Origin of the sequence: Cohnella yongneupensis (assembly GCF_042655785.1) — a bacterium.
In the GTDB taxonomy this organism is placed as follows: Bacteria; Bacillota; Bacilli; order Paenibacillales; family Paenibacillaceae; genus Cohnella; species Cohnella yongneupensis.
The window spans coordinates 288,357-330,644 of the sequence record NZ_JBHSNC010000024.1 but is presented as its reverse complement, the minus strand read 5'-3'; the positions used below and the strand labels follow the sequence as shown (position 1 = coordinate 330,644).

Below are 42,288 nucleotides of genomic sequence, written 5' to 3'. Positions count from 1 at the left end.
TCTATTTCATTAACATGGTGGCTCTCACTCATTAACTCAATGGCTCTATGGCGCCGAAATACTCAAAAACAGGCTTCGTAGACAATTTGTCCGCGAAGTGGACTATGTGACGGAGATGGAAGACAGTAAGTCTGAGAGATGGACGTAAAGTCTGTTGCTTACCGTCTGAGAGTCTCACTAATAAGATATATAACTAATACTCAATTACAAGAATCAACTAAAGAATCACTTGAAAAAGAAACAGCAGACGCGCCGTTGGCGGTCTGCGATTTCGGGGGAGATTCTTGATTCTTGGGGGGTAAAGTGGGCGGATTGCTCTTTACAAGAAAGAACATGGAGTCCGCCGCTGCCGCCGAGGGCGGTGCTGCCACTCAATCAATCTCTATGAGTTCCTCAATACGGATGTCTAACTTCTTGCAGACGAGTTCAAGTGTCTCTAAGTAAACCCTGTCTACGTTATCAGAACAAAGATGATTAATGGTACTCGCGCGGAGTCCTGTTATTCGCCCGAGTTCCCGTTGGGAAATCCCCTTCTGTTCTAATATCTGACGTAGCCTTACACGTATCGCCATGTTTACCCTCCGAGAGTAACGCTTAACCGTACTGAAACTTTGACACGATTATATCATCGTTCTAAGTAAAAGTCATTGTGTGTTTCGGTTAAGCGGTATATAATCTAGCTATGATTCGGTTAAGCGTTACGTTAATCTGAATTATCGTAACGGAGGGGGATAAATAGCATGAATGTCATAGGTTACGTCAGGGTTTCAACGAGTGGACAAGCCAAAGATGGTTACAGTCTAACGTATCAGAAGGATGAAATTCGTTCCTATTGTCAGGAACAAGGATGGAACTTACTAAATGTCTACAGCGATGAAGGAATCAGCGGGGCGAAGGTGGACGAGGATGCGCTAGAGGTGGACAGAATTGGCTTTCAGAGCATGTTGTCAGCCTTAGCCACCCGAACCTATGACGCAGTTGTTGTGCTCAATACGAGCCGTTTATGGCGGTCTGACATCGTAAAGGTATTGGTTCATCGGGAGTTCAAGAAGTACGGAGTTGATGTGAAAAGCATTGATCAGCCGACTTATTCCATCTTCAAGCGAGACCCATCCGACTTTCTAATCAATGGACTTATGGAATTGCTAGACGCTTATCAGAGACTTGAAATCTGCATGAAATTAAGCAGAGGACGTAATAAGAAGGCTGAACAGGGCGGCTATGCCGGAGGACGTGCGGCGTTCGGCTACAAAGCCCGTAAAGGTAACAAGGCAATAGAAGTAAACGAGAAGCAAGCACAAGCAGTAATACGGCTCTTTGACATACGGGAACAGTACCCGAGTTGGACTCTTGAGAGAATAGCGTCAGCATTGAATGAGGAAGGCTTTACAACGCAACAAGGCAAGATGTTTACGAAGGTGCAAGTAAAGCGGATATTAGACCGCAAGAGCTTATATCAAGGGCTATACCGCTATGGCGGCATAGAAGCAGAGGGGCTACACCAAGCAATCATTTAATCGGAGTATTGTAGAAAATGAGGATTCGCTAACGTGTCTTTGCGGCTTGTCCGCTCGAACTGAGGATGCGACCTGATTATTAGACAATACCCGTAACCATCCAATTGGGTGGTTACTAATGGGCGGGAATATTGTTTCCTGCTCGTCAGTAACTATTCAATTCTAACAACAAGGAGTGACGAGAATGATTCAGCCTGACAAATTGGTATATGTGGGGGTAGACCTTCACAAGCAGCATCATACAGCCGTAATCATTGACTGTTGGAATAAGAAGCTAGGAGAAATTAAGTTTGACAACAAGCCCACAGCGTTCCCGCATCTAGAGAAGGAAGTCAAGAAGCATACGAAAAAGGGAATGTCCATTGTGTATGGCTTGGAGGACGTGGGCGGCTATGGGAGGGCATTAGCGGTTCACCTGACGGAGAACGGATGTTGGGTAAAAGAAGTTAATGCCAAGCTAGCCAATGCAAGACGAAAGAGCCATGTGACGATTCAGAAGTCTGATGAATGGGATGCTGAATGTGTGGCAAAGGTTCTACGGGATGAACTACCGAACCTGCCGGATGCCAAGCCAATTGACTTGTATTGGGCGATTAGTCAGCTAGTCACGATGCGTAAATGGCAAGCTAAGAGCCTTACAGGAGTAGTTAAACGGCTGCATCAGCAGCTAGGTTATCACTATCCGAGTTACAAGAAGTTCTTCTCTCAAGTGGACGGTAAAACGGCTTTAGCCTTTTGGCATAAGTATCCGTCACCTTCTCGACTGTCAGGCGTGGGGGTGGAGGAACTAGCAACTTATCTCCGAAAGCTTAGCAATAACGGATTATCGACCAAGAAAGCCGAACAGATACTGACGCTAATAGTCGAAGATGGCGATACAAGCCGCGACTTTCAAGACAAGAGAGACTTTATTGTCGTAGGTCTTGTTAAGAGTATCCGCTTTTACGGGCGGGAGATAGCCCGTATCGAGCAGGAAATCGAGAGCCTGATGAAACAGTTAGGTTTCCAACTAGAGACGATGACAGGCATTGAACTTGTAACGGCTGCTGAACTGGTATCAGAGATTGGAGACATTCACCGTTTCGCAAGCCCTGACAAGCTTGCACGATTCGCCGGAATCGCTCCAATTGTGGCGGGTTCGGGTAATAAGGTTCGTTTCTACAAGAGCAAGCAAGGCAATAGAGAACTACATGACATCATCAAAGCCCTTGCGATTCGTAAGGGTTGCCGTTACTCGTACCAAGAAAGAGCCGCGCAATCCTTACTTCCATGCATACTACGAGCAGAAAATGGCGGCGGGTAAGACCAAGCAACAAGCGATTGTCTGCATTATGAGGAAGCTCGTCAACGTCATCTTCTACCTTATGAAAACCAAGTCAGCATATGTAATCCCAGTAGTATCCAGTAGTGTAGCGGCATGATAATATCATAGTATCGGGCGGCGATTGTAGCGAAAACAGTCAGCCGCCCATTTTATTAGGAAAGTACGCTTTATAAACTAGGATACGTATGAGGGGCAGATTGATAATCCGCTAACGTTAAACATCTATACGTATGTTGAGAATAATCCGTTAATCAACATCGACCCGACAGGGCATTGGAGTTTGAAGAAGGCTTTTAAGGCGGTAGCTACTGTAGCCAAAGTGGCTTACAATGTAACTATCGGCGATGACATAAGAACGCTGACTAGCTCCAACGCATCGTTTGGTGCAAAGCTCCTAGCAGGTGTGAGCCTTGCATCTAACTTTATTCCGGGCGGCGGTGCAATTGCCAAGGTTGGAGTTAAGCTAGTCGCAAAAGAAGTTGCGCAAGCTGTTGAAAAGAAACTAGTCAAAGAAGCAGGAGATACTGCAAAAGGGATAATTTATAAACGAACTGATTTAAACACAGGAAAAGAATACATTGGTCAATCGAAAAGTATGGAACGTTATGAAAAAAGACAAGCTGAACATAGTAGGGCTAATAAAGATGCAGAATATCATTTCGAAATAGTTGGAAGAGCAGAGCCTGGAAAAAAACTTGATGTATTGGAACAGAAAAAAATAAATGAACACGGTGGAGTAAAGAATTTAGAAAATAAGAGGAATCAGATTAGCGAAAAGAAGTGGGAACAATACGGAATCCAACCTCCGAAAAAGAAAAAGTAAGGAGTGAGTCCAATTGGTTCGAAAGAAGAAATCAGGCATTACTGTTGCAATTGGTGATGTATTCGCCATACCTCTTGGCGAAAATCAATTTGGTTACGGACAAGTTGTGGGGGGAGGGCATCCCAAAATCTATGTTATCTATCATTTATTAGCGGAATCACATCCCGATATTAATGATATTGTAAGTAACAAAATCATTTATTTTACGCACACTGTTGATGTACCAATTGAAGATGGTGACTGGGTATTAATTGGAAATACAGATGTGCCAAAGGGTATAGTATTTCCTGAGTACATTGTCGACACGTCTAGTGGATATCATGTTACTGATTATCAAGGCAATATTTTGCGCATTGCGACAGAAAGTGAGAAAGAGAATTTGAATACCCATAGTTCATTTTCACCTTCGGTTTTGGAGAAAGCAACTAAGGCGCATTTTGGACTTGGCGAGTGGTATCCGTATTTCGATAAAATTAAATATAAATATTGATAATCCATAAGACCAAATTAATATCGTGCTTTTTGCCACATGCGAGTGTAACAACTCCATGTGGTTTTTCTTTTTCTTGATTGTGATCCCCACCCAGTGCCGAATGAAGCGGATAATTAGCTTATTAAAAAACTGAATTTTAATGTTACAAATCACGTCGAACTTACTATTTATATATTAAGAACGTTGAAAGGAAAAGTAATCGTATAACGAGAAATTACAAGAAAGAAAGTAAAGCAAAATCGAAGCGACCTTCACGAAGTAAATCACATTAGCATTCACGCCGACCAAGCCCAAAGCTTGGTCATTTTTAATTCGTTTAAAAAATCTGCCTCAATTGCGTTTAATATCCCTAAAAAAGAAAGGGACATAACGCATGAAACAAAAACGTAAAAAACAAACTACGCCTGAGATCGAACAAAGATTCCATGAACTATATGACGCCGTTCAAGCCGACATTGATCAAATCAATCTAGCCAAACAAAATCAATCCGAAGCTGAACATCGAGCAACAGTAGAACAAGAAAACGTGCAGAGCTGGGGCCGACAAGAATTTGAAACACTAAACACCTTAATGGCGCAGTATAAACAGACAAATGATTCTAATTTGTTTAATACCATGTGGCACGATCATCTCAAGAAATTAACCGATCGATACCTAAACCGTTTCATCATCAAAGGTTTACCTTTTATGGCTCGACGCTTATTTTTAACGGGCACGACAGTTGATGAATTACAAGACGAGTTGTATCTTGTTCTTCTCCATGCGATTCACGATTGGAAGCCTGACGCGAAGAATCATCGTACTTTGAACTTTGCTACTTATTATGAAAAAGCAGTCGAATTCTATAGTGGCAATCTGCTTCGCAAATTCAATAGCAAGTGCCATAATCAACTCAGCTTGCAAAACTTAAACTTTTATAGCGAAGCAGAAGTTAATCTACTCTTGTTAGATGAACCTAAGTTAGCCGAACATTTTCAACAGCAATCTGATGTAGAGCATGTTCTGACGGAGCAATATATCGAAAGATTTGTTCGAACACGTTTGTCGAAACAGCAAGCGCATTTGTTCTACTTACTTCAAGATAAGCAGCTATCTGTTGCTGAAATTGCGAGCACATTCAAGATCCCACGTATGACCGTATATCGAAGACGCGAGCAACTACAGAAATTATGGTTGGCATATGAACGCGAAAATTGCTCTGACTAAAAATCATTAAAAAATCGGGTCATTCTCTAGACTGCGCATAGGATGGCCCTCGAATCACGAGATATTTTCCAAGGCATATTTCTAGTTAAGTAACACAATTACATTGTGTTACATGAACAAAATACCCACGAGGCCTTAAGCAGCATACCTTCGTGGGTATTTTCATTCATGTGCTGAAAAAGCCGTGTACGATGAATGTAACACTTTATATAATAACTATATAGTTAATTACATTTAGTTAGCGGTGATGAATATGGAATTTGTAGAGCCTATTCGTAATAAGAAACAAATCGATGCGATGAAGAAATATCTACGCGGTCAAAATATTCGCGATTATCTGTTGTTGGTATTAGGAATCAATTCAGGTCTTCGCATTTCCGACTTGTTGAAACTAAATATTGAAGATGTGCATCAACAAGAGCGGATCAGCATCCGAGAACAAAAAACAGGAAAGCGCAAAGATTTTCCGCTCTCTGAAATTTGCAAGAAAGCGATTCATGAATTTGTTAAAGTCACAGGTAGAGTATCCGGCGTGTTATTCGCAAGTCGCAAAGGAAATAAGTCCATATCACGTGTGCAGGCGTATCGCATATTAAACGAAGCGGCAAAACAAGTGGGGATTGAAGAAGCGATTGGCGTGCATTCAACCCGGAAAACCTTTGCCTACCATGCGTATCAGAGCGGAGTGGACATTACCCGCATTCAAAAGCTGCTGAATCATTCTTCGCCAAGTGTGACGTTGGCCTACATAGGGATTACAAAAATGGAATTGGATGAAATCTACATCAGCCTAAATTTGTAAGGATAATTAGAGTTGAAGTGTCAAAACTGTAACTTTTCAACGAGCAATAAATTTACACTTCCCGTTCAAGAACGGGCACAAGTAATTATCTGTCCAACGACTTGTATGAAATATTGAAGTGAAAGCAAGTGGACAGGAAGTGTAAACATGAATCAACAATTACTTATGAATTTCGCCGAGGCCATTCAACATAAACAGATTGTACGATTAACATTCAGGACGAAAGATAACCGGACGTTAATGAGAAGATGTGCGCCCCTCGATTTAGCGCCTAGTCTGAGAGCGAATAATAAGCATTATAAGTTTCATTTTTGGGATTACGATAGCGTACCCAAGCCGCATCTACTCAGTATCAGCCCCGAACAAATCATTGGACTGGAGATCATGCAAGAGCATTTCGACCCGAAGCAAGTTGTAACATGGAATGCACGTTGGACAATCGCAAGAGACTGGTTCTAAGAGTTCAAACTAATCGCTATGGCACGATTTTCATTCGTGTCATAGTTTTTTTTGTTTTTGTTTAATAAAGTTGGGCCAACTTCGTACTATGTTTGGGTGAAATTAGAAGACCAAAAAAAATGAAAACACGCACCTTGAAAACTGAAAAGAAATGACCGTGTACGAGTTCCTCTCGTCTTGATACGATCGCTCCCGTAAAGAACTAATTTGACGGAGGTCGTATCCATGAGCGAAGAACAAACCGAACTGGTAGTGCCCGGAAGATTCGGTGTAACCAACAAGCAGTTGATTCCGGTATTAAAGCAAGCTGTAGGCGATCAAGACGTGAACAAGTTGATTTTGCTTAAAGCGAAATATTTGTACACATTCGACAAATCGATTAGATATTTGAGCAAGAAAGAACGCGATTTTATTTCAGAGCATGTGAAGTAAAGACCGGAAACCAAGCAGCAAGAAATTGGATAAAAGAAGCGTAAGTGTTTGCTAGCGTATCTTTGCGGCCCGTCCGCTCGAACTGAGGATGCAGCCTTACGCTTTTACCTTATCTTGTTGCCGTTGATGGTTTTAGTCTACATGATGAGAGGAAAATATTTATGAATCCACAACACTATGTTTATGTCGGCGTTGACCTGCATAAGCAGCATCATACGGCCGTAATCATCGACTGTTGGAATAAGAAGCTGGGCGAGATCAAGTTCGATAATAAGCCAAACGCGTTCCCGTCGTTTACCAAAGAAATAAAGAAGCATTTGACCAAGGAAATGAAAGTCGTATATGGACTGGAAGACGTAGGTGGATATGGACGAGCCTTAGCCGTGTATCTCACTGAGAACGGCTGTTGGGTCAAGGAAGTGAACGCGAAGCTGGCTAATGCAAGACGTAAGAGCCATGTCACAGTTCAAAAGTCGGACTCTTGGGATGCAGAGAATGTAGCGCGGGTATTGCGCGATGAGTTACCATTCTTGCCTGACGCGAAGCCGATCGATTTGTACTGGGCAATCAGTCAACTGGTCAATCAACGCCGATGGGTTGCGAAACACTTGTCAGGACAGGTGAAGAGGCTTCATCAGCAGCTAGGTTATCACTATCCGAGTTACAAGAAGTTCTTCTCCGAGGTGGACGGCAAGACCGCGTTGGCCTTTTGGTGGAAGTATCCGTCTCCACATCAGTTGAAAGACGTGACGACAGAGCAATTGACGGTGTTCCTCCGGAAGTTAAGCAACAACGGGTTATCTACCAAGAAGGCTATTCAAATCAAGGAATTAATTGATGCGGATGGAGATACATTGCGTGATTTTCAAGATCAACGCGATTTCATCGTTCAAAGCTTGGTAAGAGATATCCGCAGCTCTGAGCGCAATCTGACACGTGTAGAGAACGAGATTCGAGAGTTAATGGGTCAATTAGGCTTCCGGTTAGAGACGATGACAGGGATTGATCTAGTCACCGCAGCGGAACTCGTAGCGGAGATTGGCGATATTCATCGTTTTGCGAATGCAGACAAGTTGGCACGCTTTGCCGGGATTGCTCCGATTATGGTCGGTTCGGGCAATAAATCGCGCAATTACAAAAGTAAGCAGGGCAATCGGGAACTGCATGACATTATCAAAGCTTTAGCGATACGTCAGATAGCCGTTACCCGCACCAAGAGAGAGCCTAGAAATTCATATTTTCATGCCTACTACGAACAAAAACTGGCAGCGGGTAAGACGAAGCAACAAGCCATCGTCTGCATCATGCGAAAGCTGGTGAACATCATTCACTTTCTGATGCGAACAAAAGCTGCTTATGTTATTCCAAATGTACCCAATTCACATGCTGGATGATACAATTGTTGTGGGCGGTGATTGCTAAACAATCCCGCCCGAACATTAATAAGAATGACGCTTTATTAACTAGGATACGTATGAGGGGCAGATCGATAATCCACTCAGTCTGAACATTTATACGTACGTTGAGAATAACCCGCTCATCAACATCGACCCGACTGGACATTGGAGTCTTAAGAAGGCGTTCAAGTCTGTAACGAAAGCTGCGAAGACAGCCTATAATGTTGCGGTCGGAGACGACATTAAGACGTTGTTCAACTCGAATGCATCGCTTGGTTCAAGGGTAATGGCTGGCGTCAGCTTGGCTTCTAACTTTATTCCTGGTGGGGCAGCAGTAACTACCACACTTAAGATAACGGGAAAAGCTGCTAAAGCAGTGAGTACGACAGTTGATACTGTGAAGGTTGCTGCAAAAGTTCATAAAAACTCAGACAATTATGTTGGTCACCAGGGAGTATATGAGATAAAAGTTGATGGTAACTTGCAAAAGTATGGGAAAGCAGATATGACTAAAACCTCATCCACGGGGAACCCTACGAGGTTACAAACGCAATTAAATAAGCTACAAAAACAAAATCCTGGAAGCTCAGTTACAGGCAAGGTAATATATGAGAATAAGAGTATAAGTACAGCGAATATCAAGAAAGTTGAAACAAAGTATGTTCAAAGTTACTATACTAGCAATCAGAAGTTTCCACCCGGTAATCAAAATCATCCTGGAATTAAAAGATAGGAGGAATAGGAATTTGATTACAACATGTAGTTTATTTAGTGAATCAGGGAGTTATTTTTCAATTAGTTATAAAGTCGACCTTTATATTAGAAAAAGTCTGAACGAAATGATTGCATCAAAAATTAAAGAATTTGCCACTCAAGGTCTACTTATTAATCTAATAGTCTCTACGAACAAAAAGACAGTTGCTGTTGAGGTAAGAGGCCCAGATATAAATATTAGGGATGGTTTTATCAATTGGGGTCTATGGCTTCCGTATCATGAAATTACAAGTGCCTCAGAACAAATAGTTCCATATTTAAAATGTTACTTTGAAGCAATCACTCAGGTGTTTGGATACTATAATGTATCCGCGAGTGATGTTAGATTGGTTCAACAAATCGTTGAGAAAGAGATAATTGGAAATAGCGAATATGTTTATGGTGAAGAAAACACACCTGAAATTGATTTATCAGACTTGGATTTAGACTGAATAAATCTTTTTTAGAAAACTATAGCCTTAGCATTGGTTAAAAACTATCAGACCACATAAGAGTGTAATAACTCCATGTGGTTTTTCTTTTGCCATACCAGTTGACATACCTTGTTGCAAGGGACGGTAATAGTAGATTACTAATTGCTCGTGAGACAAAAGCATCAAGCATCAAGTATGTATTAGAAACAAATTTTAATGCATTGAAAGATTTTAATACTCGTTTAAGCAAAAACGGTTTACCTAATAGCGGTACAAACAAACTACCCAAAAAAAGTAGGGGATTTATTTGAAATGGAACATCAACGAAGATGCTCTCAATAAAAGAATTGATAAGTTATCTAGTTGGGATGATTGGAGCATTCTTGAAGAAGAGTTTTTTCAACTAAGCAACTGGCCTGAAAAGCCTCTGGAAATCCTAGAGTCTGAATCTGCTAGAAGTGATGTTGAGATTAATGGGTGCTGGTGGAAACCTGTAATTGACCCTTTAGAAGTACCTCCTGAGATCCAGTACCTTTATGAAAAGTCAAGACTACGGGTCTTTTCTAAGCTTGAACCTGAAGCTGCTGAAAATAATAGTAAACACCCTGAATGGTATGGAAAATGGTGCATATACTGCGAAATTTGGACTGAAGTGTATCCTGAATGGAACTGTCCAAGTTGCGGTAAAGAAGTATTGCCAATTGTAATTAATGATTAACCCAGTAGTATCCAGTAAGTATTAGAGCATCAATCATAGTGTCGGGCGGCGATTGTAGCAAAAACAGTCTGCCGCCCATTTTATTAGAAGTACGCTTTATTGACTAGGATACGTATGAGGGGCAGATTGAGAATCCGCTTACGTTGAATATCTACACATATGTATAGAGCTGAACAAGCGAAATTAATTAGTCAAGGAAAATTTAAAGAAGCACAACAATTGGATTGGAAAGACATTAGTTCGAAATTTGGCAATAAATATGATAAAGGTATTAGCCAAGCTCAAAAATATACCGATCAATTATTGTCATCTAAAAAGAAAAAATAAGAAGAGGTGACAACTATGGAGTTATTGATTCAATCATTCAAAGGTGTTGGACAAATTAGATTCGGTATGACTAGAAATGAAGTGCGAAACGTGATAGAAAGTGATGTTCAAGAGTTTAAAAAGACACCAACGAGTGAATCTTTGACTGATGCATTTGATTTTTGTCATGTATACTATAAACAGGACGATACTTGTGAAGCCATTGAACTATTTGAGCCTTCTATTCCAATCTTTCAAAATGAAAAACTTATTGGAGCACAATTTAAAGAGGTCAAAAAACTATTTCTTCTATTGGATAAAGATGTTGAAATTGATGAGACAGGATTGACATCTTATGAATGTGGAATAGCCCTCTTTGTACCTTCACTAAGTCGTTCAGGAAAAGAGAAAGTAGAAGGCGTGTTTGTTTTTAGACAAGGATATTATGATTGATAAATAAGCAGAGTATTATAACATTGATTGGCTTCATGCCTTCAAGATTTCTTTCTTCTGCCACATGCGAGTGTAACAACTCCATGTGGTTCTTCTTTTGCCTACATATCGAATGGACAAGACCCTATTTTATCTCAACAATCTCACTAAGCATACTTAATCTCAACCGACACCAAACTCGCATGCTGAGGATGCCACTTAGGCATTCCGAATTTTTTCAAGTAACCGAGCACGTTCAGTTCAGGCTCCACGCTTTGTTCCTCGTTCATCTTCTCCAGCAGCTTCCAGCAGGCATATACGTCGTTAAGCGAGCGATGCGCGCCCTCTAGCTCTATGCCGTATCGCGTGCACATTTCCTTGAGATTATGCGGATAGACGTGCCGGGCGCGGCTGATCGTGAGCGTATCGAGGAACGAGTTGTTGAAGGAACGGTTCGCGAGTCGCAGCAGCGTGTGGTGCAGGAAGCTAAGGTCGAACATGGCGTTGTGCGCGACGATGATGCTATCTCCGATGACGCGATTCAAGATCCGGAAGGCGGTCTCCTCGTCCATTCCGTTCACTAAGTCGGCATCGGTAATCCCCGTTATTTCCGTGATTTTCGGCGCCAGCCGGCCATCGAACCGAATGAGCGTATTGAATTGGCTAACGATCTCGCCGCCGTAACAGCGGATAGCCGCCATCTCGATGACGCGGTCGCGCGCGGGATCCAATCCGCTAGTCTCGAAATCGAGCACCGTAATGTTGTCCAGCTTCATCGGGCGGCCTCCTGAGCGGCATAGAGTTTAGAAAGTGCGATAGACGTAAGGGTCTTTCGGTTGTTCGATCTTCTTGAAGGACGTAACGTGTAGCACCGGAATCGTCTGCTTGAACGGCTGATAGAGCTCGGAAGTGAGATTGCCGGTAACTTCGATCCAGTCGTCGTCCTGTAAAGTCGTCCCTTTCGGAAAATCGACGAGCATCCCGAATACGCCGGAATCCGCCGCGCAGTGGATGAAGCCGAAGCGGAACAAGAAGTAGTGCTCGCCGTCCACTTGCTCGCCTTTATACGTAAAACCGGTGAACGAAATTTTCTTGTTCATGAAGTCGCCCGGACTGTTGTAGATGACCTCCATCGCTTTCATGTAGTTGTCGTCGTTCAAGGCGAGCGAATCGAGGTTGATGAATTCGGCCAATTCTTTGTTTTTGACCTTCTTATAGTTGTCTTTCGAATAGAACACGCTGGAATCCGGCTTCAGAAACTGATGGTTGCCGGGGTTCTTTTCGTCGGAGAACGAGTCGTCCATGCCCGGGAAAGAGAAGCCTTTGGCTTTAACAAAGCTCGAATCGAGCGTCTGCACCGGCAAGAAGATACCCGTGAAAATCGGGAACGCGAGAATCATGTAGCCGACGACGCGCTTCCATCTAACCGGCGACGCATGCGAATGCCCGTGGTCATGATCGTGGTCGTGATCATGGTGATGGTGGTGATCGTGATTATGATCATGGCTATGATCGTGCGTAGGATCGTTGCACTCCTCATGCCCATGCGCATGATTTTCTCCATTGGCAGCGGCTTCCGCGGCTAACGCGGCTTTTTTCTCGTTCGCCCTCTCGATCATGTACATCCGAAGCCCTTCTACTAAGCTTAACAGCAGGAGCATCGCGATGGCGATGGTGGAGAGGTACGTGTATTTCGTATTGATGTACATGTTCAGCTTGCCGTCCCAGCGGATTAGCATGAACATGAAGGCGAACCCGAACATGATGTAAAAACGAATCATCCCCATAACCTCCCAACGATAAGCGAACCAATCAAAGTAAATCCGACGATAAGCGAGATGAGCACGACGACGAATTTGACGCGGAAAGTGCCGAGCAGCATTAACGTCTGCTTAATGTCGACCATCGGTCCGAATACGAGGAACGCGGACAACGCCCCCGTAGAGAAAGTCGAACGGAACGAGGAGGCGATGAAAGCATCGGCTTCCGAGCAGAGCGACATAATGAACGCCAACGTGATCATAATAAGAGAAGCCGTAACCGGATTGCTACCGAGATGGAGCAGTGTAGCGGTCGGCACGAACGTCTGCATGCTGGCCGCGATGAACGCGCCGAAAATGACGTATTTGCCGACGGAGAAAAATTCTTCGACGGCGTGCAACAGCACTTGATAAATTTTTTCGTACCAAGGGCGTCTTGGCGCTGCCTTGCGTACCTGCGTCGCGGTGGCCGAAGTTGCGGCCGTCTCCGCGGCGGCTTGGATTTGCTGCTGCGACGCGCGAAGCGGCAATGTCGGGAATAGAAAGGCAACCGACAGCGACACGGCGAGCGCAACGACGAAAGCCATGCCCGCGCGGATCGCCGCCATCGTCCAATCGTTGCCGAAGGCGATGAACGTCGAGAACAGGACGATCGGGTTAACGATCGGTCCCGTTAACATGAAGGCAATGCCCGCGTTGAGCGGAACGCCCTTATTGAGCAACCGGCGGGTGATTGGGACGATTCCGCACTCGCAAGAGGGGAACAAGACGCCGACGCTGCAGCCGAGAAGCGAGGACAGGAAGCGGTTTTTCGGCATGACGCGCGCGATCCATTGCTCCGTGATGAACGATTGGATGAGCCCGGAGATGAGCACGCCGACGAGCACGAACGGGATGGCTTCCATGATCATGCTCAGGAAGATCGTATTTAATTGATAGAAAGTCGTCACTATTGCACCTGCTTAGCGTAAGTTTTGAGCCATCATGGGTATTTCCACGCGCTTTTAACCGTTTCCTGCAACGAGATGTGTCTAATGATTTAACAATGAAATGACAATTGATGGGCAACTGGGTTAATAGTGGTTAGCTAAGCTCTAAGAGACTGCGAACATATAGCGGATCGTCTACCTTAATAACGATTGTGCGGCGTTCGATGTCGCACTTCTAGTCATGCAATTGCTGGCAAGTGAAGAAACGGCTAAAATAGTGGCAATACTGATCCAAGGATTGGCGAATTTATATAGCGCTAAAGCGATCGAATACGGAGTGATGGAAGATGAAAGCTTTAACGTTCGAACAATTCGGCGGTCCGGAAGTGTTGCATGTTCGGGAGATCGCCGACCCGCAAATACAGGTGGATAGCGTCATCGTCCGCATGCAGGCGATCGGACTGAACTTCGCCGACATCTACCGCAGACGCGGCAATTATCATTTGGCGGGCAAAGTGCCTTATATTCTCGGCTACGAAGGAGCCGGCATCATCGAGCAAGTGGGCGAAGGGGTGAAGGCATTCGCCGTCGGAGATCGCGTCGGATTCGCGGACGTCGCGCACGCGAACGCGGAGCGGGTGCTAGTTCCCGCGGATCGGCTTATTCCGCTACCGGGCGGCATCTCCTTCGAGCAGGCGGCGGCCGTGCTGCTTCAAGGCCTTACCGCCCACTACTTGGCGAACGATAGCTACCCCGTGAAACGATCGGACGAAGTGCTAGTCCATGCCGCAGCCGGAGGGGTAGGGCAGTTGCTCGTGCAGCTTTGCAAGAGCAAAGGTGCGCGCGTGCTCGGCTTGACTTCTTCGGCGGAGAAACGCGAGTTCGCGCTCAAAGCGGGCGCGGACCAAGTGTTGCTGTACGATTCCGACTGGGTGTCCGATGCACGCGATTGGTCGACGGGCGGCTCCGGGGTAGACGTCGTATACGATTCCGTCGGGTCGACGCTCATGGACAGCTTCGAAGCGACTCGCACTAAGGGCGCCGTCGTCTTTTACGGCATGGCCGGCGGAGATCCGCCTCCCGTCGATCCGAGAATGCTCATGGATTCGTCGAAGACGTTGACCGGCGGCGATCTATGGAACCATGTGACGACGCATCAAGATCGCGTGCGACGCGCGTCGTCTTTGTTCGCCGACATGCTTGCGATGAAGCTGCGGCTAGAGCCGCCCAAGTTATTTCCGCTTAGCGAAGGCGCGGAGGCGCACCGTTACATGGAAAGCAGACGAAGCATCGGTAAAATACTGCTCATCCCGTAAGCACGCGGGTATACGCACGTCGCTTGCCCGCTCTTTCATCGAGGGGGGAGCGGCGTTTTTGCCGATATGGTTTGAATTACGCCGCGTTCCTGCTAGAATGGAAGGATGATGTTGTTCGATGCGGGCAGGCCGAAGGCCCGCTTGTTCGTTCCCTAAGGAGGATTATTGTTGAATCAGATCATTACCCTTAACAAAAAGCAGGTCAGCGTCAGCTTCACGAATTACTTCGACTCTGTGCTCGGGGAATTTTTGTTCCGCCAAGTCATGTGCGACGTATTCATGCCGGGCAACGAAGTCGTTCCGATCGTGATCGAGAAGGAACAAATCCGGCTTGTACTCGAAGGATTCAAAAATCGCAAGGAGCTCTATAACGAGATCCGCAAAGAAGATATTAAAGGTCAGTCCGTCTACGTCATTACCCCGCAAATGCGTTACGACCTGCGTTGGCTGAAGGGGCCGAAGCCCAAAAAGCCGCTCACGAAGGAAAAGCCGCCGAGCGACGACGATGACGACGACTACGACATTCCGGGCGTAACGACGGCTGTGCAGCCGGAGAAACCCGCCGCCAAGCCTCGCGAGTTCAATGACGCGCGCCGGAAATACTTGCTGTCCATCGGCTTCGTGTTTAACGAAGCGACGAACAACTGGGTTCGCAAGGGTATTCGGTTCCCTGACAATAAGATCAATGCCGCCGCATCGGACGATCAGTTCATCGACGATATGACGCGATTGATCGCCGCCGACGAGCGGAGCCGCCAGAAGCGGCCGACGAAGAGCGAGTAAGCGATACGATAATACGAGCAACGCTCAAGTTCCCAAGGGGAGCTTGGGCGTTTTTGTCGTATATAGGCACCTAGCCGCGTCTCCATTAATAGATTATCGGAGGAGTAGTGGAGGTGGGTCGCTTGAGTGCTGGCGCTTACGATAATCGGATGGCGATGTTCTTGGCGGCCGTGTGCAGTCAGACATACGAGCAATACGGCAACGCGTCGGGGCAGTTCGTCGTTCCGGCGGGGTATAAAGTAGCGGAGAGCTTCGAAGCGAAGTCTTTCGGCGGGCAATGGGAGAAATTCGGATTCATTCTCGAGTCGGACGACCGGATTATTTTGGCGTTCAGAGGCACGAGCTCGACGACGGACTGGATATCCGACGCGATCGCTAGCCAGGAGAAATATAAATGCGTAAAAGAAGGCGGATTAAGCCACCGCGGGATATCGGATATTTATTACTCCGCGCGGCCGGTTATTCTTCCCGCGTTAAGCAAGTTGTCTTCGTCGCGAAAGCGGCTTCACATAACCGGCCACAGCTTAGGCGGAGCGCTAGCCGCCTTAAGCGCGCCGGATGCGGCGGCGAACGCGGGATTCCAATCTCCCGTCGTGTATTCGTTCGGCGCGCCGCGCGTCGGTGATCCGACGTTCGTCCATGCCTATTCGGATCGCGTAGGTTATAGTTACCGCGTGTACAACCAGCTGGACGCCGTGCCCAAGCTGCCACCGCAAACCTACAAGCCGCCGAGGAAGGATACGACTTATCGGTACTTGCACGTGAAAGAGGGAGTACCGCTTCTGTTCAACAACGGTTCGGTGTCCGCCAACCATGTGATCGGCAGTTATTATCGCGAGCTCGCGAAGTCGGATCCGGCTTACGCGGCCGCGCTTGATAGGAACAATCCGGGCTTTGCCCCGTCGCTGGCATAATGCTTTCCAAAGGTGCAGAAATGTTGTAACCGTATCCTACGTTCCTTCCGATGCCGCTTCTATAATGAAGTTGAATTCATTTCCAGAAGCACGAACTATAAGGCATAGGGGAGGAAATGCGATATGTTAAGCACCAATCGGACGAGCAGGTGGTTCTCGTCTTTTCTTGCATTTGCGCTTGTATTCTCGACGATCGCGTCACTTGCGATCCGTCCAATAACGGGGAACGCGGCGGCGGTCAATCTCGTCGTTAATCCGGGATTCGAGAATGAGGCGAGCGTCTGGACGGATTGGAATTATGCAGGGACAGCAAGCTCGTTGAGTATGGCAAGCGGCAATGGAAATATTCATACTGGCGCCAAATCGATAAGTTACTACAACGCTAGCGCATTTCAAGTCGCGTTTAGCCAGACGATCACAGGGTTAACAGATGGGGAATACGTGTTAAAGGCATGGGCGTCGGGTGACGGCGGAGAACCGACCATTAATGTGTTTGCGGATAATTATGGCGGGAGCAAGCTGACAACTGCCGTCACGAATAATGGATGGAACAATTGGCACCAGTATACCGTTAGCGGCATTCAAGTCGTAGGCGGGCAGGCTCGCATCGGTTTCGAGGTCTCTGCTAGCGGAAAGTGGGGAGTTTTCGACGATTTCGAGTTCTATAAAGTCGAGCATGAGCCGACGTGGAGCGCGTCCAAGTCGGTCAGCGCGACGGCTCATTCGCCTACTTCATTATCGCTGGATTGGAGTGGCGTGAACGATGTAGCTAACGTGAACGGTTATAACGTCTATCAGGATGGCCAGTTGATCGGATCGACGGCGGAAACGACGTTCGATGTCGACGACCTCACTCCTGAGACGCAATATACGTTCTCTGTTCAAGCGAGCAACGCGGCTAGCCTGCTCAGCTTGGATGGGCCGAGTACGACGGTTACGACAGCAGTAGCTACAGCGGAAGCTCCCGTCTGGGGCGGAGACGCTGCTTTGCATGCTAACCAATTGACCTCGCGGGGCGTCGTGCTAGATTGGCCGGCTGCTACGGATAACGTTGGCGTTACGAAATATCGTATTTATCAAAATGGTCAAGTAAAGACGACGGTAAGCGGAACGGTCTACTCGTATTACGCCACCGACTTGAAGCCGGGCACGTCTTATACGTTCAAGGTCGAAGCTGGAGATGACAGCGCGTTATGGAGCACCGGCGGTCCGACCGCGGCGGTGACGACACCGCCGACGCCGGCCGACGATTTCGTTAAAGGCGCGGACGTATCTACGCTTCCGGCGATCGAGGATGCCGGGGGCAAGTACTATGACAACGGAGTCGAGAAGGGTCTGCTTGCGATCCTGAAAGATCATGGTGTCAACTACGTACGTCTGCGGATATGGAATGATCCGGTGCAAGCCGGAGGATATAACGACAAGGCGCATACGGTAGCGATGGCTAAGCGAGTGAAGGACGCGGGGCTGAAGCTGCTGCTCGACTTCCATTATTCGGACTTTTGGGCGGATCCGGGCGCGCAAGTGAAGCCTGCGGCTTGGGCTAGCTTGACGTTCCCGCAGCTGAATGATGCCATGTACGCCTACACGGCGGAAGTGCTGAACGAAATGAAGGCCGAAGGCGCTTATCCGGATATGGTGCAGATCGGCAACGAAATCAATCCGGGAATGATGCTGCCCGACGGTTCGACGAGCAATTACGATAAACTCGCTCAGTTGCTGAGCACGGGCATCAAGGCAGTACACGACACGACACCGGCCGGCCATGAGGTCAAGACGATGATCCATCTAGCCGAAGGCGGCAATAACGGTTTGTTCCGCGGCTACTTCGACGCTTTGACCAGCCGCAACGTCGATTTCGACGTCATCGGGCTTTCCTTCTACCCTTATTGGCACGGCACTTACAAGAACTTGAAAGATAACTTGAACGATTTGGCAACTCGTTACGGCAAACAGCTTATCGTAGCGGAGACGGCGCACCCGTACACGTTAGAGGATGGAGACGGATGGGGCAATATCGCCAAAGCGGCGGATGCGGAAGCGGCGGGTTTCCCTGCGACGGTGCAAGGACAATACGACCAATTCACGATGATGCTTAACACCGTTGCGCATACGACGGGCGGCAAAGGCGCGGGCGTATTTTATTGGGAGCCGGCTTGGATACCGGTGCCTAAAGACACAGACGGAAACTACCAGGCAGGCTGGAAAATAAACGAGGGCAACGCGTGGGACAATCAGGCGATGTTCGATTTCCACGGCAACGCGCTGCCATCGCTCGATGCGTACCGTTTCGACGCGAGCCATTTACCGGCCAAAGCGGCCGTAAAAGCGATCGATCCGGACGGCATTACCGTATCGGCTAACGTTCCGGCGAACGATCTCGCCACATTGCTGCCAAGCACGGCCGGCGTGCTGTTCAACGAAGGCAGCATCGATCAGACGCCGGTCGTCTGGGAGACGGCGGATCAAGACCGGTTAAGCCGGATCGGAACGTTTGCTTTGAACGGTACTTTGACCGGGACTTCATTAACCGTGCAGATTAAAATAACCGTAACGTCTTATCGCAATTTGGCGACGAATCCTGGCTTCGAAGCTGCTTCTACGCTGACCGGCTGGACGGTTACTGGTACGACCGGTGCCGCGAAGGTCGACGGCTCCGCTGGCAATGCGTTCAGCGGATCGCGATCGCTTAACTATTGGAACGCAACCGACTACGCCTTTACGATCTCTCAGACGATTACGGGACTCGCGGACGGCACCTATACGCTGAAGGCAAAAGCGGCCGGGGGCGGCGGAGAGACGACGCTGAAATTGTACGCGGAAGGCTACGGCGGCGATAAGCTGACAAGCGCGCCGATCGTCAATACGGGATGGAACGTCTGGGGAACTTATACGATCGAACACATCCACGTGACGAACGGGCAGGCGGTTATCGGAATCGAAGTGGCTGCTCCGGGCGAAAAGTGGGGCAACTTCGACGATATCGAATTTTTCAGAGAAGTATCCGTCCCGACATGGACGCAGCAAGCTAGCTTGACCGCATCCGAGCAGTCGACGAGCGGACTTAAGCTGAATTGGTCCGGCGTATCGGAAGAGGTTGCCGCGACGGGGTATAAAGTGTATCAGAACGGCGTTCTGCTGACGACGGTTACGGGTACTAGCTATACGGTCGCCGGCTTGCAGCCGAACACGTCTTATACGTTCAAGGTCGAAGCAAGCGCAGATTCTTCCATCTGGACTTCGGACGGACCGAGCGTAACGGCGACCACGCTGCCTACGTCAACTACAGGGCAGACGACGCCGCCGATAACCGGCGGTAAGGTTACGATCTATGCTGAGGAACTTCTCGCAAACGGCTCAGGGTCCGACCATCGTACGGATATCAAAGTGCCTACGGGAACCACCGAAATCCGGCTACCTTCCGATACCGCTCAATTGCTCGGCGGCAACACGCTCGCCTTGAACTTCGGCGCCATTACGGTAGACGTTCCGGCGGAATTACTTGCCGATTTGACGAAGCAAGCTGGCGCCGGCGGCGGGTATATCGCGGTTAAAGCTGTTCCGCATAACGATTCGGCTGATCTCATCGCGAGAGCAGCGAATGCTTCCGATTCGTCGATCACGCTAGTCGGCACGGTGTACGACTTTGGATTGGTCTATGTATCGCCGGACGGCCATTCGACCAACCTGACGACTTTCGATAAGCCGGTAACGCTTCGATTTGCAACGGGTACGGGCTTTGATCCGGAACGCTCGGGCGTCTACTACATCTCCGATGACGGGAAGCTGGAATATATCGGAGGCAGATACGAGAACGGCATCCTGATCGCGCAAGCCACTCATTTCAGCACCTATGCGGTACTGCAAGTTAGCCGTACGTTCGCGGACGTGCCTGCTAACCATTGGGCGGCGAAAGCGATCGCGTCACTCGCGTCTAAGCTGATCGTAAACGGTACGGGCAATGAAAGCTTCGAGCCCGAACGCGCCGTAACCCGCGCGGAATTCGCGACGATGCTGGCTCGGGCATTGAAGCTACCTAAGGCTCAAGCCGATGCGCCGTTCAAGGACGTCACGACTTCCGCCTCCTACGCGCAAGCGGTAAGTTCCGCTTACGCGGCCGGTATCGTGCTAGGGTCCGGAGACGGCACGATATTCGCGCCGAACAAAACCATTACGCGTCAAGAGATGGCGGTCATGCTGCTGCGAGCGTATGAATTCCAGAATCCTGAAGCCAAGCAGACGAGCGATACGGCGGCGAAGCTTCCTTTCGCGGACCAAAGCCTCATCGCCGAGTGGGCGTTACCGGCGATCGAACGGGCGGTCGACCTTGCCCTTCTGAAGGGAAGAGATGGCAATAAATTCGCGCCGCTGGCGACGTTAACCCGCGCGGAAGCGGCACAAGCTATCGTAACCCTCCTCGCTCGAGGTTAGAGGTTGCAAAAACATTCAAAAAGTTGCATTCGTCTACTTTTCCAATCGGCCAGTAAGCGATTACAATAGAAGCATTTACGCAAGAGGTTGTCCCGTTATTAGGGCAACCTCTTTCTGGCTGTTACATACCGGGATGGATGGAGACGAGCGCATATGCCGAAAATCAACCTGTTCACGAAGATCGTACTCATTCTTGTCGTCATGCTGCTCCCGATCATGGGGCTCTATTTTTTCTCCAATCGGACGAATACGGACGTACTCCGCGATGAACTGAACGACGCGAACACGAATCGCCTCGTTTTTTTCCAAAACCAAGTGAACACGAACATCTCTTCGATCTCGTTATGGCCGAATCTCCTAATCCACGATCCGGATATTTCAGAGCTGCGGGATACGTTTAATTTTTCCGGCGGTTCGTTGCAGTTGGACATGATTACGCTCATTAACCGCATCCAGCGCAAGCTTAGCATTCAAGAGAACTCCTCGAACTGGACAAGCTCGCTCTATATTTTTTCTCCCGTGCTAGGCAGGGTCGTCTCTTCCAACGACGTGAGAGCCTATGACGATGCCGACCTGAAGGCGCGAATGAAGCAAGGCTGGCAGGTGAAGAAGGAAGCCGACGGACAATTCAAGTTTTCCCTGTTCACCGCCACGCCGTACAATGCTTTTAACCGTCCGGAAAACGCGAATCTCATTATCGAAGTTCAATTCAATAGCCGCAACATAGTAGATATGCTCGACAAGTTCAAGAGCGACGGAAGAAGGGACCCTTTCTTCTACAAGCAGGATGTCGGAGTCATCTATAGCAGCAGCGCCAATCGCAAAGTCGCGGAAGAGCTCATCAGCCTGCTCGAAGCCGAAGGGACTATGGACGTTAGCAATCAGACCGTTACGCTGGAAGGCAAACGTTATTTGGTCAACTCGCAATGGTCCGATGCTACGCAATGGTATTTGATCGACTATATTCCGCTCGCCGACGTGCTCGGTCCGATCCAACAGACGAACCGGATGTTCTATGTAACCGTCGGATCCCTCCTCTTGATGAGCTGCGTGCTGGCGTACGTGCTGTACGCGCAAGTTCAATCGCCTCTGAAGCAGCTCGTAAGCAGCTTCCAAAAGCTGAAGTACGAGGATTATTCCGTTCGTCTGAAGCCAAAAGGCCGGGGCGAGTTCGGATTCGTGTTCATGCGGTTCAACTCGATGGTGACGCAAATCCAAGAGCTGTTCGAGAAAGTGTATTTGGAGCAGATCCACGTGCGGGAGGCGCGGCTGAAGCAGTTGCAATCGCAAATCAACCCTCATTTCTTCTATAACTGTTTCTCCTTCATCTCCAGCATGGCAAAGATGAAAAACAATTCGGCGATCATCGCGATGTCCGAAAATTTGTCCAGCTATTATCGCTATACGACGCGCCAGGAGCGGGATTTCGTCGCTTTGTCGGAGGAGCTCGATTTCGTGGGCAGCTATCTTGAAATCCAGAAGCTTCGCCGCAATCAGCTTAAGGTGAGCATTGAACTGCCGCCGAGATTGCGCCGAATCGAGATTCCGCCGCTTATCGTTCAGCCGCTCGTCGAGAACGCCGTCCTGCACGGCATCGAGGAGAAAGCGGGCGAAGGACTTATCCAATTGACGGTATCAGAGGTGCAAGGCCAATATCGGATTATCGTGGACGACAACGGACGCGGGATGGACGAGGCAGGCCGCAAAGAATTGGAAAGACAGCTTGCGGAGCCGATGGACGAGAAGACGGGCTGCGGGTTATGGAACGTCAACCAGCGTATGCAGCTACGTTTTGGCGAGAAGGCAGGTTTGTCGATCGAGGAGTCGCCGTTCGGAGGCCTACGCATTACGCTTTATTGGCAGCAAGACAACACCGGTTCGGGAACGGAGGAATCCGCATGATCGAGATTTTGCTCGTGGACGACGAGTCGTATATGACGGAAAGCTTGCGGATGACGATTCCGTGGGAGCAGCTTAACGTACGCGAAGTGTACTGCGCGTCGTCGGGCGCTGAAGCGCTAGCGATTTTGGAGCAAAAGCCGATCGATATTATCGTCTCCGACATCCGGATGCCCGAGATGGACGGACTTACGTTGCTGCAGACGGTATCCGAGCGATGGCCGAATATTAGATGCCTGCTATTAACGGGACATAGCGATTTCGAATACGCGAAACGCGCGATCAAGCTGCAAGTGTCCGATTACATTTTGAAGCCGGTTAACGACGAAGAGTTTATGAAAAGCATCGCGAACGCGATCGATTCGCTGCGCGACGAATGGGCGGAGGCCGATCAGCTTCAACAGCTGCGGTACGATATGAAGTCCGACCGGGCGGCGCTTAAGGACAATTTGATGCGCGACTTGGCGCTCGGCCGGCAATGGTCGCCGCGCGCGATCGAGTCGAAGCTGAAGCAGTACGACGTTCCGCTTAAAGACGGCGACATGGCGTTCATGATGCTCATTCGCCTCGGCAAGCATTTTGCCCAATACGACGCGCAATCGTTCTCGCTGATGGAATACGCCGTCGGCAATATAGCCGAGGAAATCTACTCTTCGCAATATCGGATCTGGCTTAGCAAAGCGCCCCACGATTCGCTCGTGCTCGTCGCCGCGCTCAAGGAAGGCGGCGGCAGAAGCGCGGACAAAGGCCAACTGGAGCCGCTCGTCACCGAATTCCATCAGAAGGTGCTCACGTATTTGAAGGGGGACATCTCCACGGTCGTAACCCATTGGTTCGTGTTCCCGGACGAGCTGTCCGCCGCTTACCGCAGCGCGCTTACGACCGTGTACCAGCACGGGAAGAGCCGTCATCCGGAAATTATTTACCAAGAGGATCATACGCAGGAGCAAGTGACGATCAAGGCGCTCGAATCGCTTTACAAGCCGCCGACGCTTATGCATCTGCTTGAATCGAAGCAGTGGAGGGCCGCGAACGAGAAAGTCGCCGAAGTGTTCGACGCGCTCGAGCGGATGTCCGTAACAAGGGAGCATCTGTACGAAGCGTTCCTATCCATGACGAACGCCTTCATGTATATCGCCCACAAGCAAGGCTTGCTTATTCACCAGATCAACGAAGCGGGACTCGACCCGCTGCTTGACGGGGCGACGCTGCATTCGTCCGACAAGCTGAAGGAATGGGCGAACACGATGCTGGCGAAGCTTGAACGCGAGCTGTCGGAGAGCGACCAGTATACGAAGAGCCATATCGTCAAGCAGGTGCATGAGCTGGTCATGAACGATACCGGCCACGAAATCTCGGTGAAGACGATCGCGGACAAAGTATACCTGCATCCCGTCTACCTCTCGAAAATCTATAAGCTAGAAACCGGTGAGAGCCTCGGAGATTATATTATCCGGGTCCGCATGGAGAAGGCGCTCTACTTGCTGAAGTCGACGAATAAGAAAATATACGAGATTACGTCGGAGCTCGGCTACCAGAACCCGCAATATTTCAGCAAAATGTTCCGCAAATATTACGGCATGACGCCCAACGAATACCGAGATCAGAAATAGGTTGGAAAAGGTGCTGAAATGTTGGATGTGCGACATAGGCTGACCGAACGGGCGCCCCTATAATGAAAACGTGAGAGAAATAACGACAACATTCCGAGGGGGAAAAACATGATAGCCCGCAGACAAACCGGTTGGAAAGCAATGCTTACGCTCGCGCTATTCACGTCGCTATTGACGGCTTGCTCCGGCAACAACAACAACAACGACGCAGGCGCGTCCTCGTCCGCTCCGGCGGCATCGTCGCCCGCAGCAAGCGCATCCGGTTCCGCAGAGCCGGCAAGCGCCTACAAGAACAAGTATGATCCGCCGGTTACGATCTCGACCGTATGGGGCGTCGACCCCGCGCTGAAGTTCAAAAACGGCGAGTCGATCGAGAACAACGTCCAAACGAAATGGGCGCTCGATACGCTCGGCATTAAAATCGATTCCCTTTGGTCGGTTACCGACACGAATAACGCTTTCGTAACGAAAATGCGCCTGGCGATGTCCTCCGGACAAGATATGCCGGACGTCGTAACGATCGGCGACGCGCAATTGGCGCAAGATTTGATCGACACGGGCATGTTCGCCGACGTAGGAGAAATGTTCGACAAGTACGCTAACGATACGTGGAAGAAAGCGATGGCGATCGATCCGGGCGTATGGAATCCGTACATCCGCGACGGCAAGAAGATGGGCATTCCGGTGCTCGACTACGCTTACAACCACGATTACTTGCTCTGGATTCGCCAAGATTGGCTAGATAAGCTGCAGCTTCAAGGACCGAAGACGCTCGCGGATTTGGAAACGATCATGGACGCGTTCAAAAACAAAAATCCGGACGGATTGGCGCCGGACAAAGTCGTGCCGCTGTCCATCGGCTTCAAGACGACGATGAACACGTGGATGGGCGACCCTTCTTGGATCTTCGGCGCATTCGGCTCGATTCCGGGGCAATGGAACGTAGGAGCTGACGGCAACCTCGAGTGGGGCTCCACGAACCCGGCGATCAAGCAAGGTCTCGATACGATTAAGCAATGGCGCGACAAAGGCTACATCCCGGCCGAAGCGGCATTGTGGGACGAGAACAAAACGGCTGAGCCTGCGGTAGCGGGTACGGCGGGCATTATTCCAGGACCTTACTGGATGAGCGGATGGCCGCTTTTGGATACGGCTAAAAACGTTCCGACCGCGGTGTGGAAGCCTTATGCGATTCCTGCAGGTCCAGACGGCAAAGCAGGTCGCCATGGCACGCTGTTCACTTCCGGCGTAACGCTGATCAACAAAAACATGGAACATCCGGAAGCGCTGTTCACGTACCAAAACTACTTGTACGATCACTTGGCCGATCCGGCCGTCGGAAGCGAATGGGATCTAGGCGTATTCAAAGGCTACGACTACGACCTGGACGCCAGCGGCAACCCGGTATACCTGGACAAAATTCCTGGCGGCGAAGTCAACATCAACCGCTACTGGCTCGTGAAAGACGGCGCTCGTATTCCTGACGCGCAAATGAAGTCCCTTCTTAACTTGGCGGACGGCAAAGAGCCGGTTACCCGTCTGGAGAAAGAAGTGAAAAACAACTACGGTCCGGAAACGCCTGCAGCGGCGAAAGTACTGTTGTCGCAGCCGGACATCTCCTTCACGAACATGTTCACGGGACCGGCGACGAAGACGATGCAGTCTAAACAAGACTACTTGACGAAGATCGAGCTTCAAGCGTTCAACGAAATCATCTACGGCAAAAAAGGCTTGGACGAATTCGACAAGTTCGTAGCCGACTGGAAATCCGGCGGCGGAGACGACATCACGAAAGAAGTCAACGAGTGGTACGCTTCGACTAAATAAACCGCCTAGCGGATGGATGGGGCAGCCGGGAAGTCGGCTGCCTCGTCTTCTATCAAGCACTTGGAGGTAGGATAATGTGAGATCGCTCAGACGCAGTTGGCCCTTCCACCTCATGGTCTTGCCAGCACTATTGTTTCTCATCGTGTTTAACTACGTGCCGATGGCCGGCATCGCTATGGCTTTCATGGACTATAAGCCATGGCTAGGATTCAGCAAATCGGCTTGGATCGGACTCGACCATTTTCATGCGTTATTCGATCGGGAAGACAGCATTCAAGTGATCTGGAATACGTTCATTATCGCCGTGCTCAAAATCGTGTTTAACCTTGCGGTACCTTTTACGTTCGCCATTCTCCTCAATGAAGTACGCAAGCGTTTCTTGAACCGTACGATTCAGACGCTCGTCTATTTGCCTCACTTTCTGTCTTGGGTCATTCTCGGCGGCATTCTCGTTAACTTCCTGTCCACGGACGGAGGATTCGTAAACCGTATGCTCGCTCAAGTCGGCCTAGGGCCGGTGTTCTTCTTAGGCGATGGCAATTGGTTCCGCTTCACGGTCGTCGTCTCCGAAGTGTGGAAGGAGTTCGGTTACAGCACTATCGTCTTCCTAGCAGCGCTCGCTGGCATTAACCCGGCGTTGTACGAGGCAGCGGAAGTGGATGGCGCCAGCCGCTGGAAGCAGACGAAGTATATTACGATTCCGTCGCTGATGCCGATCGCGATCGTCGTCGGCACTTTGTCGCTCGGCAACATTTTGAACGCGGGCTTCGACCAGATTTTCAACCTTTACAATTCACTCGTCTTGGACAAAGGCGATATTATCGATACGTTCGTCTACCGAACGGCCATACAAGAAGGGGACTTCGGGTTTGCAACCGCGGTCGGACTGTTCAAATCCGTAATCAGCATGATTCTGATCGTCATCTCGTACCGGCTCGCTTACCGCTGGGCTAACTACCGGGTGTTCTAAGGAGGGGAACGAGCCATGTACCATAAAACAACGCCGTATCGCATTTTCAGCGTAATCAACACGACTCTGCTGCTCATTCTCGCGCTTATGTGCATCGTGCCGCTCGTCCACGTGTTAGCCGTCTCGTTCAGCGCCAAAGCGGCCGCGGACGCGAACATCGTCGGCCTGTGGCCGGTTCATTTCACGGTTGAAGCGTACAAGAAGACGATCGATAATCCGATCTTCCTCGGTTCGCTATGGGTCGCGGTCAAGCGGACGCTGATCGGCACGTTCATTATTTTGTTCGTTGCCAGTCTTGCCGCTTACGCCTTATCGAAAGAAAACAATCAGTTCAAAGGCCGCTCCGTATACGCGTGGCTATTCGTCTTCACGATGATTTTCAACGGGGGCCTTATTCCGTTCTATATCGTCATTCAGAAGCTGCACCTGATGGACTCGTTCTGGGTGCTCGTGCTTCCGGGCGCGGTCAACGTGTGGCTGACGATACTGCTCATGAACTTCTTCCGCGGTATTCCGAAGGAGCTGGAAGAGGCAGCTAACATTGACGGCGCGAGTCAGTTCGGCATCCTGTTCAGAATTTACTTGCCGTTGTCGCTTCCGGCGCTTGCGACGCTCGGACTGTTCGCGATGGTGTGGCACTGGAACTCTTGGTTCGACGGCTTGCTGTATATTAGCCATAAGGAAGATTATCCGCTGGCGACGTATTTGCAGACGGTTATCATCTCGCGCGACTTCAGCTCGCTTAGCTTCAGTAAAGCAGAGTTCGACTTGCTGTCTCAGAAGACGCTTAACTCGGCGCAAATTTTCATCGGAGCGATGCCGATCCTGATCATCTATCCGTTCTTGCAGAAGTTCTTCGTTAAAGGACTGGTCATCGGATCGGTGAAGGAGTGAGGACAACAAGATGACACGCGAATGGCTAAAAGGAATGGACATCTCGTTCGTCGACGAAATCGAATCGGCGGGCGGAGCGTTTTACGAGAACGGCGAGCGACGCGACGTGCTCGATATTATGCGCGATAACGGCGTCAACTCGATCCGTCTGCGGATATGGAACGAGCCGGTGGGCGGCTTCTGCAACTTGGAGCGCACTGTCTTGATGGCTAAGCGGATCAAAGAGAAGGGGCTTCACTTCCTGCTCGACTTCCATTACTCGGATAAGTGGGCCGACCCGGCAAACCAATGGAAGCCGAAAGCTTGGGAAGGCTTGTACTTAGAAGGGCTATGCGACGCGGTACATGGGTATACGTCTGTCGTGCTGGACGCGCTCGGAGTGGCGGGGGCGCTGCCCGACATGGTGCAAGTCGGCAACGAAATTACGCCCGGCATGCTGTGGGGCGACGGCCGCGTGGACGGGGAGCACGATACGGATGCCCAGTGGGAAGCTTTCACTTCTCTGGTGAAGGCGGGCGTATCGGCGGTGCGGGCTCGCGCACCTGCCGCCGAGGTCATGATTCATATCGACCGGGGCGGAGATTGGGCTACGACGCGCAAGTTTTTCGACCGGTTCGAGCTGCACGGGGTCGATTTCGACGTCATCGGACAATCCTACTATCCTTGGTGGCATGGAACGCTCGCGGATTTGAAGTTGAACTTGGACAATACGGCGCGGGCGTACGGCAAACCGATCTACGTCGTAGAGACGGCGTATCCTTGGACGATTGAACCGGTGGAAGGGCGTGCGTTCATCTTCGAGCGAGAAGACCAGCTGCATGCCGGTTATCCGGCGACGGTTGAGGGACAAGCGGCGTATTTGCGCGACTTCCTCGAGATTATCCGCGGCGTGCCGGACGGACTCGGCGCAGGCTTCCACTGGTGGGAACCCGCTTGGATTCCTTCGAAGCCGGACTGGTCGGTCGGGCATCCGAACAATTGGTCGAATCTGACGTTGTTCGATTTCGAGGGGAATAAGCTCGCCTCGATGGAAGTTTTGAAAGAGTAGTAGATTCGTCCGCTCGTTTCGTGGAATATGATCAGAACCTTTGTCGAATGTACCGCTTCGCGTTTGCTAGTATGATATTCTGAATCTACTAGATTTGCGAGGATCGGAGCGATGCGTGTGCACGAGGATCAAACGATGTTGGAAACGGTAGCATTGGCGGAACCGGAGGTCGCGGTTCCCGCGGAACGAACGGACGCGATCGACGCGCTCAGCGAAGATGCCGGGAGGCGGCTGATCGAGCAAGCTTTTCATTATTGGGAGCAGACGGTGCACGATTTGCAACGAGATCTGAAGGAGCTTAGGGGACGCATCGACCAACTGGAGCGCATGCATGAAGACCCGCAGCCGGTTAAGCTGACGCTGTCTGAAGACGCGCAACCGCAGTTGCAGCAGGAAGGCCGTCTATCCCGCGCGGATCGTCATCGGAAGTCGCGCTGGTTCTAGGCGAATGTTGGCATAAGGAATGAGCAGCTCGCCCTTGCGGGGCGGGCTTTTTTTATTGCTTTTGAACGGTATACCCTTCGCTCAGGATCGCAGACAAAATAACGACGAATCGATAGTTATTTGGAGCGAAACCCGGCTTCTTAAACGAATAACAACAATACGACTGTTATTTCAGGGAGAAAGTCCCGCTAGGCGGGTTTCCGTCCGAAATAACTGCGCATTGTTGTTATTTTTTAGCTTTGCTAGATTGTTGATTGAAATAACTGCGAATGGTTGTTATTCAGCCCGTTGTGTGGCCCGATGCCATTCTATCCCGCTATTCCGCGCCGGCAGCCGCTTCTTGGAGCAGCTTCTTGGCGGCGGCATTGTAGACGGCGCGATTGTCCCACAGAAAGGCTACGACGCCCGCTTGCTCCTCGAAGAAAGTCTCTTCCTCGTCGTGATAATTCGCGCCGAGCCCATGGATGCTGTACCGGCCGCCGTCGCCGTACTTCATAAGCGTCCATTGACCGCCGCGAGCGCGGTCCTCGAATACCACATAAAATTTGCTTCCGGCCGCGTCCCAGCTTGCGATCGATTCGAAGTTGTCCAAGATGGACGTAATGTCGCTTTTTTTCTTGATTTGCATAGGTTGGTTACACTCCTCTTCTACTCTATTGGTTTACTCTCCCAGTTCCATATTAGCGAATAGAGGACGCAGAAGGTGTCGACCGCTGTCGCGAGCTTAACAACGTCATAAAAAATCCCGCATTGCGCGGGATCTTGGATGGGTTTGGTTAGTCGAAGCTGGTTAGCGACATCGTATTTTTCTTCGCGTCGTAAAGATAGGAACGAAGAAGGCTGCCTTGTTCGGTGCGGTAAACATCGATGCGGTATTGGGCGTTAAAGAATTGCGCGATCACCGCGCGTTCATTGTCCGCTACATCCAGTATTTTCGTCTTTTGTTTTCCGTCCGTTTTGATTTTATAGAGATCGCTGTCCGAATAATAGAGCCAGCCGTCTTGGACGAACCCCATCGCGAATCGCAACGAAGTATCCTTCGTGACGTTCGAGGCAATGGAGGCTAGTTTCGTTCCGTCTTTCGCGGCTTTGTACATATTGTTGGGCGTCCCCCAGAAATAGAACGAATCGTTGTCCATCGTCAGGGTGCCGTAGGCTATTTTTTCGTTCGTCTTAGATAAGCTTTTTTTGCCAGAACCGTCGAGTTTGGCCTTATAGAAGACGTTATCCGCAACGTAATAAATGCTGTCGTTCTCGAAATACGGCGGGCCGAAGTCGATCGTGCTTAAGTAGCGGAGGTTGTTCCAGTTTTTCATAACCGCGGATGGCACGCGAACGGCGCTTTTGCCGAAATCGTAAAATCGGGCGATTACGGTTTCCGTTTTGCCGCTCTTCACGTTCTTTCGCAGCAAGGGGATCGTGCTGCCCTGGCGCGAGGCATCATGATAATAGATCCAGTCGCCCGACAGATAGTCCAATTTAAGGCGTTCAAAGACGGTTTTTGCTTGGATCAGTATAGCTTCCTTGGTTCCGTCCGCTTTCATTCGTTTAACTTGCATCGGTTCATTCCATTTCCGCTCGTAAAAGTAAATCCAATCGCCGACCGTACGATCCATGGTTTTGCCCTGCGATAGCACGCGGTTGGCGACCACGCTGTTCGTGCCGTATACGTTGAGACCGTTAACGAACCCGTCTACCGATTGTGCGATTAGACTTTTCGGCTTCATCTCGTAGTAGGTCAGATCGTCATAGAAATAAAGGGCGTCGTTCTGGACGTTAATGCTCGCATAGTTGAAAAGCTCGTTCAGCGACCGGAGCCGAATTTCAGATTTCGGTAAAGGGACGCGCGTGGGAGCATCCATCGTCCCGGGATAAATTTTGCTGTCCGTGAACGGGCTCTTGCCCCATATGTACATCGTTTGGTTCGCCGTTATGGCGTAAGAATGCGTATAACCCGCATCGAACGATACGACGTTCGAGAGTCCGGGAACGCGCTTAGGCGAGATCGGATCGATAACGTCGGAATCTTCAAAGCCGAGAAGGCTTTGTCTAGGCTGCTCCCATGACCATAACGTTCCTTGTTTATCCAAAGCAAGTCCGCGTCCGTCGCCGGCGGAAATCGCCGTAATGTCATTAAGCCCTGGAATCGGGATCAATCTACCGCCTTTGATGTTCCATACGGTGCCGTCTTTTTTCAAAACCAACGAAAAGTTGGCTTCCGAAGATACGGCAACGGCATCGGTAACTCCTTCGACTCGATACATGTCGATTTCGTCGTCGTAACTATCGTAAGAGCCGTACCAAAGCGTGCCATCCTTCATCGTAGCCTTAAACCCGTTGCTATCTACACTAATCGTAGTCGGATGGTAACCCTTGAGGGGGTGAGGCGAATAGAGCTTCGGCGCGCCCCAAAACCATAGGGTGTCGTCCTCGTCCACTGCAACCGATGAATAGAGTCCGGCCGCTATATCCCGAATGCGGGATAACCCCGGTACGAGCACCGGATTACCGTTCTCTACCCGATTGCCTTGGCCTAGCTCGCCTTGGGTGTTGCAGCCCCATGCGTATACTTCCCCGGAGTCGGACAGGGCAAGAATATGGGAGTAACCGGAGTCCACTTTTGCGATAGGCTGCAGTCCTTGTACTTTGACGTAGTCATCCCTATGCAACACACCCCAACAGCTCGGGGTTTCGGCCGTCCATATGGAACCGTCCGCGGTCTTCACGACGGTTAGCGTATCGAGCCCGCCGGAAGCCTGCGCCGCCCCAACATTATTCGAACCTGCCCCGGATACAGGTGGAATAGTAGAAACCAGCTGGATGAAGGTAATGAGCAGTAACGCGAGCAGCAATGCTTTTCTCATGTTAAATGGACCATCCTCTTCTAGTTACATAGGAGCTAGTTTCCATATTTCGGCATTATCGAGAGAAGTCCTTCTTTTTTCGCCATACGGATTCCTCGTTGGTTTTCCGACGGGGATTTGTTATGCTGTCAAAAAATACGCATCCGGTCTGGAAGGAGTGAACGGCGTGGCATCCGATTTCGCGAGAGGCACGTTCGGTTTTCGGTTTACGATGCCCGAGCCTATGGCGATGTGCAATTTGTTCGCGGTCGGACGGGACGAAGTGCGGGACACGGGTTACCGATGGGACGGATTGACCAGAACGGACGGCCCTTTGTTGTTGTTCCAATATACGTTAGACGGGGAAGGCTTGTTCGAGCTGGGGACGTCGACTTATCGGATCGGAGCGGGTCAGGCAATCATGGCTGAAATTCCCGGAGATCACCGTTACTATTTTCCCGAGGGAGGGGATCGTTGGTCGTTCCTATTCATGCTCATGCGGCCGGCGCTTATTCTACCGAATTGGGAGGACGCCAAACGTCGGTTGGGCGAAGCGCCTTATTTGCCGCCTGCGAGCCGCCCTATTCGGCTGCTTCGCGACATATGGAACGAAGCGGACGGCGGCCGAATAACGGAAGCCTTTACGGCTTCTTCCTATGTGTATCAGTTCGTGTCCGAGCTTTGCCGATTCGCGGCGATTCCGCAGGGAGAACGGGGCGAATGGCCGGAGAAAGTACGACTTGCGGCGGAATATTTGGATGCCAACTACCAAAGCGCGATCAGCCTGGATCTGCTATCGGATCGGCTAGGACTGTCCAAATACCATTTGTTAAGGGTATTTCAGTCTGCGGTCGGGGCTACGCCAAGCGATTACGTTAACCGTGTCCGGATAGAACACGCGATTCGGCTGCTCAGGCAAACGGATCTGAGCGTGGAGCGTATCGCCGAACAGATCGGCTATTCCGGAGGTAGCTACTTCATCAAGGTGTTTCGGAAAATGACGGGAAGGACGCCCGGGAGCTTCCGTTCCGGAGAGGGGCAGATGATGTACAATCGGATATTTTTCGATTAGCGTGATTGGACCGCAATATTGTGCTATGTATCGCCCAAGATTACTATAGCAACGCGATTGTTCCGGATCGTAATATGAAGACGAAGTGCAATCGACTTCACTATTCGAATACTGGAGGTACGACATGCGGCATCACGATTATGCGCCGACGCCCCCGATGGGCTGGAATAGCTGGGATTGTTACGGCGCGACCGTAAAGGAAGAGGAAGTTCGCGGCAACGCCGATTATATGGCGGCGCATCTTAAGGAGCACGGATGGGAGTACGTCGTCGTCGATATTCAATGGTACGAGCCCGGCGCCGTCTCCGATCTTTACCGTCCTTTCGTCCGGCTGGAGACGGATGGCTACTCGCGTCTCGTTCCCGCGGTGAACCGCTTCCCGTCGGCGAAGGACGGCAGAGGGTTCAAGCCGCTGTCGGATTACGTGCACGGTCTTGGATTGAAGTTCGGCATACATATTATGCGCGGCATTCCTAGACAAGCGGTCCATGACAATACGCCTATTAAAGGGACGAACGTTACGGCGCGCGACATCGCGCATACGCACTCCTTTTGCGGATGGAACACGGACATGTACGGCGTTGACGCGAGCAAGCCGGGCGCGCAGGAATTCTACGATTCACTGTTCGAGCTTTACGCCGAATGGGGCGTCGATTACATCAAAGTGGACGACATCGCGGATTCTTGGCTGCACGGCGGTACGCATCTCGCGGAGATCGAACTGATCCGCAAGGCGATCGACCGCGCCGGCCGACCGATGGTGCTGAGCTTATCGCCGGGACCGGCGCCTGTGAAGCATGCCGATTTCTTCGAAACCCATGCCAACCTGTGGCGGATTACCGATGATTTCTGGGATCGTTGGCCGCTCCTGCTCGATATGTTCGACCGATGCGAGCAGTGGGAAGGACGGCCGAAGCCGGGCTGCTGGCCGGATTGCGATATGTTGCCGCTCGGTCGAATTTGCGTACGCCACTCCCAACCGGATCATAGGACGAACTTTACGCGCGACGAGCAGCTGACGATGATGACGCTGTGGACGATTTTCCGCTCGCCGCTTATGTTCGGTGGAGAGATGCGCGACAACGACGAGTGGACGTTATCGCTCCTAACGAACCGGGACGTGCTGCATATGCATCGATATAGCTTCGGTGCCCGTCTAGTAAGTCGTATCGGGAACAAGGTCGTTTGGACGGCCGAAGGACCGGACGGCGAACGATACGTCGCCTTGTTCAACACAGGCGAGGAGACAGACGACGTGTCCGTATCGCTTGCCGACCTAGGAATGAATGATGGGGGTAGCGCCAAGGAGCTTTGGACGGGCGTGGCAACCGGGTTGCTTCGGGACGAATTAAGCAGGGCGATCCCACCGCATGGCACGGCGTTGTTCAAGTTGACCGTGGATTGACCTGATTTACCTAAAGCCTAATGATAGATCATCAAGCTGCCGTCAATTGACGGCAGCTTTTCCTTTGGTACAGAGAATGAGATACCTATAACTCGTCAGGTAATTACAAGGCGATCGGCAGGTTGTTGCTGCCTCTTGAAACCTTTAATGTTTTTCCTATGGAACGAAGAAGTTGGGACTATCTATTTCTTATCGCAATGAACGTAACAACTCGGCTTGGAGGGAACGCGGTGTCCGCAGTGCAAGGAAGACGAAGGGAAGCAAGCGGCAATACGATTCTGCAGGCGACAGGCATTAAACGGGTGTTCGGCAAAGGCAATGCCGCCGTCACCGCGTTGGCTGACATCCATCTGGATATTCCGGCAGGTTCGATGGTAGCGCTTAAGGGCAGATCAGGCTCCGGCAAGACGACGCTGCTCAATATACTTAGCTCGCTTGATGAACCGACGGAAGGCAAGGTTGTATTCCGCGGCAGGGAGATTACTGGATTATCTAGCGCGGAACGCAATGCGCTGCGCCGCAAGGAGATCGGACTGGTGTTTCAGTCCTTCGGCTTAGTTCCGTTAATGTCCGCTTACGAGAACGTAGAATTCGGGATGCGAATCGCGGGCAAGTCGCTCAAAGACAACCGCGAGGCCGTGGAGCGGGCGCTCGAGAGAGTCGGCATGCGAGAGAGAATGAAGCATCGGCCGACGGAGCTGTCCGGAGGCGAGCAGCAGCGCGTGGCGATCGCCCGCGCGATCGTACACGAACCGGATCTGCTGATCGCGGACGAACCGACCGCCGAGTTGGACAGTAGGATGGGACTTCAGGTAATGCGCGTATTCCGGGAGCTCGTGCAGCATTCCGGCATGACGGTCGTAATGACTACGCACGACCCCGGCATTATGGAGCTAGTCGATCACGTAATTGCATTGGAGGATGGAAAAATTGCATCGTACACGTCCAACGAATCACCGCTTGTCTAAACTCGTTCCCCGCGCGGCGGGAATAGCCGTTCTACTGGCCGCGTCGATGGCGGTTGCCGGCTGCTCGCTGCTGCCCGACGAGGAGACGCTGAAGCCGCCGCTGATCCAACCGGCGCAGGAGCAATTCGACGCCGTGGTTGCGGCTATGGGGAGCATTCAAACGTCTCTGAAAGGCAACGCGACCTTCGTATCCGCGAAAGTCGAGACGCTCTCGTTCAAGGGTAACGGCGGACGACTGAAATCTATTAACGTAAAGCTCGGCGATCAGGTGAAGGCCGGAGACTTGCTGGCGGAGCTGGAGACAGGCGATCTGGATCTTCAGCTTAAGCTGCAACGGCTCAATGTGGAGCGAGCGGAGCTCCTATATAAACAAGCCCGATTGTCAGGAGCGAATGAAACCGATCTGCGTCTCCGCGAAATCGACCTTGAGCGGGAGAACATTTCGTATGGATCGATGGAGGACCGACTTTCGCAAGCTCAGCTGTACGCGCCGATCAGCGGGACCGTTATTTTCGTCGACTCGCTCAAAACAGGAGACGGGGTCAACACCTACCAATCCATTATCACGATCGCCGATCCATCGAGCATGCAGCTTTCGTACGCGGCCGGGAATGCGAAGGATTTGTCTTCCGTGGAAGTCGGAATGCCAATCAGCTTGAAGTATAGGGGCAAAGACTATACAGGCAAAGTACTGCAGTCACCATCCAGCGCGCCTGCAACCGACGATAAAGCGAAAGCCGAGAAGAACGAGACGACAATCATTCTGAGTATGGATAACCAGCCTGAAGGCGTCCATGTCGGCGATGTCGCGGAAGTGACGATCGAGCTCCAGAAGCGGGAAAATGTCATTGTCCTTCCGCGTTCGGCTGTCCGTACTTATATGGGCCGATTCTATGTACAGGTCGCAGAAGGCGAGCGCCGCAAGGAAGTCGACGTCGAGGTAGGGTTGACGACGCCGACTCAGGTAGAGATCGTTCAAGGGCTCAAGGAAGGCCAGAATGTTATCCTGAACAATTAACGAACTATGAGTGCTCAGATGTCGGGAGCAAGGATGAGGTGTACGTATGGCCTTATGGACGATGATCCTTCGCAAGATGGCCAATAACAAATGGCTGCAGCTGAACCTATGGTTCGGGCTTACCGTATGCGTGGCCCTGTTCAGCTCCATGCCGCTTTACTCAGATGCCATTATGCAACGGACGCTGATTAAAGAGCTTCAACAGATGCAGACTGAAAGCGCCGTTTATCCGGGCTTCATCCGGGTCAGCACGTCCAATTCTTCATCGATGATGGACAAGAAGACGGTAGAGACGATCGAGCGGGCCGACCAGTTCGCTAGGTCCATTCCGGGCCGAATGGGGCTGGATGCGCTATCGTTCTACCAACAGCGGTTCACGCAGCTAATGAAGGTATACGGCGCCGACGCTTCGGAGCTCGAGAAGAAGCAGCAGAAGACGGCAGGCGCCATCAAATCGTTATCCGGTATGGAAAATCGCGTGCATCTGATCGATGGTCGGATGCCGGTCGACCGTACGGACGGCATCTTCGAAGCGCTTGTTACGCAGGACTTTCTGTTAAAAGCGAAGCGAGATCTCGGAGAAGAGCTGGTCGCGGAAACGACGGACGGCAAACAAGATAAATTCCGCGTCATTCCGGTCGGCATTATCGAAACGGATCCGAAGGCCGATCCGTATTTGCCTTATTTGACGAATGAGGACAGCGACGGCTTCCTGATCCCGTTCACGCAGTTTGAACGGGAGTTCATGAAAGGCGGCAAGACGAGAGTAGCCGAAATGGAATGGCGCTACGCCTTGAACTACGAACAGATGAAGGTGGGCAGCGTTGACCAATATATCCAAGCGGACAAAGACATCCGCCGTTATTTCAAAGGGCGGGTCGGCGTTGCAGAGTTCGAAATTCCATCGAGCATGACCATTAGTTCCTTCCAAGGGAAGCAGAGCAAGCTTGACGTTATGCTGCTGTCTCTCTATTGTCCCGTCATGCTGATGCTGGCTTTCTACTTATACATGGCCGCTAATTTGATTATCGAAAGGCAGAAGACGGATATTTCCGTTCTCCGCAGCCGCGGTGCCAGCCGTCTGCAGATTATGACCGCCTATACGATGGAGAGTCTGCTTCTCGGATTAGGCGCGCTGGCTGTCGGGCCGTTCCTTGGCGTTCAATTCACGAAGGGACTTGGCGCCGCGAACGGCTTCCTGGAGTTTGTCAACCGGTCGGCGCTGCCGGTCAGCTTGACCAGCAGTGCCTATAAGGTAGCGGCAATCGCGGTGTGCGGCGCAATCGTACTGATTCTGATCCCGGCTTTCCTTGCTACAAGAGTCAGCATCGTCGGCCAGAAGCAGCAGATGGCGCGGTTAACGAAGATGTCGTTCTGGCACAAATCAGGGCTTGATATTATCCTTGTCAGCTTGGCTGTGTATCTCTTGCACAACTTCAACAATCGTCAGGAGGATCTGAAGCGGCTGGCGCTTGACTCCGACGCGCTTCAGGTCGATCCGCTGTTGTTCCTGATGCCGGCCTTATTCGCGCTCGGCGGCGGATTGTTGGTGCTGCGGGTATATCCATGGTTCATACGCCTCGTCTTTTGGGCTGGCCGCCGATGGTGGTCGCCGGCGCTTTACCACACCTTGATTCAAATCAGCCGTTCGTCAGGGCAGTATTTAACCATCAAGGTGTTTCTGATCATGACCGTCGCGACCGGCCTTTTCAGCGCGAATGCGGCAAGAACGATCAATGACAACATGGAGAGCAAAATCAAGTACGCCGTTGGCAGCGAGATTGCGCTGACGACTAGGTGGGAGAACGATGCGCCTTTGCCGTCGACATTCAACCAAGGGCAACCGAGTCAGACGGATGCAGCGGTTTCTACCGAAGCGAAGAGAGTCCAGTACACGGAACCGCCGTTCGAGCCTTACCAGAAGTTGGAAGGGGTAGAGACGGCCGCCAAAGTGTTCAAGAAGGAAAAAGCTCGATTCAGTACAAAGAATACTTCCGGCAGTACGACGTTGTTCGGAATCGATACGATGTCTTTCGGGAAAACGGCGTGGATGAAGAACGGATTGCTCGATTACCACATCAACAGCTATTTAAATCTGATTGCGCCCGATCCGAAGGCCGTGCTCATCTCGCGCTCGCTCGCCGATACGGCCAAGGTTAAGCCAGGCGATCCGATTCGAGTTTCTTGGGACGGTCTCGACCAATCGCAGTTCACCGTCTACGGAATTATCGATTACTGGCCGAGCTGGAATCCGCTCCCGTCAGCCTCTGACGGGAATGACGAGAAGACGGAGCAACCGAAGTTGATCGTCGGCCATCTGGCCACGATTCAGAACCGGCTGGCCGTCGAACCGTACGAGGTATGGCTGAAGCTGAAGGACGGAGTCTCTAACCAGATGATCTATGATCAGCTGACGGAGAACAAGCTGCCGGTTACAGGATTCCGCGACGCGAAGCAGCAACTGGTCGAGTCTAAGAACGATCCGTTCCGGATGGCGATCAACGGCGTAATGACGCTTGGATTCGTAATCTCTATGCTGATCAGCTTCTTCGGCTTCCTCCTATTCTGGGTGCTGACCCTGTCCGGACGGACGCTGCAATACGGCGTGCTGCGTGCGATGGGCATACCGTTCATACAGATTATCGGCATGCTCATAAGCGAGCAATTGCTCACTTCCGGCGCTGCAGTCGTAATCGGCGTCATTATCGGTAATCTGATCAGCGAGATGTTCGTTCCTCTGTTCGAAATGTCATTCTCGACGCTGGATCAGGTGCCGCCGTTCGTTATTGTGAAACAGCTTAGCGATTACGTGCAGCTGTACAGCATCGTCGGCATTATGCTGACGATCGGACTGCTCATTCTCGGCTACCGCCTCTCGCGGATCCGGATCTCGCAGGCGCTGAAGCTGGGAGAGGAGTAACCTACCTATGATTCAATGCGACGGACTCGTCAAAATTTATAAGACGGCAGACCTCGAAGTCGTCGCCCTGCAAGGGTTGGATTTGCATGTCGCGGACGGCGAACTGATGGCGATTATCGGCAATTCAGGGAGCGGCAAGTCGACGCTGCTTAATATGCTCGGCGGCCTGGATAAGCCGTCCGCAGGCAAGCTGCTCGTGGACGGCAAAGATTTACTTAAGTTCGGAGAGAGGGATCTCGTAAAGTATAAACGGGACACGGTCGGGTTCGTATGGCAGAGCAACGCGCGCAACCTGATTCCGTACTTGACCGCGTTGGAGAACGTGGAGCTACCCATTCTGCTTCGCGGCAAGCGCCGTCGGATCCTAGCTATTGAGCTTCTGGAAGCGGTAGGTCTGGGCCACAGAATGAAAAACAAGCTCAGCGAGCTATCCGGAGGCGAACAGCAGCGCGTGGCTATCGCCATCGCATTGGCGAACGAACCGCGGCTGCTACTGGCCGACGAGCCGACCGGCTCGCTCGACACGAAGACGTCCAATCAGGTGTTGGATTTATTCCGGACGCTGAACCGGACGATGGGCATTACGATCGTCATTGTTACGCACGATCCGCTCTTGGCCCGCAAGGTGGATCGGGTCGTCCAGATCCGGGACGGCAAGACGTCCGCCGAGATGATCCGGCGCGTATCGTATGCCGAGGAACTCGCTCAGCTTAGCGCGGAGAGCGTCCATAATGATCCGGAGAGCCATATGGAGTTCGCGGTAATCGACAAGGCAGGCCGTCTGCAAATTCCGGCCGGCTACCTCGACGCGGATGGTTTCAAAGGAAGCAATAAGGTGCGCGTCGAGATGGAGGACGGTCGTATTATTCTGTATCCGCCGGAAGAGAGGAAGACAGGCTGACGTTCTTACCGGCGAGTCTCTATCATTAAAGGATGAGGTGTATTCATGAAACCGAATCGGCTCAAGCTCATCATCGGATTAGGATTGGCCGCAGTGATCGTGCTTGCGTACTTATTATTCCGCTTGCTACCGGAGAAGAAAGACGCGGAATCGGCGTCTGCCTCCACCCAATCCGCAGGAATCGCAACGCAGACCATTGCGGAAGCTAGCACGGAGCAGGCGGTAGATCTAGCATCCGGCAAGATCGCTACGGACTTCGAGGACGGCACGGTACAGGGCTGGTATGGACGCGGTGGCGTTGAAAACTTGACGGCGACTGCAGACGCAGCTCATTCAGGTGCATACGGCTTGGAGGTTACTGGGAGAAAAGAAGGCTGGAACGGTCCGCAGCTCGATGTGACGCAGATCATGGAAAAAGGCAAAACCTATACGCTCTCGGCCTGGCTCAAGCTGCCTGCCGGGATGCCCGATTCCTCCGTGACGATGTCGATTCAGCGGACGACCAACGGCAAAGATACTTACGAATTCGTCACCTCCGACAACGTAACCGCAAGCGGATGGGTGAAGCTGACGGCTACTTACGAGCTCCTCTTGGAGGAGGAGAAGCTGTCCGTGTACTTCGAATCGAACGCCAATCCGACGCTCGACTTTTACGTAGACGATTTTACGATCGAGCGTAATTCGGAGCCGCAGCCGATCGAAGTCCAGCAGGATATTCCGGCGCTCAAGGATGTATTCAAAGACGACTTCAAACTGGGAACCGCGCTTCTCGTGAACGAGATCTACGCTCCTGACGGACCCGATGCCCAGTTGATCAAGAAGCATTTCAACAGCTTGACGGCCGGCAATGAATTGAAATGGGACGCAACCGAACCGCGGGAAGGCCAATTCAACTTTTCGCGGGCGGATCAGATCGCAGACTTCGCCATGAACAACGGTATCGCTTTCCGCGGGCACACCTTGATTTGGCATAGCCAGACGCCTAACTGGGTGTTCCACGACGATAAAGGCAACTTGGTGAGCAAAGAAGTGCTGTTCCAGCGGATGAAAAAGCATATAGAAACAGAGGTCGGCCGGTACAAAGGCAAAGTATACGCATGGGATGTCGTGAACGAGGTTATCGAGCCGGGCGACAAACAACCGGGAGGGTTACGCAACAGCTTATGGTACCAGATCGCGGGCGAGGAATTCATCGAGAAAGCGTTCGAGTATGCTCATGAAGCTGATCCGGACGCC

Annotated in this window: 37 protein-coding genes and 1 pseudogene (1 of these 38 cut by a window edge); 32 read left to right on the top strand and 6 right to left on the bottom strand. The window is 50.9% G+C overall.

The window, feature by feature from the left end:
- Positions 1–371: 371 nt before the first annotated feature.
- Positions 372–572, bottom strand: coding sequence for a helix-turn-helix domain-containing protein (locus ACFPQ4_RS08650; protein ID WP_373231856.1), 201 nt, complete (start codon positions 570–572; stop codon positions 372–374).
- Positions 573–740: 168 nt separating this feature from the next.
- Between ACFPQ4_RS08650 and ACFPQ4_RS08645 the strand changes: the two genes are divergently transcribed.
- The 14 genes and pseudogenes from ACFPQ4_RS08645 (at position 741) to ACFPQ4_RS08580 (ending at position 11,118) form a co-directional block, all read left to right on the top strand.
- Entirely contained in the window at positions 741–1,517 is a 777-nt protein-coding gene (locus tag ACFPQ4_RS08645) for a recombinase family protein (protein ID WP_378111388.1), read from the top strand.
- A 184-nt stretch (positions 1,518–1,701) separates the two neighbouring features.
- A pseudogene (locus ACFPQ4_RS08640) lies at positions 1,702–2,938 on the top strand (IS110 family RNA-guided transposase).
- Positions 2,939–3,121: 183 nt separating this feature from the next.
- A complete protein-coding gene (locus tag ACFPQ4_RS08635; RefSeq protein WP_378111387.1) occupies positions 3,122–3,664 on the top strand; it encodes a GIY-YIG nuclease family protein in 543 nt (180 codons plus the stop codon).
- 13 nt (positions 3,665–3,677) lie between these two features.
- Positions 3,678–4,154 (top strand): Imm26 family immunity protein, encoded by a 477-nt coding sequence (locus ACFPQ4_RS08630; RefSeq protein WP_378111386.1) that lies wholly within the window; start codon positions 3,678–3,680, stop codon positions 4,152–4,154.
- A 376-nt stretch (positions 4,155–4,530) separates the two neighbouring features.
- Positions 4,531–5,364, top strand: a complete 834-nt coding sequence (locus ACFPQ4_RS08625; protein ID WP_378111385.1) for a sigma-70 RNA polymerase sigma factor region 4 domain-containing protein — start codon at positions 4,531–4,533, stop codon at positions 5,362–5,364.
- 253 nt (positions 5,365–5,617) lie between these two features.
- Complete coding sequence (locus ACFPQ4_RS08620) at positions 5,618–6,166, top strand: site-specific integrase (RefSeq protein ID WP_378111384.1); 549 nt, start codon at positions 5,618–5,620, stop codon at positions 6,164–6,166.
- A gap of 147 nt (positions 6,167–6,313) precedes the next feature.
- On the top strand, positions 6,314–6,625 hold the full coding sequence (locus ACFPQ4_RS08615; RefSeq protein ID WP_378111383.1) for a hypothetical protein: 312 nt from the start codon (positions 6,314–6,316) through the stop codon (positions 6,623–6,625).
- A 225-nt stretch (positions 6,626–6,850) separates the two neighbouring features.
- Complete coding sequence (locus ACFPQ4_RS08610; RefSeq protein ID WP_378111382.1) at positions 6,851–7,057, top strand: hypothetical protein; 207 nt, start codon at positions 6,851–6,853, stop codon at positions 7,055–7,057.
- 161 nt (positions 7,058–7,218) lie between these two features.
- The gene (locus ACFPQ4_RS08605) at positions 7,219–8,451 is read left to right on the top strand and encodes an IS110 family RNA-guided transposase (RefSeq protein ID WP_378111381.1); all 1,233 of its coding nucleotides are present in this window, start codon (positions 7,219–7,221) and stop codon (positions 8,449–8,451) included.
- Positions 8,452–8,704: 253 nt separating this feature from the next.
- The gene (locus tag ACFPQ4_RS08600; RefSeq protein WP_378111380.1) at positions 8,705–9,187 is read left to right on the top strand and encodes a hypothetical protein; all 483 of its coding nucleotides are present in this window, start codon (positions 8,705–8,707) and stop codon (positions 9,185–9,187) included.
- A gap of 13 nt (positions 9,188–9,200) precedes the next feature.
- The gene (locus ACFPQ4_RS08595; protein ID WP_378111378.1) at positions 9,201–9,659 is read left to right on the top strand and encodes a hypothetical protein; all 459 of its coding nucleotides are present in this window, start codon (positions 9,201–9,203) and stop codon (positions 9,657–9,659) included.
- 289 nt (positions 9,660–9,948) lie between these two features.
- Positions 9,949–10,359, top strand: coding sequence for a hypothetical protein (locus ACFPQ4_RS08590; RefSeq protein ID WP_378111377.1), 411 nt, complete (start codon positions 9,949–9,951; stop codon positions 10,357–10,359).
- Between the two features lie 159 nt (positions 10,360–10,518).
- Positions 10,519–10,686 (top strand): hypothetical protein, encoded by a 168-nt coding sequence (locus tag ACFPQ4_RS08585; RefSeq protein WP_378111376.1) that lies wholly within the window; start codon positions 10,519–10,521, stop codon positions 10,684–10,686.
- 15 nt (positions 10,687–10,701) lie between these two features.
- Positions 10,702–11,118 (top strand): hypothetical protein, encoded by a 417-nt coding sequence (locus ACFPQ4_RS08580; RefSeq protein ID WP_378111375.1) that lies wholly within the window; start codon positions 10,702–10,704, stop codon positions 11,116–11,118.
- Positions 11,119–11,264: 146 nt separating this feature from the next.
- On the opposite strand, the gene ACFPQ4_RS08575 is transcribed toward ACFPQ4_RS08580, so the two are convergent.
- From ACFPQ4_RS08575 to ACFPQ4_RS08565, 3 genes are read right to left on the bottom strand one after another with little or no spacing between them, the layout of a single operon-like run.
- Positions 11,265–11,873, bottom strand: coding sequence for a 3'-5' exonuclease (locus ACFPQ4_RS08575; protein ID WP_378111374.1), 609 nt, complete (start codon positions 11,871–11,873; stop codon positions 11,265–11,267).
- Positions 11,874–11,900: 27 nt separating this feature from the next.
- Positions 11,901–12,878 carry a TIGR03943 family putative permease subunit gene (locus ACFPQ4_RS08570; RefSeq protein ID WP_378111373.1) on the bottom strand — a complete coding sequence of 326 codons (978 nt, stop codon included), beginning with the start codon at positions 12,876–12,878 and terminating at the stop codon, positions 11,901–11,903.
- Positions 12,875–13,768, bottom strand: coding sequence for a permease (locus tag ACFPQ4_RS08565; protein WP_378111400.1), 894 nt, complete (start codon positions 13,766–13,768; stop codon positions 12,875–12,877). The genes ACFPQ4_RS08570 and ACFPQ4_RS08565 overlap by 4 nt, the downstream gene beginning before the upstream one ends.
- Positions 13,769–14,133: 365 nt before the next feature.
- Here ACFPQ4_RS08565 and ACFPQ4_RS08560 point away from each other — a divergent pair, with 365 nt between their 5' ends.
- The 11 genes from ACFPQ4_RS08560 to ACFPQ4_RS08510 all read left to right on the top strand — a co-directional run bounded on the left by ACFPQ4_RS08560 (position 14,134) and on the right by ACFPQ4_RS08510 (position 29,925).
- The gene (locus tag ACFPQ4_RS08560) at positions 14,134–15,102 is read left to right on the top strand and encodes a quinone oxidoreductase family protein (RefSeq protein ID WP_378111372.1); all 969 of its coding nucleotides are present in this window, start codon (positions 14,134–14,136) and stop codon (positions 15,100–15,102) included.
- A 168-nt stretch (positions 15,103–15,270) separates the two neighbouring features.
- Positions 15,271–15,885, top strand: coding sequence for a hypothetical protein (locus ACFPQ4_RS08555; protein ID WP_378111371.1), 615 nt, complete (start codon positions 15,271–15,273; stop codon positions 15,883–15,885).
- Positions 15,886–15,998: 113 nt separating this feature from the next.
- Positions 15,999–16,799, top strand: a complete 801-nt coding sequence (locus ACFPQ4_RS08550; protein ID WP_378111370.1) for a lipase family protein — start codon at positions 15,999–16,001, stop codon at positions 16,797–16,799.
- Between the two features lie 123 nt (positions 16,800–16,922).
- The gene (locus tag ACFPQ4_RS08545; protein WP_378111369.1) at positions 16,923–21,230 is read left to right on the top strand and encodes a glycosyl hydrolase 53 family protein; all 4,308 of its coding nucleotides are present in this window, start codon (positions 16,923–16,925) and stop codon (positions 21,228–21,230) included.
- A gap of 153 nt (positions 21,231–21,383) precedes the next feature.
- Positions 21,384–23,132: a sensor histidine kinase gene (locus tag ACFPQ4_RS08540; protein ID WP_378111368.1), complete on the top strand. Its 1,749-nt coding sequence runs from the start codon at positions 21,384–21,386 to the stop codon at positions 23,130–23,132.
- The gene (locus ACFPQ4_RS08535; RefSeq protein WP_378111367.1) at positions 23,129–24,742 is read left to right on the top strand and encodes a response regulator; all 1,614 of its coding nucleotides are present in this window, start codon (positions 23,129–23,131) and stop codon (positions 24,740–24,742) included. Before ACFPQ4_RS08540 ends, ACFPQ4_RS08535 begins: the two co-directional genes overlap by 4 nt.
- A 108-nt stretch (positions 24,743–24,850) precedes the next feature.
- Positions 24,851–26,569: a type 2 periplasmic-binding domain-containing protein gene (locus ACFPQ4_RS08530; RefSeq protein ID WP_378111366.1), complete on the top strand. Its 1,719-nt coding sequence runs from the start codon at positions 24,851–24,853 to the stop codon at positions 26,567–26,569.
- Between the two features lie 76 nt (positions 26,570–26,645).
- The gene (locus tag ACFPQ4_RS08525) at positions 26,646–27,539 is read left to right on the top strand and encodes an ABC transporter permease (protein WP_378111364.1); all 894 of its coding nucleotides are present in this window, start codon (positions 26,646–26,648) and stop codon (positions 27,537–27,539) included.
- Positions 27,540–27,554: 15 nt separating this feature from the next.
- Positions 27,555–28,433 carry a carbohydrate ABC transporter permease gene (locus ACFPQ4_RS08520; protein ID WP_378111363.1) on the top strand — a complete coding sequence of 293 codons (879 nt, stop codon included), beginning with the start codon at positions 27,555–27,557 and terminating at the stop codon, positions 28,431–28,433.
- Between the two features lie 10 nt (positions 28,434–28,443).
- Positions 28,444–29,481 (top strand): glycoside hydrolase family 53 protein, encoded by a 1,038-nt coding sequence (locus tag ACFPQ4_RS08515; RefSeq protein WP_378111362.1) that lies wholly within the window; start codon positions 28,444–28,446, stop codon positions 29,479–29,481.
- A 135-nt stretch (positions 29,482–29,616) separates the two neighbouring features.
- Positions 29,617–29,925 carry a hypothetical protein gene (locus tag ACFPQ4_RS08510; RefSeq protein WP_378111361.1) on the top strand — a complete coding sequence of 103 codons (309 nt, stop codon included), beginning with the start codon at positions 29,617–29,619 and terminating at the stop codon, positions 29,923–29,925.
- A 316-nt stretch (positions 29,926–30,241) separates the two neighbouring features.
- Here the strand turns inward: ACFPQ4_RS08510 and ACFPQ4_RS08505 are convergent, their stop codons facing one another.
- Both ACFPQ4_RS08505 and ACFPQ4_RS08500 read right to left on the bottom strand, forming a co-directional pair.
- Positions 30,242–30,553 carry a hypothetical protein gene (locus ACFPQ4_RS08505; RefSeq protein ID WP_378111360.1) on the bottom strand — a complete coding sequence of 104 codons (312 nt, stop codon included), beginning with the start codon at positions 30,551–30,553 and terminating at the stop codon, positions 30,242–30,244.
- 148 nt (positions 30,554–30,701) lie between these two features.
- A complete protein-coding gene (locus ACFPQ4_RS08500) occupies positions 30,702–32,789 on the bottom strand; it encodes a DUF5050 domain-containing protein (RefSeq protein ID WP_378111359.1) in 2,088 nt (695 codons plus the stop codon).
- 166 nt (positions 32,790–32,955) lie between these two features.
- On the opposite strand from ACFPQ4_RS08500, the gene ACFPQ4_RS08495 reads away from it, so the two are divergent.
- The 7 genes from ACFPQ4_RS08495 to ACFPQ4_RS08465 form a co-directional block, all read left to right on the top strand.
- Complete coding sequence (locus tag ACFPQ4_RS08495; protein ID WP_378111358.1) at positions 32,956–33,840, top strand: helix-turn-helix transcriptional regulator; 885 nt, start codon at positions 32,956–32,958, stop codon at positions 33,838–33,840.
- A 124-nt stretch (positions 33,841–33,964) separates the two neighbouring features.
- Positions 33,965–35,245, top strand: a complete 1,281-nt coding sequence (locus tag ACFPQ4_RS08490; RefSeq protein WP_378111356.1) for a glycoside hydrolase family 27 protein — start codon at positions 33,965–33,967, stop codon at positions 35,243–35,245.
- Positions 35,246–35,475: 230 nt separating this feature from the next.
- Positions 35,476–36,213: an ABC transporter ATP-binding protein gene (locus ACFPQ4_RS08485; RefSeq protein WP_378111355.1), complete on the top strand. Its 738-nt coding sequence runs from the start codon at positions 35,476–35,478 to the stop codon at positions 36,211–36,213.
- A complete protein-coding gene (locus ACFPQ4_RS08480) occupies positions 36,176–37,231 on the top strand; it encodes an efflux RND transporter periplasmic adaptor subunit (protein ID WP_378111354.1) in 1,056 nt (351 codons plus the stop codon). Before ACFPQ4_RS08485 ends, ACFPQ4_RS08480 begins: the two co-directional genes overlap by 38 nt.
- Before the next feature lie 46 nt (positions 37,232–37,277).
- Positions 37,278–40,151, top strand: coding sequence for an ABC transporter permease (locus tag ACFPQ4_RS08475; protein ID WP_378111353.1), 2,874 nt, complete (start codon positions 37,278–37,280; stop codon positions 40,149–40,151).
- Positions 40,152–40,158: 7 nt separating this feature from the next.
- Positions 40,159–41,052, top strand: coding sequence for an ABC transporter ATP-binding protein (locus ACFPQ4_RS08470; RefSeq protein WP_378111352.1), 894 nt, complete (start codon positions 40,159–40,161; stop codon positions 41,050–41,052).
- A 45-nt stretch (positions 41,053–41,097) separates the two neighbouring features.
- Positions 41,098–42,288, top strand: the 5' portion of a protein-coding gene (locus ACFPQ4_RS08465) for an endo-1,4-beta-xylanase (protein ID WP_378111351.1). The gene runs 1,077 nt beyond the window's last position; the window shows 1,191 of its 2,268 coding nt (coding positions 1–1,191); its start codon is at positions 41,098–41,100; the stop codon falls past the right edge of the window.

What these genes read in the sequence shown, in the direction of transcription:
- ACFPQ4_RS08625 (WP_378111385.1), top strand. Translation starts at nt 4,531, where the DNA reads ATGAAACAAAAACGTAAAAAACAAACTACGCCTGAGATCGAACAAAGA.
- ACFPQ4_RS08535 (WP_378111367.1), top strand. Translation starts at nt 23,129, where the DNA reads ATGATCGAGATTTTGCTCGTGGACGACGAGTCGTATATGACGGAAAGC.
- ACFPQ4_RS08500 (WP_378111359.1), bottom strand. Translation starts at nt 32,789, where the DNA reads ATGAGAAAAGCATTGCTGCTCGCGTTACTGCTCATTACCTTCATCCAG.
- ACFPQ4_RS08645 (WP_378111388.1), top strand. Translation starts at nt 741, where the DNA reads ATGAATGTCATAGGTTACGTCAGGGTTTCAACGAGTGGACAAGCCAAA.
- ACFPQ4_RS08530 (WP_378111366.1), top strand. Translation starts at nt 24,851, where the DNA reads ATGATAGCCCGCAGACAAACCGGTTGGAAAGCAATGCTTACGCTCGCG.
- ACFPQ4_RS08605 (WP_378111381.1), top strand. Translation starts at nt 7,219, where the DNA reads ATGAATCCACAACACTATGTTTATGTCGGCGTTGACCTGCATAAGCAG.
- ACFPQ4_RS08650 (WP_373231856.1), bottom strand. Translation starts at nt 572, where the DNA reads ATGGCGATACGTGTAAGGCTACGTCAGATATTAGAACAGAAGGGGATT.
- ACFPQ4_RS08510 (WP_378111361.1), top strand. Translation starts at nt 29,617, where the DNA reads ATGTTGGAAACGGTAGCATTGGCGGAACCGGAGGTCGCGGTTCCCGCG.
- ACFPQ4_RS08490 (WP_378111356.1), top strand. Translation starts at nt 33,965, where the DNA reads ATGCGGCATCACGATTATGCGCCGACGCCCCCGATGGGCTGGAATAGC.
- ACFPQ4_RS08615 (WP_378111383.1), top strand. Translation starts at nt 6,314, where the DNA reads ATGAATCAACAATTACTTATGAATTTCGCCGAGGCCATTCAACATAAA.
- ACFPQ4_RS08475 (WP_378111353.1), top strand. Translation starts at nt 37,278, where the DNA reads ATGGCCTTATGGACGATGATCCTTCGCAAGATGGCCAATAACAAATGG.
- ACFPQ4_RS08565 (WP_378111400.1), bottom strand. Translation starts at nt 13,768, where the DNA reads ATGATCATGGAAGCCATCCCGTTCGTGCTCGTCGGCGTGCTCATCTCC.
- ACFPQ4_RS08520 (WP_378111363.1), top strand. Translation starts at nt 27,555, where the DNA reads ATGTACCATAAAACAACGCCGTATCGCATTTTCAGCGTAATCAACACG.
- ACFPQ4_RS08540 (WP_378111368.1), top strand. Translation starts at nt 21,384, where the DNA reads ATGCCGAAAATCAACCTGTTCACGAAGATCGTACTCATTCTTGTCGTC.
- ACFPQ4_RS08515 (WP_378111362.1), top strand. Translation starts at nt 28,444, where the DNA reads ATGACACGCGAATGGCTAAAAGGAATGGACATCTCGTTCGTCGACGAA.
- ACFPQ4_RS08610 (WP_378111382.1), top strand. Translation starts at nt 6,851, where the DNA reads ATGAGCGAAGAACAAACCGAACTGGTAGTGCCCGGAAGATTCGGTGTA.
- ACFPQ4_RS08470 (WP_378111352.1), top strand. Translation starts at nt 40,159, where the DNA reads ATGATTCAATGCGACGGACTCGTCAAAATTTATAAGACGGCAGACCTC.
- ACFPQ4_RS08560 (WP_378111372.1), top strand. Translation starts at nt 14,134, where the DNA reads ATGAAAGCTTTAACGTTCGAACAATTCGGCGGTCCGGAAGTGTTGCAT.
- ACFPQ4_RS08580 (WP_378111375.1), top strand. Translation starts at nt 10,702, where the DNA reads ATGGAGTTATTGATTCAATCATTCAAAGGTGTTGGACAAATTAGATTC.
- ACFPQ4_RS08575 (WP_378111374.1), bottom strand. Translation starts at nt 11,873, where the DNA reads ATGAAGCTGGACAACATTACGGTGCTCGATTTCGAGACTAGCGGATTG.
- ACFPQ4_RS08585 (WP_378111376.1), top strand. Translation starts at nt 10,519, where the DNA reads ATGTATAGAGCTGAACAAGCGAAATTAATTAGTCAAGGAAAATTTAAA.
- ACFPQ4_RS08505 (WP_378111360.1), bottom strand. Translation starts at nt 30,553, where the DNA reads ATGCAAATCAAGAAAAAAAGCGACATTACGTCCATCTTGGACAACTTC.
- ACFPQ4_RS08545 (WP_378111369.1), top strand. Translation starts at nt 16,923, where the DNA reads ATGTTAAGCACCAATCGGACGAGCAGGTGGTTCTCGTCTTTTCTTGCA.
- ACFPQ4_RS08620 (WP_378111384.1), top strand. Translation starts at nt 5,618, where the DNA reads ATGGAATTTGTAGAGCCTATTCGTAATAAGAAACAAATCGATGCGATG.
- ACFPQ4_RS08570 (WP_378111373.1), bottom strand. Translation starts at nt 12,878, where the DNA reads ATGATTCGTTTTTACATCATGTTCGGGTTCGCCTTCATGTTCATGCTA.